Source organism: Streptomyces sp. NPDC104381 (assembly GCF_055583745.1).
Genome location: NZ_JBVJNK010000010.1, coordinates 193,509 through 249,651 on the forward strand (window position 1 = coordinate 193,509; position 56,143 = coordinate 249,651).

52 protein-coding genes (2 of these 52 only partly in view) are annotated in these 56,143 nt (G+C 71.7%); 27 read left to right on the forward strand and 25 right to left on the reverse strand.

Annotated elements, in window-relative coordinates; genetic code table 11:
• From ACZ607_RS31175 to ACZ607_RS31185, 3 genes are all read right to left on the reverse strand, one after another.
• On the reverse strand, positions 1–2 hold a 2-nt sliver of the coding sequence (locus tag ACZ607_RS31175) for a hypothetical protein (protein ID WP_469740298.1). 829 nt of this gene lie to the left of the window's left edge; only 2 of the gene's 831 nt are visible here; the start codon is cut by the window's left edge — 2 of its three bases fall inside, at positions 1–2; its stop codon lies off the left edge, out of view.
• 316 nt (positions 3–318) lie between these two features.
• Positions 319–1,539, reverse strand: a complete 1,221-nt coding sequence (locus tag ACZ607_RS31180; protein WP_469740300.1) for an acetyl-CoA C-acetyltransferase — start codon at positions 1,537–1,539, stop codon at positions 319–321.
• 195 nt (positions 1,540–1,734) lie between these two features.
• Complete coding sequence (locus tag ACZ607_RS31185; protein ID WP_469740457.1) at positions 1,735–2,778, reverse strand: SGNH/GDSL hydrolase family protein; 1,044 nt, start codon at positions 2,776–2,778, stop codon at positions 1,735–1,737.
• A 155-nt stretch (positions 2,779–2,933) separates the two neighbouring features.
• On the opposite strand from ACZ607_RS31185, the gene ACZ607_RS31190 reads away from it, so the two are divergent.
• On the forward strand, positions 2,934–4,337 hold the full coding sequence (locus ACZ607_RS31190) for a cystathionine beta-synthase (protein WP_469740302.1): 1,404 nt from the start codon (positions 2,934–2,936) through the stop codon (positions 4,335–4,337).
• Between the two features lie 319 nt (positions 4,338–4,656).
• Here the strand turns inward: ACZ607_RS31190 and ACZ607_RS31195 are convergent, their stop codons facing one another.
• The gene (locus tag ACZ607_RS31195) at positions 4,657–5,079 is read right to left on the reverse strand and encodes a hypothetical protein (RefSeq protein ID WP_469740304.1); all 423 of its coding nucleotides are present in this window, start codon (positions 5,077–5,079) and stop codon (positions 4,657–4,659) included.
• 135 nt (positions 5,080–5,214) lie between these two features.
• Between ACZ607_RS31195 and ACZ607_RS31200 the strand changes: the two genes are divergently transcribed.
• Positions 5,215–6,018, forward strand: coding sequence for a maleylpyruvate isomerase family mycothiol-dependent enzyme (locus ACZ607_RS31200; RefSeq protein ID WP_469740306.1), 804 nt, complete (start codon positions 5,215–5,217; stop codon positions 6,016–6,018).
• A 25-nt stretch (positions 6,019–6,043) separates the two neighbouring features.
• On the opposite strand, the gene ACZ607_RS31205 is transcribed toward ACZ607_RS31200, so the two are convergent.
• Complete coding sequence (locus tag ACZ607_RS31205; protein ID WP_469740308.1) at positions 6,044–7,177, reverse strand: epoxide hydrolase family protein; 1,134 nt, start codon at positions 7,175–7,177, stop codon at positions 6,044–6,046.
• Positions 7,178–7,305: 128 nt separating this feature from the next.
• Here ACZ607_RS31205 and ACZ607_RS31210 point away from each other — a divergent pair, with 128 nt between their 5' ends.
• A complete protein-coding gene (locus tag ACZ607_RS31210) occupies positions 7,306–7,788 on the forward strand; it encodes a MarR family winged helix-turn-helix transcriptional regulator (RefSeq protein ID WP_469740310.1) in 483 nt (160 codons plus the stop codon).
• Positions 7,789–7,820: 32 nt separating this feature from the next.
• Here the strand turns inward: ACZ607_RS31210 and ACZ607_RS31215 are convergent, their stop codons facing one another.
• Complete coding sequence (locus ACZ607_RS31215; RefSeq protein WP_469740312.1) at positions 7,821–8,402, reverse strand: thioredoxin domain-containing protein; 582 nt, start codon at positions 8,400–8,402, stop codon at positions 7,821–7,823.
• A 152-nt stretch (positions 8,403–8,554) separates the two neighbouring features.
• On the opposite strand from ACZ607_RS31215, the gene ACZ607_RS31220 reads away from it, so the two are divergent.
• Both ACZ607_RS31220 and ACZ607_RS31225 read left to right on the forward strand, forming a co-directional pair.
• Positions 8,555–9,403 (forward strand): MurR/RpiR family transcriptional regulator, encoded by an 849-nt coding sequence (locus ACZ607_RS31220; RefSeq protein ID WP_469740315.1) that lies wholly within the window; start codon positions 8,555–8,557, stop codon positions 9,401–9,403.
• A 150-nt stretch (positions 9,404–9,553) separates the two neighbouring features.
• Positions 9,554–10,093: a hypothetical protein gene (locus ACZ607_RS31225; RefSeq protein WP_469740317.1), complete on the forward strand. Its 540-nt coding sequence runs from the start codon at positions 9,554–9,556 to the stop codon at positions 10,091–10,093.
• A gap of 9 nt (positions 10,094–10,102) precedes the next feature.
• Here the strand turns inward: ACZ607_RS31225 and ACZ607_RS31230 are convergent, their stop codons facing one another.
• The 5 genes from ACZ607_RS31230 to ACZ607_RS31250 form a co-directional block, all read right to left on the reverse strand.
• On the reverse strand, positions 10,103–10,477 hold the full coding sequence (locus ACZ607_RS31230; RefSeq protein WP_469740319.1) for a hypothetical protein: 375 nt from the start codon (positions 10,475–10,477) through the stop codon (positions 10,103–10,105).
• A 77-nt stretch (positions 10,478–10,554) separates the two neighbouring features.
• Positions 10,555–11,022, reverse strand: coding sequence for a roadblock/LC7 domain-containing protein (locus tag ACZ607_RS31235; protein ID WP_469740322.1), 468 nt, complete (start codon positions 11,020–11,022; stop codon positions 10,555–10,557).
• Between the two features lie 38 nt (positions 11,023–11,060).
• On the reverse strand, positions 11,061–11,867 hold the full coding sequence (locus tag ACZ607_RS31240; RefSeq protein WP_469740326.1) for a helix-turn-helix domain-containing protein: 807 nt from the start codon (positions 11,865–11,867) through the stop codon (positions 11,061–11,063).
• Entirely contained in the window at positions 11,864–12,298 is a 435-nt protein-coding gene (locus ACZ607_RS31245) for a hypothetical protein (RefSeq protein ID WP_469740327.1), read from the reverse strand. Before ACZ607_RS31245 ends, ACZ607_RS31240 begins: the two co-directional genes overlap by 4 nt.
• Before the next feature lie 202 nt (positions 12,299–12,500).
• Positions 12,501–13,859 (reverse strand): APC family permease, encoded by a 1,359-nt coding sequence (locus ACZ607_RS31250; RefSeq protein WP_469740328.1) that lies wholly within the window; start codon positions 13,857–13,859, stop codon positions 12,501–12,503.
• Between the two features lie 127 nt (positions 13,860–13,986).
• On the opposite strand from ACZ607_RS31250, the gene hutU reads away from it, so the two are divergent.
• The 4 genes from hutU to hutI all read left to right on the forward strand — a co-directional run bounded on the left by hutU (position 13,987) and on the right by hutI (position 19,542).
• Positions 13,987–15,651: a urocanate hydratase gene (hutU, locus tag ACZ607_RS31255; RefSeq protein ID WP_469740333.1), complete on the forward strand. Its 1,665-nt coding sequence runs from the start codon at positions 13,987–13,989 to the stop codon at positions 15,649–15,651.
• A 17-nt stretch (positions 15,652–15,668) separates the two neighbouring features.
• Complete coding sequence (locus ACZ607_RS31260) at positions 15,669–16,892, forward strand: allantoate amidohydrolase (RefSeq protein WP_469740459.1); 1,224 nt, start codon at positions 15,669–15,671, stop codon at positions 16,890–16,892.
• Positions 16,883–18,253, forward strand: coding sequence for a formimidoylglutamate deiminase (locus ACZ607_RS31265; RefSeq protein ID WP_469740336.1), 1,371 nt, complete (start codon positions 16,883–16,885; stop codon positions 18,251–18,253). Before ACZ607_RS31260 ends, ACZ607_RS31265 begins: the two co-directional genes overlap by 10 nt.
• A gap of 107 nt (positions 18,254–18,360) precedes the next feature.
• Positions 18,361–19,542, forward strand: a complete 1,182-nt coding sequence (hutI, locus tag ACZ607_RS31270; protein ID WP_469740340.1) for an imidazolonepropionase — start codon at positions 18,361–18,363, stop codon at positions 19,540–19,542.
• 114 nt (positions 19,543–19,656) lie between these two features.
• Here hutI and ACZ607_RS31275 read toward each other — a convergent pair whose 3' ends face one another.
• Positions 19,657–20,640 carry an RNA polymerase sigma factor SigF gene (locus ACZ607_RS31275; protein WP_469740342.1) on the reverse strand — a complete coding sequence of 328 codons (984 nt, stop codon included), beginning with the start codon at positions 20,638–20,640 and terminating at the stop codon, positions 19,657–19,659.
• A gap of 294 nt (positions 20,641–20,934) precedes the next feature.
• Between ACZ607_RS31275 and ACZ607_RS31280 the strand changes: the two genes are divergently transcribed.
• Positions 20,935–21,303: an STAS domain-containing protein gene (locus ACZ607_RS31280; protein WP_469740345.1), complete on the forward strand. Its 369-nt coding sequence runs from the start codon at positions 20,935–20,937 to the stop codon at positions 21,301–21,303.
• Between the two features lie 199 nt (positions 21,304–21,502).
• Positions 21,503–21,994, forward strand: coding sequence for an ATP-binding protein (locus ACZ607_RS31285; protein WP_469740347.1), 492 nt, complete (start codon positions 21,503–21,505; stop codon positions 21,992–21,994).
• Positions 21,995–22,108: 114 nt separating this feature from the next.
• Here ACZ607_RS31285 and ACZ607_RS31290 read toward each other — a convergent pair whose 3' ends face one another.
• Positions 22,109–23,599 (reverse strand): oligopeptide:H+ symporter, encoded by a 1,491-nt coding sequence (locus ACZ607_RS31290; protein WP_469740349.1) that lies wholly within the window; start codon positions 23,597–23,599, stop codon positions 22,109–22,111.
• 487 nt (positions 23,600–24,086) lie between these two features.
• On the opposite strand from ACZ607_RS31290, the gene ACZ607_RS31295 reads away from it, so the two are divergent.
• Entirely contained in the window at positions 24,087–24,764 is a 678-nt protein-coding gene (locus ACZ607_RS31295) for a response regulator transcription factor (RefSeq protein ID WP_031098784.1), read from the forward strand.
• 14 nt (positions 24,765–24,778) lie between these two features.
• Positions 24,779–26,047 carry an ATP-binding protein gene (locus tag ACZ607_RS31300; protein ID WP_469740352.1) on the forward strand — a complete coding sequence of 423 codons (1,269 nt, stop codon included), beginning with the start codon at positions 24,779–24,781 and terminating at the stop codon, positions 26,045–26,047.
• A 28-nt stretch (positions 26,048–26,075) separates the two neighbouring features.
• On the opposite strand, the gene ACZ607_RS31305 is transcribed toward ACZ607_RS31300, so the two are convergent.
• Complete coding sequence (locus ACZ607_RS31305; RefSeq protein WP_469740354.1) at positions 26,076–26,594, reverse strand: GtrA family protein; 519 nt, start codon at positions 26,592–26,594, stop codon at positions 26,076–26,078.
• A 177-nt stretch (positions 26,595–26,771) separates the two neighbouring features.
• Here ACZ607_RS31305 and ACZ607_RS31310 point away from each other — a divergent pair, with 177 nt between their 5' ends.
• From ACZ607_RS31310 to ACZ607_RS31320, 3 genes are read left to right on the forward strand one after another with little or no spacing between them, the layout of a single operon-like run.
• Positions 26,772–27,911, forward strand: a complete 1,140-nt coding sequence (locus ACZ607_RS31310) for a 5-(carboxyamino)imidazole ribonucleotide synthase (protein WP_469740356.1) — start codon at positions 26,772–26,774, stop codon at positions 27,909–27,911.
• Positions 27,908–28,444 carry a 5-(carboxyamino)imidazole ribonucleotide mutase gene (gene purE, locus ACZ607_RS31315; RefSeq protein WP_469740358.1) on the forward strand — a complete coding sequence of 179 codons (537 nt, stop codon included), beginning with the start codon at positions 27,908–27,910 and terminating at the stop codon, positions 28,442–28,444. Before ACZ607_RS31310 ends, purE begins: the two co-directional genes overlap by 4 nt.
• A gap of 9 nt (positions 28,445–28,453) precedes the next feature.
• A complete protein-coding gene (locus ACZ607_RS31320) occupies positions 28,454–29,647 on the forward strand; it encodes a dipeptidase (RefSeq protein ID WP_469740462.1) in 1,194 nt (397 codons plus the stop codon).
• 52 nt (positions 29,648–29,699) lie between these two features.
• Here ACZ607_RS31320 and ACZ607_RS31325 read toward each other — a convergent pair whose 3' ends face one another.
• Positions 29,700–31,043: a UDP-glucose dehydrogenase family protein gene (locus ACZ607_RS31325; protein WP_469740360.1), complete on the reverse strand. Its 1,344-nt coding sequence runs from the start codon at positions 31,041–31,043 to the stop codon at positions 29,700–29,702.
• 256 nt (positions 31,044–31,299) lie between these two features.
• Between ACZ607_RS31325 and ACZ607_RS31330 the strand changes: the two genes are divergently transcribed.
• Positions 31,300–32,457: an acyl-CoA dehydrogenase gene (locus ACZ607_RS31330; RefSeq protein WP_469740464.1), complete on the forward strand. Its 1,158-nt coding sequence runs from the start codon at positions 31,300–31,302 to the stop codon at positions 32,455–32,457.
• A gap of 174 nt (positions 32,458–32,631) precedes the next feature.
• Positions 32,632–33,183: a ferritin-like fold-containing protein gene (locus tag ACZ607_RS31335; protein ID WP_469740362.1), complete on the forward strand. Its 552-nt coding sequence runs from the start codon at positions 32,632–32,634 to the stop codon at positions 33,181–33,183.
• Between the two features lie 82 nt (positions 33,184–33,265).
• On the opposite strand, the gene ACZ607_RS31340 is transcribed toward ACZ607_RS31335, so the two are convergent.
• Complete coding sequence (locus ACZ607_RS31340; RefSeq protein WP_469740364.1) at positions 33,266–34,534, reverse strand: LCP family protein; 1,269 nt, start codon at positions 34,532–34,534, stop codon at positions 33,266–33,268.
• Between the two features lie 119 nt (positions 34,535–34,653).
• Here ACZ607_RS31340 and ACZ607_RS31345 point away from each other — a divergent pair, with 119 nt between their 5' ends.
• Positions 34,654–35,202: an acyl-CoA thioesterase gene (locus ACZ607_RS31345; protein WP_469740367.1), complete on the forward strand. Its 549-nt coding sequence runs from the start codon at positions 34,654–34,656 to the stop codon at positions 35,200–35,202.
• Between the two features lie 42 nt (positions 35,203–35,244).
• Here ACZ607_RS31345 and ACZ607_RS31350 read toward each other — a convergent pair whose 3' ends face one another.
• On the reverse strand, positions 35,245–36,372 hold the full coding sequence (locus ACZ607_RS31350; RefSeq protein ID WP_469740369.1) for an Lrp/AsnC family transcriptional regulator: 1,128 nt from the start codon (positions 36,370–36,372) through the stop codon (positions 35,245–35,247).
• Between the two features lie 59 nt (positions 36,373–36,431).
• Here ACZ607_RS31350 and ACZ607_RS31355 point away from each other — a divergent pair, with 59 nt between their 5' ends.
• Entirely contained in the window at positions 36,432–37,736 is a 1,305-nt protein-coding gene (locus tag ACZ607_RS31355) for a M20 metallopeptidase family protein (RefSeq protein WP_469740372.1), read from the forward strand.
• Between the two features lie 4 nt (positions 37,737–37,740).
• Positions 37,741–39,168 (forward strand): MFS transporter, encoded by a 1,428-nt coding sequence (locus ACZ607_RS31360; RefSeq protein WP_469740373.1) that lies wholly within the window; start codon positions 37,741–37,743, stop codon positions 39,166–39,168.
• 79 nt (positions 39,169–39,247) lie between these two features.
• On the opposite strand, the gene ACZ607_RS31365 is transcribed toward ACZ607_RS31360, so the two are convergent.
• Positions 39,248–40,756 (reverse strand): LCP family protein, encoded by a 1,509-nt coding sequence (locus ACZ607_RS31365; protein ID WP_469740374.1) that lies wholly within the window; start codon positions 40,754–40,756, stop codon positions 39,248–39,250.
• Between the two features lie 189 nt (positions 40,757–40,945).
• On the opposite strand from ACZ607_RS31365, the gene ACZ607_RS31370 reads away from it, so the two are divergent.
• A complete protein-coding gene (locus ACZ607_RS31370; protein ID WP_099177228.1) occupies positions 40,946–41,968 on the forward strand; it encodes a glycosyltransferase family 2 protein in 1,023 nt (340 codons plus the stop codon).
• Positions 41,969–42,037: 69 nt separating this feature from the next.
• Here ACZ607_RS31370 and ACZ607_RS31375 read toward each other — a convergent pair whose 3' ends face one another.
• The 4 genes from ACZ607_RS31375 to ACZ607_RS31390 all read right to left on the reverse strand — a co-directional run bounded on the left by ACZ607_RS31375 (position 42,038) and on the right by ACZ607_RS31390 (position 47,961).
• Positions 42,038–43,714 carry an LCP family protein gene (locus tag ACZ607_RS31375; protein WP_469740377.1) on the reverse strand — a complete coding sequence of 559 codons (1,677 nt, stop codon included), beginning with the start codon at positions 43,712–43,714 and terminating at the stop codon, positions 42,038–42,040.
• A gap of 49 nt (positions 43,715–43,763) precedes the next feature.
• Complete coding sequence (locus tag ACZ607_RS31380) at positions 43,764–45,458, reverse strand: LCP family protein (RefSeq protein ID WP_469740380.1); 1,695 nt, start codon at positions 45,456–45,458, stop codon at positions 43,764–43,766.
• Positions 45,459–45,681: 223 nt separating this feature from the next.
• Positions 45,682–47,022: an LCP family protein gene (locus ACZ607_RS31385; RefSeq protein ID WP_469740382.1), complete on the reverse strand. Its 1,341-nt coding sequence runs from the start codon at positions 47,020–47,022 to the stop codon at positions 45,682–45,684.
• A 186-nt stretch (positions 47,023–47,208) separates the two neighbouring features.
• Positions 47,209–47,961, reverse strand: a complete 753-nt coding sequence (locus tag ACZ607_RS31390) for a TIGR03089 family protein (RefSeq protein WP_469740384.1) — start codon at positions 47,959–47,961, stop codon at positions 47,209–47,211.
• Between the two features lie 140 nt (positions 47,962–48,101).
• Between ACZ607_RS31390 and ACZ607_RS31395 the strand changes: the two genes are divergently transcribed.
• The 3 genes from ACZ607_RS31395 (at position 48,102) to ACZ607_RS31405 (ending at position 51,892) form a co-directional block, all read left to right on the forward strand.
• Positions 48,102–49,559, forward strand: coding sequence for an N-acetylmuramoyl-L-alanine amidase (locus tag ACZ607_RS31395; RefSeq protein ID WP_469740386.1), 1,458 nt, complete (start codon positions 48,102–48,104; stop codon positions 49,557–49,559).
• A gap of 78 nt (positions 49,560–49,637) precedes the next feature.
• Positions 49,638–50,729: a mannose-1-phosphate guanylyltransferase gene (manB, locus tag ACZ607_RS31400; protein WP_469740388.1), complete on the forward strand. Its 1,092-nt coding sequence runs from the start codon at positions 49,638–49,640 to the stop codon at positions 50,727–50,729.
• Positions 50,730–50,875: 146 nt separating this feature from the next.
• Complete coding sequence (locus ACZ607_RS31405; protein ID WP_469740390.1) at positions 50,876–51,892, forward strand: DNA-3-methyladenine glycosylase family protein; 1,017 nt, start codon at positions 50,876–50,878, stop codon at positions 51,890–51,892.
• An 8-nt stretch (positions 51,893–51,900) separates the two neighbouring features.
• Here ACZ607_RS31405 and ACZ607_RS31410 read toward each other — a convergent pair whose 3' ends face one another.
• From ACZ607_RS31410 to ACZ607_RS31420, 3 genes are all read right to left on the reverse strand, one after another.
• Complete coding sequence (locus ACZ607_RS31410) at positions 51,901–53,223, reverse strand: coenzyme F420-0:L-glutamate ligase (protein WP_469740392.1); 1,323 nt, start codon at positions 53,221–53,223, stop codon at positions 51,901–51,903.
• Entirely contained in the window at positions 53,220–54,176 is a 957-nt protein-coding gene (gene cofD, locus ACZ607_RS31415) for a 2-phospho-L-lactate transferase (RefSeq protein ID WP_469740394.1), read from the reverse strand. Before cofD ends, ACZ607_RS31410 begins: the two co-directional genes overlap by 4 nt.
• 117 nt (positions 54,177–54,293) lie before the next feature.
• On the reverse strand, positions 54,294–54,794 hold the full coding sequence (locus ACZ607_RS31420; protein ID WP_469740399.1) for a cysteine dioxygenase: 501 nt from the start codon (positions 54,792–54,794) through the stop codon (positions 54,294–54,296).
• Positions 54,795–55,453: 659 nt separating this feature from the next.
• On the opposite strand from ACZ607_RS31420, the gene ACZ607_RS31425 reads away from it, so the two are divergent.
• Both ACZ607_RS31425 and ACZ607_RS31430 read left to right on the forward strand, forming a co-directional pair.
• Positions 55,454–55,717 (forward strand): WhiB family transcriptional regulator, encoded by a 264-nt coding sequence (locus ACZ607_RS31425; RefSeq protein WP_031093859.1) that lies wholly within the window; start codon positions 55,454–55,456, stop codon positions 55,715–55,717.
• A 258-nt stretch (positions 55,718–55,975) separates the two neighbouring features.
• On the forward strand, positions 55,976–56,143 hold the beginning of the coding sequence (locus ACZ607_RS31430) for a glycosyltransferase family 2 protein (protein WP_469740402.1). The gene runs 3,687 nt beyond the window's last position; only the first 168 of its 3,855 coding nucleotides appear in the window; the start codon lies at positions 55,976–55,978; its stop codon lies beyond the right edge, outside the window.

The window sequence follows — 56,143 nt, forward strand, 5'->3', positions numbered from 1 at the left end:
ATGGCGCTCACTGACATACTCCCGGTTTCAATCGACACCCCCGACTTCCTACATCAGCTTGTCCTGTACTGATGCCTGCTGTCAGTGCATTACGTCACGAATTGGACAGGTCTTTGGGCCCGGTGTTTAGCTCTGTGGCCGGTGTGACCTGCGGGAACGACTCTCCCCCGGGACGCAGATCACATCCTGGGGGAGATTCGGTCACGATCGGGGCTCGCCCCGGTTCAACCGGGCCACCGCACGGGACGGGCCGGACTCAGCTCAGTTCAGCTCAGCCGCTCGTTTCCTTGGTCGCGTTCGCTTCGCCTCCGCTGCGGCTCAGCTCAGCCGCTCGATGACCATGGCCATGCCCTGGCCGCCGCCCACGCACATCGTCTCCAGGCCGAACTGCTTGTCGTGGAACTGCAGGCTGTTGATCAGCGTGCCGGTGATGCGGGCGCCGGTCATGCCGAAGGGGTGGCCGACGGCGATCGCGCCACCGTTGACGTTGACCTTGTCCAGCGGCAGGCCGAGGTCCCGGTAGGAGGGGATGACCTGGGCGGCGAACGCCTCGTTGATCTCGGCGAGGTCGATGTCGTCGATGGTCAGCCCGGCGCGCTTCAGCGCCTGCTTGCTGGCCTCGACCGGTCCGTAGCCCATGATCTCGGGCGACAGGCCGGAGACGCCCGTCGAGACGATGCGGGCCAGCGGGGTCAGGCCCAGCTCGCGCGCCTTGGTGTCGGACATGATCACCAGTGCGGCGGCGCCGTCGTTGAGCGGGCAGCAGTTGGCGGCGGTGACGAGCCCGTCGGGGCGGAACACCGGCTTCAGGCCCTGCACGCCCTCCAGGGTGACGCCCGCGCGCGGGCCGTCGTCCTTCGAGACGACCGTGCCGTCCGGCGTCGTCACGGGGGTGATCTCGCGCTCCCAGAAGCCGTTCTTGAGGGCTTCCTCGGCGAGGTTCTGCGACCGCACGCCGAACTCGTCCATGTCCTGGCGGGTGACGCCCTTGATCCGGGCCAGGTTCTCGGCGGTCTGCCCCATCGCGATGTACGCGTCCGGGACGAGCCCCTCCTCGCGCGGGTCGGTCCAGCTCGTCCCCTCCTGCTCGGCGCGGGCGGCGGTGCGGGCCTCGGCGTCGGCGAAGAGCGGGTTGTGCGTGTCCGGCAGGCTGTCGGAGTTGCCCTTCACGAAGCGGGACACCGTCTCGACGCCGGCGGAGATGAAGACGTCGCCCTCGCCGGCCTTGATGGCGTGCAGCGCCATGCGGCTGGTCTGGAGGGAGGACGAGCAGTAACGGGTGACCGTACAGCCGGGGAGGTGGTCCATCCCCATCTGTACGGCGATGATGCGGCCCAGGTTGTTGCCCTGCTCGCCACCGGGCAGACCGCAGCCCAGCATCAGGTCGTCGATGTCCTTCGGGTCCAGCTCGGGGACCTTGGCCAGCGCGGTCTGGATGATCGTGGCGGTCAGGTCGTCCGCGCGCAGGTCCTTCAGGGACCCCTTGAAGGCGCGGCCGATCGGCGAACGGGCGGCAGAGACGATCACGGCTTCGGGCATCACGCGGCTCCATGAGGGCTGGAAGGCAGGAAGGCTGGACTGCCTTGGAAGTTACCCGGACGTATAGCTGAGGTCACCCAACGAGTGATGTGATGCGGACCTCTTTTCTAAGCAACCGCTCAGTCGTCCGGATTGTTCCTGCGGCGCCGGGGTGCCGGGCGGCGGGACTCCGCGCTGCTCACGCCCGCCTCCCCGTCACGCCCTCCGCCAGGTCGCCCCCGACCCGTGGCCGGGCATCGGCCCGCCGTCCGTGTCCGTCCCCGGGTCGTCGTGCGGCACCGGTTCCGTGTGGGCGGGCAGGCGCCGCCGCCTGCGGTGCTTGAGCAGGGCCCACGGCGCACGTGCCGCCGTCACCTCGGTGCCCGCCTCGCGCGCGGCGCGGGAGGCCGCCTTGGCGACCGGCAGCATGCCCTCGCGGCGTGAACTGTCGAGGTGGTCGGATTCCGGCCACAGGCCGAGGGCCGCGCACAGGGTCGGCAGCATCGCCATCGAGGCGGTCGCGTACCCCTCGGCCGAGGGGTGGTAGTTGTCCGGGCCGAAGAGCTCCCGGGGGTTCGCCTCGAACTCCGGGCCGAGCAGGTCGCCCAGCGAGACCGTCCGTCCGCCCTGCTCCACCGCGCCGATCGTCTGCGCCGCCGCCAGCTGCCGGCTCACGCGCCGGGCCAGCCAGCGCAACGGCTGGTAGACCGGCTCGATCGTGCCCAGGTCGGGGCAGGTGCCCACGACGACCTCCGCACCGGCCGTACGCAGTCTCCGTACGGCCGTGCTCAGACAGCGCACCGACTTCGTCGCGGGCATCCGGTGGGTGACGTCGTTGGCGCCGATCATGATCGCGCAGACGTCCGGCACCCCCGACGGATCCGCCAGCACCAGGGACACCTGACGCTCCAGATCGTCCGAACGGGCCCCCGGCAGGGCCACGTTCCGGAGATCCACCGGCCGTTCGGCCACCGCCGCGAGGCCGGACGCCAGCAGCGCCCCCGGGGTCTGCCCGGCCCTGCGCACCCCCTGGCCGGCCGCCGTCGAGTCGCCCAGCAGGACGAAGCGCAGGGGATCGGAGGGGCCGGCGAACGCCACCCCGTACCGTCCGTCCGCGCTGGGTGGGACCGGTGCCTTGCCCCCGCCCACCTGCCGCTTCGCCAGCTGCACCTCGGCGAGCACCAGCCCCACCGTCGCCGCCCCGATCAGACCGACGCTGCCGCCCCCATAGGCCGCACCCGCTGCGATCCGCCGTGCCACCCTCGCTCTCGACACAGTCCGGTCCACCTCCTCCGCGCTGTACAGCCGTACACAGCACTACCTGCCCCGTGGAGGGTGCAGCTCAATCGCTTCGCCCGATCTCCTGCCCGTACGCATACTCTTGCCTGACCATTACGGAGATCCCGGAGTACACGGTGCAATTCCACGATTCGATGATCAGTCTTGTCGGCAACACCCCGCTCGTCAGGCTGCGCAATGTGTCGGCAGGCATTCAGGCGACGGTCCTGGCCAAGGTCGAGTACTTCAACCCCGGCGGGTCGGTGAAGGACCGCATCGCGCTGCGCATGATCGAGGCGGCCGAGCAGAGCGGCGAGCTGAAGCCCGGCGGCACGATCGTCGAGCCGACCAGTGGCAACACGGGTGTCGGCCTGGCCATCGTTGCCCAGCAGAAGGGCTACAAGTGCGTCTTCGTCTGCCCGGACAAGGTGTCCACGGACAAGATCAACGTGCTGCGTGCCTACGGCGCGGAGGTCGTCGTCTGCCCGACGGCCGTCGACCCCGAGCACCCGGACTCGTACTACAACGTCTCGGACCGCCTGGTCCGTGAGACGCCGGGGGCCTGGAAGCCCGACCAGTACTCCAACCCCAACAACCCGCGCTCGCACTACGAGACCACGGGCCCCGAGCTCTGGGAGCAGACGGAGGGGCGGATCACCCACTTCGTCGCGGGCGTCGGCACCGGCGGCACGATCACCGGTACGGGCCGCTATCTCAAGGAGATCAGCGAGAACCGCGTCCAGGTCGTCGGGGCCGACCCGGAGGGGTCCGTCTACTCCGGCGGCTCGGGGCGTCCCTACCTCGTGGAGGGTGTCGGCGAGGACTTCTGGCCGAGCGCCTACGACCGTACGGTCACGGACGAGATCGTCGCGGTCTCGGACAAGGACTCCTTCCAGATGACCCGTCGCCTCGCCAAGGAGGAGGGCCTCCTCGTCGGCGGTTCCTGCGGCATGGCGGTCGTCGCGGCCCTGGAGGTCGCCAAGCGGCTCGGCCCGGACGACGTGGTCGTCGTCCTGCTGCCGGACAGCGGCCGCGGCTACATGAGCAAGATCTTCAACGACGAGTGGATGGCCGACTACGGCTTCCTGGAGGACTCCGGCCCGTCCGCCCGGGTCGGCGCGGTGCTCGACTTCAAGGAGGGCCCGCTCCCCTCGCTCGTCCACATGCACCCGGAGGAGACGGTCGGCGAGGCCATCGACGTACTCCGGGAGTACGGCGTCTCCCAGATGCCGATCGTGAAGCCGGGCGCGGGGCACCCGGACGTGATGGCCGCCGAGGTCATCGGCTCCGTCGTGGAGCGTCAGCTCCTGGACGCGCTGTTCACGCAGCGGGCCACGCTGAGCGACCCGCTGGAGAAGCACATGTCGGCCCCGCTGCCGCAGGTCGGCTCCGGGGAGCCCGTCGAGGACCTGATGGCCGTGCTCAGCGGCGCCGACGGTGCCGACGCGGCGATCGTCCTCGTCGAGGGCAAGCCGAAGGGCGTCGTGAGCAGGCAGGACCTTCTGGCGTTCCTGGCGAAGGACGCCTCGCCCAAGCCGTAGCGGCCGGGTTTCCGGGGTTCGCGAAATCGGTACGAGCGCGACACGTCGACGCAGCACCGGCTTAACACGGCTCCGGCACAGTAAGGGGTGTCGGCAGGGAAACCCGCCGACACCACATGCGGCGACACGGACTACGGAGCGGCTCCCGGACCTCCACCGTCGCCCGGACGCGGCACCCGGCCCTGACCCGGCACCGCGTCCCTCGCGGGGACCGCCGTCGTCCCGCCCTCCGGGCAACCGGGGGTGCGGCGGTCCCCGCGATCACCCATGCGCGGACGGTGCCGGCGGCAGCCCGCCCTCGTCGGACGCCTCGGACGCCTCAGCCGTCCCAGTCGGACGCGGTCCGCCGCTTGGCCCGGGCCCACGGCCACACGCGTGCGGAGTGCACGGCGTTCACGCCGAAGATCCCCAGCCAGGCGACGACGAGCCCCTCGATCCCGGCGTTCGCGACGCCGATCGCGGACAGGGGGATCGCCAGGACCAGCGAGACGGCCCCGAAGCCGAACCGCTCCCCGAAGGTGCCGGCGGACGGCGTGGCGGGCTGCGCGGCGCCCCGGGCGGCCGCCATCCGCTGTTCGGCCAGGAGACGCCTCGCCTGCTGGTCGTTCGTGCCGGCCAGCCGCTGCTCGACCTTCTCCAGGAACGAGTCGACGAGCGCCGACTCGTACTCCGGGCCCAGCTCGGTGCGGGCCTGCAGAGTGGCGTCCAGCTCTCGCCTGAGCTCAGGGTCACGGGCTTCCATACGCCTACGGTACGAACCGCGGGCGCCCGGGTCAGTGGGGCTAGCCCCCCTGTTTCGGCGGTCCGCAGGACAGGGCACGGCGTGCCCCGGCGGCGTAGCGTGGATGCCGGAGCAGGGGAGACGGGAGGCGCGCCCATGGCCACCACGACATCCTCCGCCCGTGCCGTCCCCCGGACATCCGGGACGACGGCCCGGCTGGTCAACGAGGCCGAGCTGCGGGCGACCATCTCCACCTACCGCGAGCTCTCCGACGAGGACTGGAGGCGCCCGACCGCCTGTGCCGGCTGGACGGTCCGGGACGTGCTGGCGCACACCGTCGGCCAGTACGAGGAGGTGCCGCGTCCCTGGGTCGCCGTACGCCGGATCCGGCGGGCCTCGCGGACCCGGCCGGACCTCGGGCCGCTGGACGGCCACAACGAGAGCCAGATCGAGGACCGGAAGGCCGTCCCGGGCCGCGAACTGATCGGCGCCCTCGCCCACTTCGCCCCGCAGGCGCTCATCGCGCTGCGGCGTGTGCCCGCCCCGGTGCGGCGCAGGGTCCGGCTGAGCCTGCTCTACCCGGAGGCGAAGGCGCTGCCCGACGACTCGTTGGACTACCTCGGCAACGTCCTCGCCGCCCGCGACACCTGGATGCACCGCGTGGACCTCTGCGACGCCCTCGGGGTCGGTCCGGTCCTCGACGGGCACGACCGGGAGATCGTGGACCAGGTGGTGCTCGACCTGGCGCTCGCCTGGACGGGGCCCGCGGTGGAGATCGACCTCGAAGGGCCGGCGGGAGGGCGCCGTCTGCTCGGCATCGGCAGCCCGGCGGCCACCCTGCGTGCGGAGGCCGTCGACTTCGCCCGGCATGTGTCGGGGCGGCCGGTGCGCGGCCGGCTGGAGCTGGAGGGCGACCCCGGGGCGCGGGACGCGCTGATGGCGGCCCGCGTCGTGTTCTGAGCCGCGCGCGCCGGGGCGGCGGTGTTCATGCGCCGGCGGGGAGCTCCCGGGCGGGCGGGACGGAGAGGCCGGACGGTGTGGAGAGGGCGGTCAGGAAGAAGGTCCGGATGTCCTCGGCGAGGAGCTCCGGAACCTCCATCGCGGCGAAGTGACCGCCGCGTCCGAACTCCGACCAGTGCCTGATGTCGTACAGCCGCTCGGCCAGCGGTCGTACCGACTGCGTGATGTCGTGCGCGAACACCGCCACGCCGACCGGGACAGGGCACGGGGCGGCGCCCCGTGCCGTCTCGCGGTGCAGGCGTGCCGAGGAGGCGGCGGTGGCGGTCAGCCAGTACAGCGAGATGTTGGTGAGCATCTGCTCGTCGCTGATCGTCGAGCGGGGGTCGGTCCACTGGGCGAACCGTTCGGCGATCCAGGCCAGTTGGCCGACCGGCGAGTCGGTCAGCGCGTAGCCGACGGTCTGCGGGGTGGTGGCCTGGAGGGCCTGGTAGGGCGGGCGGTTCGCCATCAGCCGGCGGATCCTGTCGAGCCGGGCCTCGTCCGCCGGCGACAGCGTGATGCCGGCCTCCGGGTCCGGCCGGGTCGGTAGGTAGTTGACGTGCACGCCGACGACCTGTTCGGGTGCGACGGCGCCGAGCGCCGTCGAGATGCCCGCGCCGAAGTCGCCGCCCTGCGCGCCGTAGCGCTCGTGACCGAGGCGGCGCATCAGCTCCGCCCAGGCCCGGGCGACACGGACCGAGTCCCAGCCCCGCTCATGGGTCGGCCCGGAGAATCCGTACCCCGGGATCGAGGGGATCACCAGGTGGAAGTCGCGCGAGAGCGGCTCGATGACGTCGAGGAACTCCAGGAACGAACCGGGCCAGCCGTGGGTGAGGATCAGCGCGAGTGCGTCCGGTTTCGCGGAGCGGACGTGGACGAAGTGGATGTTCTGGCCGTCGATCTCGGTGGTGAAGTGCGGGAGTTCGTTGAGCGCGGCCTCGTGCTCACGCCAGTCGTAGTGGGTGCGCCAGTGTTCGGCCAGCTCCTTGAGCCGTGCCAGCGGGAAGCCGTAGTCCCACCCGGCGTCGGTCAGTTCGTCGGGCCAACGGGTGCGGGAGAGACGGTCGTCGAGGTCGTCGAGGTCGGCCTGGGGTACGGCGATGCGGAACGGCTTGATCATGGGATCACTCCAGACGGCTTCATCCGGCGCCCGAACGTGGGGGCGCCAAACGTTTGGGCTGCAAACGTTTACCGTCCGAACGATACGCGTAATCGTAGGTGCGTCCAATGATTAGTTAGGATCGCTCCATGGAGAGCCCGGCAGACGAGACGCCCGTCCGATGGAAGGGGCTGCCCAGCTGGCTGCTCACCCAGACCGCCCATCACGCGCACCGCCTGGTGGCCGAGGGGTTCTCGTCGGCCGGTGCCCGCGGCTACCACTACCGTCTGCTGGCGACGCTGGAGGAGGGCGGGCCGGCCAGCCAGGCCGCGCTGGGCCGCCGCAGCGGCATCCACGTCAGCGACATGGTGGCGACGGTGAACGGGCTCGCCGAGCGCGAGCTGGTGGAGCGCGCCCCGGACCCCTCCGATCGGCGGCGCAACGTCATCTCGCTGACCACCGCCGGCAGGCGGCACCTGCGGCGGCTGGAGAAGCGGCTGGCCGCCTCGCAGGACGAGCTGCTGGCCCCGCTGTCACCCGGGGAGCGGCAGCAGCTGACCGGGCTGCTGTCCAGGCTGCTGGACCACCACGAGGGCGGGGCGGCCGGCACCCCGGAGGAGCCCGCGCGCTGACGTGACGCCCCGGACGGCCCCCGGCGCGGCGGTCACGGGGGAGTCGCCTCGGCGAGGAAGGCCTCGGGTGTGACCGCGTACCCCAGGGTGTTGATGACCGGGACCGGGACGCGGTCGAACAGGACGGTCGGGGTGGACCGCACCCCGCTCGTCTCGAAGGCGGCCGAGACCTGCGCCGCCCACGGCAGATAGGTGCGCTCCATCACCTTCTGCCGGAAGCCGTCGGTGTGCAGCGCCTGGACCTCGTCGGCCACCCGCAGCAGGGTGTCCCGGTCGGCGAAGGCGTCCACGTCCTCGCTGGGCTGATCGGCGTACAGAGCCCGCAGGAAGAGCATGAACGGCTTCTGCCCCTCGTCCGCGGCGGCTCCCAGCGCGGCCAGCGCCTCCAGGGATCCGCTGCCGCCCGCGGAGTCGTCGATGAAGGTGCCGAAGTGGTGGTCCACCGCGAACCGGCCCTCGTCGGCGGCCTGCTCCATCACGGCCCCCAGGCCGAGCTCCATGCGCTTGCAGTACGGGCAGCGCAGATCGGCGTAGACGCTCAGCACATGTGTGGCGTCGGGGTCGCCGTAGCGGACGATGACGCCGCCCGGCCCTCTCGTATTGGCTGGGATCATGACCCCAGGGTCGGCAGCGGAGGACGGTCCCGCAATGCGAGCGGCGGGAGCCGGGGCGGGCGCGGACTGTATATGGACATGCAGAGCGCTTGCTGGCTGAATGGATTCCTCGGTGCCGGGACCGGCGCGGGCGGACAGGTGGAGGGGACAGCATGAGCGGGAGCAGCCCGGCGGCGCGGTTGCAGCGGCTCTTCGAGGGGCAGCGGCTCACGCCCACCCAGCGGCGGATCGCGCACTCCATGGTGCGGCGGGCCGCCGACGCGCCGTTCCTGTCCAGTGTGGAGCTGGCCGAGCTGGCGGGGGTCAGCCAGCCGTCCGTCACCCGCTTCGCGGTGGCGCTCGGCTTCGACGGGTACCCCGCCCTGCGCAAGCACCTCAGGGACGTCACCCCGGAGGGGGCGGCCGGCGCGGACGGCGTGGAGGAGAGCTTCAACGAGTACCAGCAGGCGGTGCGGGCCGAGATCGAGAATCTGCGGCAGCTGTCCGAGCTGCTCGCCGACCCGGCCCCCGTGGAGCGGGCGGGACGGCTGCTCGCCGGGTCGAGGCCGCTGCTCGTGCTCGGGCTGCGGGCCGCGTCCTCGCAGGCCCGGGGGTTCGGCTACTTCGCCGCCAAGGTGCACCCGGATGTGCGGGTCCTCGACGAGGGCGGCAGCATGCTCCACGACCGGATCGACGCCGCCGGGCGGGCCGGTGCGAGCGTGCTGCTGTGCTTCGCGCTGCCGCGGCATCCGCGCGAGGCCGTGGACGCGCTGGCGTACGCACGGGAGCAGGGGCTCACGGTCGTGACCGTGGCGGACTCGGCGTTCGCGCCCGTGGCGGCCCACAGCGATCTGCTGATCCCGGCCGCCGTGGGGACCGGGCTGGCCTTCGACACCGCCTGCGCGCCGATGCTGCTGGGGCGGGTGCTGCTGGAGGCCATGTGCGACGGGCTGCCCGAGGCGCAGGCCCGGCTGGAGGAGTTCGACGCGAAGGCCGCCGCGCGGGGGCTGTTCGTCGAGTAGAGGGCGAGGGCCCCGGGACACCGGACGGCCGCTCCGCCGTTTCTCAGACATCGCTCATCTGTGCCTATTAATCTCCGCGCCCAGAAGGACCACAGGGAACCGCGGGAGAGGGGTACGGACGTGGGGCGCGGAGCGCAGTCGTTGGCGAGGGTGGCCGTGATCGTACGGGCCGGGGCCGCGCCGTTGTGGTGGCCGGGGCTGCTGGCGGCGGCCGTCGGCGCGTGCGTCCCCGGGCTCGCCGGACGCCGGATCGGGCTGCTGGCGGGTGCCGCGCTGTTCCTGGTGACCCTGGCCGCCGTGGCGTTCGCCCGCACCGGGCGGTACGCGGAGCTGGCGAGGGCCGCCGCACGGGCCGGGCGCGGCGACTTCCTCCAGGACCGGGACGTGACCGTACGGAACTGGCGGCGCGGCCACCGCTGGTGGCTGGCGGGCGCCTTCCTCGTGGCGGTCGCCAGCGCGTACGTGCTGCCCGGCGCGGGCGGGCTGGCGCTGGCCGGAGCAGGCGCCGGGCTCTGGCTGAAGGCGGCCGGGATCGGCCGGCGGGAGCGGCGGGACGACGTCCTGTACTGGGTGCGCACCGACCGGGTGGAGCGCGGCCGGCCCGCGGGCAAGGGCGTGAAGGCGTACCGGACGACCGGGCCCATGGCGGGGGACGCCGCGCCCGGTGGGGCACGGCGTCGCCGCCGCTGACGGGCCGGGTCAGACCTCCAGCTCGGCCTCGATCTTCCGCAGCTGGTGGCGGGCCATCGCCAGGTTGGACCTGGCCTTGTCGATGACGAGGTAGAGGAACAGGCCGTTGCTGCCACGGGTCTTGAGCAGCCGGATCAGGTGGTACTGGCCGCCGAGGGTGATCAGGATGTCCTCGATCTCGTCCTTGATGCCCAGGTGCTCCATGGTCCGGAGCTTCGCGCGGACGACGTCCGTGTTCCCTGCCGCGGCGACCTCCAGGTTGAAGTCCTTGCCGCCGCCCAGGGTGCCCAGCGCCATGCCGCTGGTGTAGTCGACGAGTGCGACACCGAGGGTCCCCTCGATCGACGCCATCGCATCCTTCAGTGACGCTTCGGTGTTGGCCATAGTGCTCGTTTCCTTTCCCTGGCCGGCCCGGTGGCCGGTCCGCTGCTGAGTGGTGCGTTGCCGGGTGGTGCGGGGTGTCACGTGGCATCCGGTGTGGTGGTGCGGCGGGGCAGCGCGCGCGACTGCGGCGGCCGCGGAGGCGGCACGGGCCGGTCGGGGCGGTCCTGCGCGGCGTCGACCACCTCGCCGATCCGCGCACCCGCGCGGCGGCCTTCGAGGTGGAGGCGGCCGACGTTGATGCGGTCCTCGGCGAGCAGGGTGAGGACGGCGGAGGAGCCCGCCGCGTAGGTGGCGATGTAGCCGCTCTCACCGCGGATCAGGAGTTCGCGGAAGCCGCCGCGTCCGGTGGCGTCGGTCATCCGGATCGAGACGCCGAGCGCGGCCGCGGTCAGCGCGGCGACGCCCTCGGCCTCGATGCCCGGGGTGTCCTGGGCGACGATCAGGCCGTCCGTACTGGCGGCGAGCGCGCCGGTCAGGAGCGGCACCCGGGCGCGTAACCGCTGGAGCTCGTCGAGGACGTCCTTCGCCTCTGCCTCGGGCACCATCAGCTGTCTCCTCCCGGCACGCTGTCTGAGCGCGCGTATCACAGGGCCTCCAATGCGTCTCTGAGCCGGCGCAGCAGGGCGACATCGGGGTCGGTCGTGACCTCGGGCAGCGTGATGCGGCCGTCTCCGGACACCGGTGCGGATCCGGTCGCGGCGGGGCGGACCGCTTCGACCAGTCCGGCGGCCGCCAGCCGGCGCAGGTCGACCAGGACGTGGAAGGCGGACCTGCCCAGCGCCTGCGCGATGTCCGTGGCCGTGCGCTCGCCGTTCACCAGGGCCAGGACGCGGCGCTGGCGGGGCGGGACCGGGGTGTCGACGGGGTGGGCCGCCGGGGTGAGCGGCGCGGTGTCGGTGAGCGCGTCCGGCCAGATCCGGTCCAGGAGTTCACGGCGCCGGAGCGTCTCGCGCTGCACCGCGTGCACGGGCACGGGGCGGACCGGGCCGATCCAGTGGGAGACGCCGTAACGGAAGCGGGCCGGTGTGTGCGTGGGGGCCAGGGCGAAGAAGGCCGCGTCGTACAGGGCGCCCAGGTGGCAGAGCTCCAGGGCGCCGCCGGGGACCCGGCCGCTGTCCACGAGGTAGCGGCCGACCCGCTGTCCGGCACCTGCCTGGGCCACCGCGTCCCACCAGCCCTCGGAGCGCAGGGCCCCGCCCGTGGTGAGCAGGACGTCGATCCCGGGGGTCGCGGGGCTCTCCGCGTGGACGACCTGGCCGTCGGCGAGATACAGGGTGCCGCGGTCGCGCATCAGTGCGCCGGTGGCGCGCTCCGCCTCGAGCCGCTGGAGCATCGGGGAGGGCGCGGCCCGTTCGGGAGCGGGGGGCGGGACGGTCGCGAGGGGTCTCATGCCAGGACCAGCCGCTCCGCTATCTCGCCGAGCCGGATGCGCGCCAGGGCGAGGTTGCCCTCGGCGCGGTCCAGCCAGAGATGGAGGAAGACGCTGCTGTCGAAGGCCGTCTCGACGAAACGGAGGATGTGGTAGCCGGGGGCGGTGGTGACGATGACGTCCTCGACGGCGGAGGCGGGCGGCCCCGGTAACCCGGTGGGCGCCCCGGGGGGACCGGGCGACGCGGTGGGCGCGTCGGCCGGACCGAAGACCGGCTGTTCGGCGGCCATCCTCGCCACCTCGGCCGTCTCGGCGGCCGTTGCCTCGTGGTCGCCGTTGGGCGACTCGCCGATCGTGCCGAGCGCGAGACCGCTGGTCCAGTCGACCACCGCGGCACCCCGGGCACCGGGCAGTCTCATGACCTCGATCAGACATTCGTCGATTCCGGGCAACGCGAACTCCCTCCCGACGTGGCGTGCGGATGTAATGGAGAGGCTACGCAACGTGTGCGCGACTGGTGGGAGTTCTGGCATTTTCCACAGGTACATGCGGCGGCCGGTGTAAAGGAGCCGGGGCCGGGCGCGCGACAGCCGGCCGGAACGTCGTCCGGCCGGCTGTCGTCGTCTGGCGGATCCGGTCCGGCTCCGCCCGCTGTCAGGCCTTCTCCTGGGCCGACATCACCGCCTTGTTGACCGCCCAGAGACCGATTCCGATCAGCAGGAGGATCCCGGCGCGGATGTAGACGTCCGCGGCTCGGTCGGCCAGCGGGCTCGCCAGGATCAGGGAGGTGACGGCCCCGAGCACGGGAAGCGCCGTCGGCGTACGGAAGTGCCGGTGGTCCACCCGGTCCTTGCGGAGTACCAGTACGGCGATGTTGACGACGGCGAAGACGCAGAGGAGGAGGAAGGAGGTGGTGTCGCCGAGGCCCTCGATCTCGCCGGTGGAGACGAGACCCACGGCGAGCACGGTCACGAAGACGATGCCGGCCCAGGGGGTGCGGCGCTTGGCCAGGACGCTGCCCATCGCGCGGGGCAGGATGCGCTCGTTGGCCATGCCGTAGCAGAGCCGCGAGGCCATCATGATGTTGATCAGCGCCGAGTTGGTGACCGCGAACAGGGCGATGAGCGCGAAGAGTTTGGGCGGGAAGTCGACGCCGCCCGCCTTCACCACCTCCAGCAGCGGCCCGCTGGAGCCCTCCAGGGTGCGGGAGTCGACCAGCAGGGACGAGACCAGGGCGACCAGGACGTAGATGGTGCCCGTCACCGTGACGCCGATGAAGATGGCGCGCGGGAACGTCCGGGCCGGGTCATGGGTCTCCTCGGCCATGTTCACCGAGTCCTCGAAGCCGACGAAGGCGAAGAAGCCGAGCGCGGTGGCGCCCAGGACTCCGGTCATCAGGGCGTATCCGGTGCCGCCCGTCTCCAGGTCGGTCAGCCGGGAGGGCTCGCCCCCGCCGGAGATGACGGCGTAGGCGCCGATGGAGAGGATCACCACGAGGCCGCTGAGCTCGACGAGCGTCAGGACGACGTTGGCCTTCACCGACTCGGCGACCCCGCGCAGATTGATCGCGGCGAGCGCGAGGACGAAGAGGATCGCGACGAGGGTGGGCGGCACGGCGTCGGTGAACTCGCCTAGGTAGTCGCCGCTGAAGGCGAGAGCCGCGGCGCTGGCGGACGACAGGCCCGAGCACATGACCATGAAGGCGATGACGAAGGTCAGGAACGGGACCTTGAACGCCTTCTGGGTGTAGAGCGCGGCACCGGCCGCCCTGGGGTACTTGCCGACGAGCTCGACGTACGAGGCGGCCGTGAGCATGGCGACCACGAAGCCGATCAGGAACGGCAGCCAGAGCGCCCCGCCGACCTTTCCCGCGACCTTGCCGGTGGTGGCGTAGATGCCGGTGCCGAGGATGTCGCCGATGACGAACAGGATGAGGAGCTTGGGCCCGATGGCCCGTTTGAGCGGGGGTTCGCCGGACGTGGTGGATGCGTTCGTGGGCTGCGATGCGGACACGGAGCCTCCCCGGGGGTGTGGTGACTGGAAGGCCTGCCCCGAGGAGCGTGGGACTCACCTGTTGACTAGGAGTATTCAGAGCGACAGGATGTGAATAAGAGAGTCACATTCGCGAGGAGGCACCGCCATGTCAGGACCCCGCCCCGTACGGGCACCGCGCGGTACGGAACTGAGCGCCCTGGGATGGCAGCAGGAAGCCGCCCTCCGCATGCTGCAGAACAACCTCGACCCCGAGGTCGCCGAACACCCCGACAAGCTCGTCGTCTACGGCGGCACGGGCAAGGCGGCCCGCGACTGGCGGTCCTTCGACGCCATGGTCCGTACGCTGCGGACGCTCAAGCAGGACGAGACGATGCTCGTCCAGTCCGGGCGGCCGGTCGGCGTCATGCAGACCCACGAGTGGGCGCCGCGCGTCCTGATCGCCAACTCCAACCTGGTCGGCGACTGGGCGAACTGGGAGGAGTTCCGCCGGCTGGAGGCCCTCGGGCTCACCATGTACGGGCAGATGACGGCCGGGTCCTGGATCTACATCGGGACCCAGGGCATCCTCCAGGGCACCTACGAGACCTTCGCCGCGGTCGCCGCGAAGCGGTTCGGCGGGACGCTGGCGGGGACCATCACGCTCACCGCCGGACTCGGCGGCATGGGCGGCGCCCAGCCGCTGGCCGTCACCATGAACGACGGCGTCGCGATCTGCGTCGACGTCGACCCGCGCGCCATCGAGCGCCGCATCGAGCACAAGTACCTGGACGTGCGGGCCGACTCCCTGGAGCACGCGCTCCAGCTGGCCGTCGAGGCCCGCGACGCGCGGCGCCCGCTCTCCATCGGCCTGCTCGGCAACGCGGCGGAGCTGCTGCCCCGGATGCTCGCCGAGGGCGCACCTGTCGACATCGTCACGGACCAGACCAGCGCGCACGACCCGCTCGCCTATCTGCCCGTGGGCGTCGACTTCGACGACATGGCCGCGTACGCGGCCGAGAAGCCCGCCGACTTCACCCGGCGCGCGCGGGAATCGATGGCCGCGCACGTCGAGGCGATGGTCGGCTTCATGGACACCGGGGCCGAGGTCTTCGACTACGGCAACTCCATCCGGGGCGAGGCCCAGCTCGCCGGCTACACCCGGGCGTTCGACTTCCCCGGCTTCGTCCCCGCCTACATCCGGCCCCTCTTCTGCGAGGGGAAGGGGCCCTTCCGGTGGGCGGCGCTCTCGGGCGAGGCCTCGGACATCCACAAGACGGACAAGGCGCTCCTGGACCTCTTCCCGGAGAACGAGTCCCTGCACCGCTGGATCAAGATGGCCGGCGAGCGGGTCCACTTCCAGGGCCTGCCGGCCCGGATCTGCTGGCTCGGCCAGGGCGAGCGCGACAAGGCGGGCGACATGTTCAACGACATGGTCGGCAACGGCACCCTCGCCGCCCCGCTCGCGATCGGCCGCGACCACCTGGACTGCGGTTCGGTCGCCTCCCCCTACCGTGAGACGGAGGCCATGCTCGACGGCTCCGACGCGATCGCCGACTGGCCCCTCCTGAACGCCATGGTGAACGTCGCCTCGGGCGCCTCCTGGGTCTCCCTCCACCACGGCGGCGGCGTCGGCATGGGGCGCTCCATCCACGCGGGCCAGGTCTCGGTCGCCGACGGCACGAAGCTGGCCGGCGAGAAGATCCGCCGCGTCCTCACCAACGACCCCGGCATGGGCGTCATCCGGCACGTGGACGCGGGCTACGACATCGCCGAGTCCGTGGCGGACGAGCGCGGCGTGCGCATCCCGATGCGGGAGGGAGGAGCCGCGTGAGCGACACCTTCCACGCCATGTGGCGCTCGCTGCGGCCCATCGGCCGCAGCGGCGCCTCCGGCGGCTACCGCCGCTACGCCTGGACCGGCGCCGACGCCGACTGCCGCCTGTGGTTCCAGGCGCAGGCCGAGGCGCGCGGCCTCGACCACGAGGTCGACCGCAACGGCAACCAGTGGGCCTGGCTGGGCGATCCGCTCGCCGGGGACGCCGTGGTCACCGGCTCCCACCTCGACTCCGTGCCCGACGGCGGCGCCTTCGACGGCCCCCTCGGCGTGGTGTCCTCCTTCGCGGCCCTGGACGAACTCCGCCGCAGGGGAGCGGTGTTCACCAAGCCCTTCGCCATCACCAACTTCGGCGACGAGGAGGGGGCCCGCTTCGGGCTCGCCTGCGTCGGCTCCCGGCTCGCCGCCGGGCAGCTGACCACCGAGCACGCGCACGGGCTCCGCGACGGGGACGGGGTCTCGCTCCCGCAGGCCATGGAGGCCGCCGGGTACGACCCCGACGCCATCGGCCCCGACCCCGAACGCCTCGCCCGGATCGGTGCGTTCGTCGAGCTCCATGTGGAGCAGGGGCGCGCCCTCGACCTGAGCGGCGACCCGGTCGGGGTCGCCTCCGCCATCTGGCCGCACGGCCGCTGGCGGTTCGACTTCCGGGGCGAGGCCAACCACGCCGGTACGACCCGCCTCGCCGACCGCCGCGACCCGATGCTGACGTACGCCGAGACCGTGCTCGCGGCCCGGCGCGAGGCGGAGCTCGCCGGGGGCCTCGCGACCTTCGGGAAGATCGCCGTGGAGCCGAACGGGGTCAACGCCATCCCCTCCCTGGTGCGGGGCTGGCTCGACTCACGGGCCGCCGACCAGGAGACGCTCGACGCGGTCGTCGACGGCGTCGAGCGGGCCGCGCGGGAGTACGCCGAGCGGGCCGGCATCGCTCTCGACGTCGTACGCGAGTCGTTCACACCCGTGGTCGACTTCCAGCACGCGCTGCGGGACGAGATCCGCCGGGTGCTGGAGAAGCGGCGCGCCGAGGGCCCGGACGCCGGTGGGGGCGCGGTGCCCCTGCTCGGCACGGGGGCCGGACACGACGCGGGTATTTTGTCCGCTTCCGTGCCGACCGCCATGCTGTTCGTACGGAACCCCACCGGGATCTCGCACTCACCCGCCGAGCACGCCACGGAGGACGACTGCGTGGCCGGGGTGGGGGCACTCGCCGACGTACTGGAAGGTCTCGCGTGCAGCTGACAACGCAACCGACGGGCACACCGGTCACCGCGACGTACTGGATGTCGCACGCCTGGCTCGGCACCCACGTCGAGCCGGGAGTCCTCCTGGACGTGGCCGACGGGCGCATCGCCGGTGTCCGGACCGGCATCGACGCACCGCCGCCCGGCGCCACCGTGCTGGAGGGGCTGACCGTCCCCGGGCTCGCGAACACCCACTCGCACGCCTTCCACCGCGCGCTGCGCTCCACCGTCCAGGTGGGCACCGGCACCTTCTGGACCTGGCGCGACCTGATGTACCGCACGGCCTCCCGCCTCACCCCCGACACCTATTACGACCTGGCCCGTGCCGCGTACGCCGAGATGGCGCTCGCCGGGATCACCGCGGTCGGCGAATTCCACTACCTGCACCACGCGCCGGGCGGCACGCCCTACGACGAGCCGAACGCCATGGGCGAGGCGCTCATCGCCGCGGCGGCCGAGGCGGGCATCCGCATCACCCTGCTCGACACCGCCTATCTCGCCGCCGGGTTCGGCGAGAAGCCGAGCCGGCACCAGCTGCGCTTCTCCGACACCACCGCCGACGCCTGGGCCGAACGGGCCTCCCTCCTCAAGGGCGACGGCGACATGGTGGTGATCGGCGCCGCGATCCACTCCGTACGCGCCGTGCCGGCGGGGCAGCTGTCCACCGTCGCCGGCTGGGCCCAGGAGCGGGGCGTCCCGCTGCACGTCCATCTCTCCGAGCAGACCGCGGAGAACGACGCCTGCCTCGCCGCCCATCGCCGCACCCCCACCCGGCTCCTCGCCGACCACGGGGTCCTCGGCCCGCACACGACCGCCGTCCACAGCACGCACCTCACGGCCGAGGACATCGAGCTGCTGGGCTCCTCCCGGACGGGCACCTGCATGTGCCCCACGACCGAACGCGACCTGGCCGACGGCATCGGCCCCGCCGCCGCGCTCCAGAGCGCGGGCTCCCCCCTCTCGCTGGGCAGCGACAGCCACGCCGTGATCGACCTCTTCGAGGAGGCCCGGGCGATGGAGCTGAACGAACGGCTGCGCACCCATGTACGCGGCCACTGGACGGCGGCGGCCCTGCTCAGGGCGGCCTCCGCCGACGGCCACGCCGCGCTCGGCCGCCCGGACGCCGGCGTGCTCGAACCGGGCGCGCGGGCCGACCTCGCCACCGTCGCGCTGGACTCCGTCAGAACAGCGGGGCCGGTGCCGCGGATGGCAGCCGAAGCAGCCGTATTCGCCGCCACGGCCGCAGACGTGCGGCACACCGTGGTGGCGGGCCGGCACATCGTCCGGGACGGCCGGCACACACGGATCGAGGACGTGCCCGGAGCGCTCGCCTCGGCCGTGGCCGCGCTGTACGCGTGAGAGCCCGGCCCAACCCCGCACCGTGAACCCGCGTCCGGCCCGGGCCCGCGCCCGGGCCGGAAGACCCACCCGGGCCCGCGCCCGGGCCAGAAGAAAGCTGTGTCCGGATGACGACGACCACGACGACCGCCATCACCCACATCGCGAACCTGGTCACCAACGACCCCTCCCTCGGAGACGGGACCCCCCTGGGCCTGATCCAGGACGCGGCCGTCGTCATCGACGGCGACCGCATCGTGTGGACCGGTGAATCCAGCAAAGCACCCGCCACCGACAACGCCGTCGACGCGGGCGGCCGGGCGGTGATCCCCGGCTTCGTGGACTCCCACTCCCACCTGGTGTTCGCCGGGGACCGCACCGCCGAGTTCAACGCCCGTATGTCGGGCCGCCCCTACTCCGCGGGCGGCATCCGCACCACCGTGGCCGCCACCCGTGCCGCCTCCGACGAGGAGCTCTCCGCCAACGTCGCGCGCTATCTCGCGGAGGCGCTCCGGCAGGGCACCACCACCTTCGAGACCAAGTCCGGCTACGGCCTCACCGTCGAGGACGAGGCGCGCTCCCTGCGCGTCGCGGCCGCCCACACCGACGAGGTCACCTTCCTCGGCGCCCACATCGTGTCCCCCGACTTCGCCGACGACCCCGCGGGCTACGTGGACCTCGTCACCGGGCCGATGCTGGACGCCTGCGCCCCGTACGCCCGTTGGATCGACGTCTTCTGCGAGCGCGGCGCCTTCGACGAGGACCAGGCGCGCGCGATCCTCACCGCCGGAGCGGCCAGGGGCCTGCACCCCCGCGTCCACGCCAACCAGCTGGGCCACGGCCCCGGGGTGCGGCTCGCCGTCGAACTGGACGCGGCCTCCGCCGACCACTGCACCCACCTCGACGACGCCGACCTCGACGCGCTCGGCCAGGGGAACACCGTCGCCACCCTGCTCCCCGGCGCCGAGTTCTCCACCCGCGCGCAGTGGCCCGACGCCCGCCGCATCCTCGGCGCGGGTGCCACGGTCGCCCTCTCCACGGACTGCAACCCGGGCTCCTCGTTCACCTCCTCCATGCCGTTCTGCGTCGCCCTCGCCGTACGGGACATGGGCATGACCCCCGACGAGGCGCTCTGGTCGGCGACCGCCGGCGGGGCCGCGGCGCTGCGCCGCACCGACATCGGCCGCGTCACGCCGGGCGCCCGTGCCGACCTCGTGATGCTGGACGCGCCGAGCCATGTCCACCTCGCCTACCGGCCGGGCGTCCCGCTGGTCCACGCCGTGTGGCGGGCCGGGAAGCGCGCCGTCTGACGGTCGGGCGCGTGGTCGGGCCCGGGGATCCGGGCGGACCATGCGGAAGGACCCGCCCGTCGTGCCGGGCAGGTCCTTCCGCAATGCCGTACCTGTGGTGCGAATGACGCGGGGTCACTCCTCCACGGTCAGGCCCTTCCTGAGCTTGACGAGCGTCCTGGAGAGCAGCCGGGACACGTGCATCTGCGAGATGCCGAGCTCCTCGCCGATCTCCGACTGCGTCATGTTGGAGACGAACCGCATGGAGAGGATCGTCCGGTCGCGCAGCGGGAGCGACGCGATGAGCGGCTTGAGGGACTCGACGTACTCGATGCCTTCGAGGCCGTTGTCCTCGTAGCCGATGCGGTCGGCGAGCGCGCCGTCGTTGCCGTCGCCGTGGTCCTCGGGCTTGGCGTCCAGCGAGCTCGCGGTGTACGCGTTGCTCGCGGCCATGCCCTCGACGACCTCGTCCCTGCCGATGCCGAGGCGCTCGGCGAGTTCGGCGACCGTGGGGGCGCGGTCCAGCTTCTGGGCCAGTTCGTCGCCCGCCTTGGCCAGGTCGAGCCGCAGCTCCTGGAGCCGGCGCGGGACGCGCACGGACCAGCTGGTGTCACGGAAGAAGCGCTTGATCTCGCCGACGATGGTCGGCATCGCGAACGTCGGGAACTCGACGCCCCTGCTGAGCTCGAAGCGGTCGATCGCCTTGATCAGGCCGATGGTGCCGACCTGGACGATGTCCTCCATGGGCTCGCTGCGGGAGCGGAACCGGGCGGCGGCGAACTTGACCAGGGCCAGATTCAGTTCGACGAGGGTGTTGCGTACGTACGCGTACTCGTGGGTGCCCTCCTCGAGGGCTTCGAGCCGCGCGAAGAGCGTCTTCGACAGGGCCCTGGCGTCCAGCGCGCCGACTTCGGCGTAGTGCGGGATCTCGGGAAGCCCCTCGAGACCCTCGAACTCCTCGCCCGGGATGTGGTCGTCGGCGGTCAGGCCGGTGGTGGTGCCGGTGCTGGTACGCGGGCCGGGTACGGCGCTCGCGGCAGCGGAGTCGGAATCGGTCGGTCCCTGAGGACATGCCGACGTCGCGATGTGGGTACGCGATACGTCGAGCCGGGGTGACATGGTTCTCCTCCATCGTTCTCGGCATATGGCTGCCGATGCCCATACGTCTTCCTGCGGTGAAGCGGCGCCTCCGAAGCCGATCGAAATGATGCGTGCGGTTGTCTCTTCTACCCATACCGGTTTCCAGCCGCGAGTTACAAGCGCCAAATGCTCCTATATGTCCGGTTTGTTGAGTTCTTCGACTACCGTGTGGCGAGGGAAACGCGTAATGTTTTACGCACGTCGGGGGCCAGCCACGATGAAGCCGCGTACACAGGGACGTGGGTAGTGACGGACGGCGAAGAGGGACAGTCAATGGACCGCGGGACGGTCGGCAGTGCGAACCGGGGTCGACTGAGTGTCGAGGTCCGGACCGAGGGGCTGAGCGAGGTCGTGACGCCGGTGGGTGAGCTCGATCACCACACCGCCGATCTGCTTCGGGAGCCGCTGGAGAGCGCGGTCGCGCAAGGGCGTACACGCCTGGTCGTCGACTGTTCGAGGCTCGACTTCTGTGACTCCACCGGGCTCAACGTGCTGCTCGGTGCGCGTCTGAAGGCCGAGGCCGCCGGAGGAGGGGTCCACCTGGCCGGAATGCAGCCCGTGGTGGCCCGTGTCTTCGAGATCACGGGTGCGGAGGCGGTCTTCACCGTCCACGCCTCGCTCGCAGACGCTCTGAGCGGCTGACAGCGGCGTCCACCATGCGCATCCCCGGCTCCGGGAACCCCCGCTGTCGCACGAGTCACGCTCATGGCGTAGGCGAAAAGGGTGTTGTCACCATTCGGCCGGGCAGGAGACATCCCGTCGGGGTCATGGAACCCGCACACTCTGTATCTGATCAGTTCTGTTCGTTGGCAACACGGTGAATCGGTGAGGTGAAGCGCTGATGAGCACCACCCGGCAGCATCCGCCGGGCGGCCTCGGCCGCGAGCCGGACGGCACGGGCACCGCCTCTGCCGTACCCGCTGACCGGCAGTGGCGCACGCTCTCGCTGAGACAGGCCACCGGCATCGTGCCGATGGCCCGCGACTTCGCCCGGCAGGCGCTCCACGACTGGGGCTGGCTGCCCGCGTCGAGCGCGGACCGGCGGGCGGCGGCCGAGGACGTCCTCCTGGTCGTCTCCGAGCTCGTCACGAACGCCTGCCTGCACGCGGACGGTCCCGAGGAGCTCCGTATCGCCCACTCGCCCAAGGTGCTCCGGGTCGAGGTCGTCGACGCCGGGGCGGGGCAGCCGGCGCCGCGCACCCCGCACCGCGCGGGGCGGCCCGGCGGGCACGGCATGTTCATCGTGCAGCGGCTCTGCCTGGACTGGGGCGTGACGCGTACGCCGGAACAGCCGGGCAAGACCGTCTGGGCGGAGCTCGCCGCCCCCGCGTAGCCCGCGCGTCCCGTACGAGCGGCCGCGCGAGCCATGCGTCCCGTACGAACGGCTGAGGGCCCGCACCGATCACGATCGGTGCGGGCCCTCAGCCGTGTGCGGGCGGGGTCCGGGTCAGTGGACGTCGCCCATGAGGCCCTTGACCTTGCTGCGGTAGGCGAAGATCGCGAGACCCGCGACGACCGCGAGCGCGGCCTGGAGCGCGACCACGCCGTTGCCGTTGAGGCCGACGCCCGCGATGGACAGCAGACCCGTGACGCAGTCACCGGCGGTCACGGCCAGGAACCAGACACCCATCATCTGGCTGGCGTACTTCGCCGGGGCCATCTTGGTGGTGACCGAGAGGCCCACCGGGGAGAGCGTCAGTTCGGCGACGGTCTGCACGAAGTAGATCGCGACCAGCCACATCGCGGCGGCCTTGTGGCCGTCGCCCGCGATGGCCAGGGGCGCCAGGAAGAGGAAGAACGACGCACCGATCAGCACCAGGCCGGAGCTGAACTTCACGATCGTGCTGGGCTCCTTGCCCCGCCGGTTCAGCGCCAGCCAGAAGGCGGCGAAGACCGGGGCCAGCGCCATGATCAGGACCGGGTTGACCGACTGGTACCAGGAGACCGGGAAGGCCCAGCCGAGGACCGAGTTCTCCGCCGAGGAGTCGGCGAAGATGGCCAGGGTGGAGCCACCCTGGTCGTAGATCATCCAGAAGATGGCGGCGGCCACGAAGAACCAGATGTAGCCGGACACCTTCTTCTGCTCGGACTCGCTGAGCTCCTTGTCGCGCTTGATGCGCGCCAGGACCATCACGGGGATGACCAGACCGGCGATCGTGATCGGGACCAGCAGCCAGTTCAGCGTGTAGACGCCGGTGACGACCGTGCCGATGTAGAAGACGGCGGCGACGCCGAGCCAGATCATCGACTTGCGCAGCGTGGAGGCGCGCTCGTCGGCGGAGAGCGGCTTCGGCACGAGGTGGCTGCGCTGGTCCAGGTGGCGGGTGCCGAGCAGGAACTGGGCGACGCCGAGGCCCATGCCGACCGCGGCCAGGGCGAAGCCCAGGTGCCAGTTGACGCTCTCGCCGACCGTGCCGATCACCAGCGGGGCGGCGAAGGAGCCCAGGTTGATGCCGATGTAGAAGATCGTGAAGCCACCGTCACGGCGCGGGTCGTCCGGGCCGTCGTAGAGGTGGCCGACCATCGTGGAGATGTTCGACTTCAGCAGCCCGGAGCCGATGGCGACCAGGCCGAGACCGGCGAAGAAGGTGCCCTCCGACGGCAGTGCCAGCGTCAGGTGGCCGAGCATGATCACGCCGCCCGCGATGGCGACGGTCTTGCGGGGGCCCCAGACGCGGTCGCCGAACCAGCCGCCCGGCATGGCGAGCAGGTACACCAGCGACAGGTAGACCGAGTAGATCGCCGTGGCCGTGGCGGGGTTCATGTGAAGCCCGTTGGGAGCGATCAGGTAGAGCGGGAGAAGGGCGCGCATGCCGTAGTAGCTGAAACGCTCCCACATCTCCGTCATGAAGAGAGTGGCCAGGCCGCGGGGGTGGCCGAAGAAGGTCTTCTCCGAACCAGGAGTACTGGCCGAGTCCTTCGTCAGGCTGGACGCCATGGTCGATCCTTGCTGGTCGGGACGCGTCGCCTCGTGAGCGGTACGCGCCCGGTGGGGGGTAGCCGGCACCGGGCGGACAGGCCCCACCCCTGACGCCTCGAGGGGATCCGATCCGGCCACCGCTCCATGAGGAGCGCGGGGGCGGGATCGTGGGACAGACCGCTCCGGGATCCACGCCCGGCACGCGTCCTCGCGCTCCGGGCCCGGCTCACAGGTCATTCACTGATCGGGGCCGGCGGGAACCGGCCCGTACACAAAAGTGACCCTTGGCGCTAAAAGCTGCCCAAAGGTCCTTCGGCGGTGCAACAGGCGTCGAGCAACCATACGACATGACACGCGGGGATATGAAAGGACTTGAGACATGGATCACAGGTCTCCGTGGAACCACGGTCCCATATTCGAAGGAGGATGCCCGATTCGTGGCCCTGACCCGCAGGGCCTCCCCAGTGCCTCACCCCGGCGGGCCTGCGCGGACTACCATCACTGCATGACCCGTGTACTGCTCGCCGAGGACGACGCATCCATCTCGGAGCCACTGGCTCGCGCCCTGCGTCGTGAGGGTTACGAGGTCGAGGTCCGCGAGGACGGTCCGACCGCCCTGGACGCCGGCCTCCAGGGAGGCGTCGACCTGGTCGTCCTCGACCTGGGGCTGCCCGGCATGGACGGCCTGGAGGTCGCCAGGCGGCTGCGGGCCGACGGCCACGCCGTACCGATCCTCGTGCTCACCGCCCGGGCCGACGAGGTCGACACGGTGGTCGGGCTGGACGCCGGGGCCGACGACTACGTCACCAAGCCGTTCCGCCTCGCCGAGCTCCTCGCCCGGGTCCGCGCCCTGCTGCGCCGCGGCGCCACCGAGCCCGCCCCGCAGCCCGCCACCCACGGCGTCAGGATCGACGTCGAGTCCCACCGTGCGTGGATGGGCGACGAGGAACTCCAGCTCACCGCCAAGGAGTTCGACCTGCTGCGGGTCCTCGTCAGGGACGCCGGCCGGGTCGTCACCCGCGACCAGCTGATGCGCGAGGTCTGGGACACCACCTGGTGGTCCTCGACCAAGACCCTCGACATGCACATCTCCTGGCTCCGCAAGAAGCTCGGCGACGACGCGGCCAATCCGCGCTACATCGCCACCGTCCGGGGCGTCGGCTTCCGGTTCGAGAAGAGCTGACGTACAGAACAGTCATGCGCCGCCGACTGATCAACTCCACGCTCGCCGTGGTGCTCGTGGTGATCGCCGTCTTCGGCGTCTCCCTCGTCATCGTCGAGACCCGCACCATCAGCAACAGCGCCCAGGAGAGCGTCGACTCCGAGGCGTTCCGGCTGATCAGCGTCGTCGAGAGCCGGCTGCTCGGCGCCGAGCGGATCACGCCCCAGGTGCTCGCCGAACAGGTGGACCCCAGCCGCTACGCCCGTGTCGAGATCCCCGGCCGCTCCCCGATCGAGGTCGGCGAGCGCCCCACGGACGGCAACGCCATCCGCAGCACCGAGACGGGGGAGCAGGGCGAGAAGGTCACCGTCGAGGAGGACCGCTCGACCGTGACCCGCGAGGTCGGCCGGACCCTGCTGATCATCGGAGCGGTGGCGCTGCTCGCCATCATCTCCGCCGTCCTCCTCGCCGTACGCCAGGCCGACCGGCTCACCTCCCCGCTCACCGACCTCGCCGAGACCGCCGAGCGCCTCGGATCGGGCGACCCGCGCCCCCGGCACAAGCGGTACGGGGTGACGGAGCTGGACCGGGTCGCCGACGTCCTGGACTCCTCCGCCGAGCGGATCGCCCGGATGCTGACCGCGGAGCGGCGCCTCGCGGCGGACGCCTCGCACCAGCTCCGTACGCCGCTGACCGCTCTCTCCATGCGGATCGAGGAGATCTCCGTCACCGACGACCCGGACACGGTGAAGGAGGAGGCGAACATCGCGCTCACCCAGGTCGAGCGGCTCACCGACGTGGTGCAGCGGCTGCTGACCAACGCCCGTGACCCGCGTACCGGCTCCGCCGTCGTCTTCGACCTCGACGAGGTCGTCAAGCAGCAGATCGAGGAGTGGCGCCCCGCCTACCGCAGCGCCGGCCGGGCCGTCGTCTGCTCGGGCAAGCAGGGTCTGGAGGCCGTGGGCACCCCCGGCGCCGTCGCCCAGGTGCTCGCCGCCCTGATCGAGAACTCGCTGATGCACGGCGGCGGCACGGTCGCGCTGCGCACGCGCGTCACCGGCAACCAGGTCGTCGTCGAGGTCACGGACGAGGGCCCCGGCGTCCCGCCCGACCTCGGGGCGCGGATCTTCGAGCGGACCATCAGCGGCCGCAACTCCACCGGGATCGGCCTCGCCGTGGCCCGGGACCTCGCCGAGGCCGACGGCGGCCGGCTGGAGCTGCTCCAGCAGCAGCCGCCGGTCTTCGCCCTCTTCCTGAGCCGGGTCGCGCCGAGCCGCAAGGAATCCGTACGCCCGGTGCGCTGAGCGCTCCCGGCCGCCCGTACCGCCGCCGTCAGCGGGGGACGGGGCCGGGGGTCACCTCGTCGGAGGGTCGTCGCTGCTCCAGAAATCGTTCCGCGTCGAGCACGGCCTCCTTGGCCGGCAGCGCCCTGAACACCCAGGTGCGGTAGGACCAGAAGCGGAACAGCGTGGCGATCCCGATGCCGAGGATCTTGAAGACGTTGCTCTGGACCGGGCTGTTCCACCCGAAGCCGTACGTCGCCAGGTACAGCACGCCCGTCTCGATCACCGCGCCGACGGCGCTGAACAGCAGGAACAGCATCAGTTCCCTGGTCCGGCCCGTCTTGTCGCGGTCCCGGTAGGTCCAGTAGCGGAAGCCGACGTAGTTGAAGAGGATGGCGACGACGGTCCCCATCAGACCGGCCCGCACCACCGGAATGTCCGTGGTGCGCCAGATCAGATTGGAGACGACGATGTTCACGACCAGCCCGAGTGCGCCCACAGCGCCGAACTTGGCGACCTCCCGGGCCAGCAGATCAAGCCGGGTCCGCAGCGCGCCCCGTTCGCTCATGGTGATCGCTCAGCCCCGTCCGGTCGGTTTCGTCAACCCGGCCATGCTAACCAGCCCTCCCGTGTGATGCCCGCGAGCCGCCTTACGCCCGCATGACGAGGCGTCCTTCCCGGAGGCGGCAGGGGCCCGCCCGGAGAGGGTGGGGGAGGCCCGCGTACGGCCCGATACCCTGGAGGCGTGACGTTCCCTGTAGTCGGCATGGTCGGCGGCGGCCAGCTCGCCCGTATGACCCACGAGGCGGGCATCCCCCTCGGCCTGAAATTCAAGCTCCTCAGTGACACACCCCAGGACTCGGCCGCCCAGGTGGTCGGCGAGGTCGTCGTCGGCGACTACCGCGACCTGGAGACGCTGCGCGCCTTCGCCCGCGGCTGCGATGTGATCACCTTCGACCACGAGCACGTGCCGACCGAGCACCTGCGGGCCCTGGAGGCGGACGGCATCCCCGTACGCCCCGGTCCCGACGCCCTCGTGCACGCCCAGGACAAGGGGGTGATGCGCGCCAAGCTCACGGAGATCGGCGCGCCCTGCCCCCGCCACCGCATCGTCGCGGACCCGGCGGACGCCGCGGCCTTCGCCGACGAGGTGGGCGGCTTCCCCGTCATCCTCAAGACGGTCCGCGGCGGGTACGACGGCAAGGGCGTCTGGGTGGTCCGCTCCGAGGCGGACGCCGCGGAGCCCTTCCGGGCCGGTGTCCCGGTGCTCGCCGAGGAGAAGGTCGACTTCGTACGGGAGCTGGCGGCCAACATCGTCCGCTCGCCGCACGGCCAGGCCGTCGCGTACCCGGTCGTGGAGTCCATCCAGGTCGACGGGGTCTGCGACACCGTCATCGCCCCGGCTCCCGGCCTGGACGAGCGCCTGGCGGGCGAGGCCCAGCAGCTCGCGCTGCGGATCGCCGCCGAGCTGGGCGTGGTCGGCCACCTCGCGGTCGAGCTCTTCGAGACCCGCGACGGTCACATCCTCGTCAACGAACTGGCCATGCGCCCGCACAACTCCGGGCACTGGACCCAGGACGGCGCGGTCACCTCGCAGTTCGCCAACCATGTGCGCGCGGTCCTGGACCTCCCGCTCGGCGACCCGCGCCCGCGCGCCACCTGGACGGTCATGTCCAACGTCCTCGGCGGCGACTACCCGGACATGTACCAGGCGTACCTGCACTGCATGGCCCGCGACCCGCAGCTCAAGATCCACATGTACGGCAAGGACGTGAAGCCCGGCCGCAAGGTGGGCCACGTCAACACCTACGGCGACGATCTGGCGGACGTGCGGGAGCGCGCCCGGCACGCGGCCGACTACCTGCGAGGAACGATCACCGAATGACCGCACCAGGCTCCGCCCCCGTCGTCGGCATCGTCATGGGCTCCGACTCCGACTGGCCCGTGATGGAAGCGGCCGCCAAGGCCCTCGACGAGTTCGAGATCCCCTACGAGGTCGACGTCGTCTCCGCCCACCGCATGCCGCACGAGATGATCGCGTACGGCGAGAGGGCCGCCGACCGCGGTCTCAAGGCGATCATCGCGGGGGCGGGCGGGGCGGCCCACCTGCCGGGGATGCTCGCCTCCGTCACGCCGCTGCCGGTGATCGGCGTCCCGGTCCCGCTGAAGTACCTCGACGGCATGGACAGCCTGCTCTCCATCGTCCAGATGCCGGCGGGGGTCCCCGTCGCCACGGTCTCCGTCGGCGGCGCCCGTAACGCCGGTCTGCTGGCCGCCCGGATCCTCGCCGCCCACGACGGCGCGCTGCTGGAGCGGATGAAGGACTTCCAGCAGGAGCTCAAGGAGCAGGCCACGGAGAAGGGCAAGCGGCTGCGGGCCAAGACCCAGGGCGCGGACTCCTTCGGCTTCGGGAAGTAGGCGGTGACGATGGACAACCTGGACCGCGCCCGGCTGCTCCTCGCCGACCACCCCGTCGTCGACGGACACAACGACCTCCCCTGGGCCCTGCGCGAGCAGGTCGGCTACGACCTGAACGCCCGTGACATCTCCCAGGATCAGACCGGCACCCTGCACACCGACATCCCGCGGCTGCGGGCCGGCGGTGTCGGCGCGCAGTTCTGGTCCGTCTACGTCGAACCCCGCCTGGCGGGCGACGACGCGGTCAGCGCCACGCTGGAGCAGATCGACGTGGTGGGCGAGATGCTCGCCCGCTACCCGCAGGACCTGCGGCGCGCCCTGACCGCCGACGACATGGAGAAGGCCCGCGCCGAGGGCCGTATCGCCTCCCTGATGGGGGCCGAGGGCGGCCACTCCATCAACAACTCGCTGGCGACCCTGCGCGCGCTGCACACCCTCGGCGTCCGCTACATGACGCTCACGCACAACGACAACACCGACTGGGCGGACTCGGCGACCGACTCCCCGCGGGTCGGCGGCCTGTCGGAGTTCGGCCGTGAGGTCGTACGCGAGATGAACCGCGTCGGGATGCTGGTCGACCTCTCCCACGTCGCGGCCACCACCATGCGCGACGCGCTCGCCACATCCGTCGCGCCGGTGATCTTCTCGCACTCCTCGGCCCGGGCGGTCTGCGACCACCCGCGCAACATCCCCGACGACGTGCTGCGGATGCTCGCCGCCAACGGCGGTGTGGCGATGGCGACCTTCGTGCCGAAGTTCGTCCTGCCGGCGGCCGTGGAGTGGACGCTCGCCGCCGACCGCAACATGCGGGAGCACGGCCTGCACCACCTGGACACCACCCCGGCCGCGATGCGGATCCACGCGGACTTCGAGGCGCTCAACCCGCGCCCGATGGCCACCGTGGGCACGATCGCCGACCATCTCGACCACATGCGCGAGATCGCCGGGATCGACCACATCGGTGTCGGCGGCGATTACGACGGCACGGCGTTCCTCCCGCTGGAGCTGGAGGACGTGTCGGGTTACCCGTATCTGATCGCGGAGCTGCTCACGCGCGGCTGGTCGGACGCCGACGTGGCCAAGCTGACCTGGCAGAACGCCGTGCGGGTCCTGCGCGACGCGGAGGCGGTGTCCCGCGAGCTGAGCACCCGCGTCGCCCCGTCCCACGCGACGATCGACGAGCTCGACGGCGCGGCGGGCTGATCTCCGTACGACCTGGCGAGGCGGCGGCCCCGGGGGCCGCCGCCTTCCCGCGTCAGGCCTTCGGGCGGCCCATCGCCCGGTACGTCCAGCCGGCCTCGCGCCACACCGCGGGGTCGAGCGCGTTGCGGCCGTCCAGGATGATCCGGCGCCCCGCGACCTCGCCGAGCGCCGCCACGTCCAGCTCCCGGAACTCGCGCCACTCCGTCAGGTGCAGCACGACGTCCGCGCCGCGCACCGCGTCCAGCGCCGTGTCCGCGTAACCGAGGGTCGGGAAGAGGCGGCGGGCGTTGTCCATGCCCTTGGGGTCGAAGACCGTGACCTGGCCGCCCTGGAGGTGGATCTGCCCGGCGACGTTCAGCGCCGGGGAGTCGCGTACGTCGTCCGAGTCGGGCTTGAAGGTGGCGCCCAGCACCGCGACGCGCGTGCCCAGGAACGAGCCCCCGCCCACGGCCTCGCGGGCCAGCTCGACCATGTGGCCGCGCCGGCGCATGTTGATGGAGTCGACCTCCCGCAGGAAGGTCAGCGCCTGGTCGGCGCCCAGCTCACCGGCGCGCGCCATGAAGGCCCGGATGTCCTTGGGCAGACAGCCACCGCCGAAGCCGATCCCGGCCCGCAGGAACTTCTTGCCGATGCGCTCGTCGTGGCCGATGGCCTCGGCGAGCTTCACCACGTCGCCGTCGGCGGCCTCGCAGACCTCGGCCATCGCGTTGATGAAGGAGATCTTGGTCGCGAGGAAGGAGTTGGCGGAGGTCTTCACCAGCTCGGCGGTCGGGAAGTCCGTCACCACGAAGGGCGAGCCCTCGGCGATCGGGCCCGCGTACACCTCGCGCAGCAGCTTCTCGGCCCGCTCGCTCTCCACACCGACGACGATCCGGTCCGGGTGCAGGGTGTCCTTCACCGCGAAGCCCTCGCGCAGGAACTCCGGGTTCCAGGCCAGCTCCGCGTCCGTACCCACCGGGGCCAGCTCGGCCAGCCGCGCGGAGAGCCGCGCGGCGGAGCCCACCGGGACCGTGGACTTGCCCACGACCAGCGCGGGCCGGGTCAGCTGCGGGGCCAGCGACTCGAAGGCGCTGTCCACGTAGCTCATGTCGCAGGCGTACTCGCCGTGCTTCTGGGGCGTGTTCACGCAGACGAAGTGCACATCGCCGAACGCGCCGATCTCCTCCCAGGAGGTGGTGAACCGCAGCCGCCCGGTGGATCCCTCGATGCCCGCGACGTGCTTCTGGAGGATCTCCTCCAGTCCCGGCTCGTACATCGGGACCCTGCCCGCCGAGAGCATCTCGATCTTCTCGGGCACGACGTCGAGCCCGAGGACTTCGAAGCCCAGCTCCGCCATGGCCGCGGCATGGGTGGCGCCGAGGTAGCCGGTGCCGATCACGGTGATCCTGAGGGCCATGGGTGCTCCTGAACGATGCGGACAGACGTGCGGAGCCGAGCATAACCGTGCGTGCGGAACGCTGTTTTCCGGTGGTCTCCGGGCCGCTCCGCCGACTGAGTCCGGGACCGCGCCCGGGGCCGCGCCCGGGGCCGCGCCCGGGGCCGTCGTCGCCGTTGTCGGCAAGCTCACGTACCCCGCCCGTATGCCCCCGCTCGGCCGGGCCACTAAAATTGGGTTACTTAACGGTAGTTAGCATCCTTGGGGAGTGAACGTCTTGGCGGGTTCGACCGATTTCGACCTCTACCGTCCGGCCGAGGAGCACGACATGCTCCGCGAGACGATCCGTTCGCTCGCCGAGGCGAAGATCGCCCCGCATGCCGCCGCGGTCGACGAGGAGGCGCGCTTCCCGAGGGAGGCGCTGGACGCCCTGGTCGCCTCGGACCTGCACGCGGTGCACGTCCCGGAGGAGTACGGCGGCGCGGGCGCCGACGCGCTCGCCACGGTCATCGTGATCGAGGAGGTGGCCCGTGTCTGCGCGTCCTCCTCCCTCATCCCGGCCGTGAACAAGCTGGGCTCGCTGCCGGTGATCCTCTCCGGCTCCGAGGACCTGAAGAAGAAGTACCTGGGCCCGCTGGCCAAGGGCGACGCGATGTTCTCGTACGCCCTGTCCGAGCCGGACGCCGGCTCCGACGCGGCCGGCATGAAGACCAAGGCCGTCCGCGACGGGGACTTCTGGGTCCTCAACGGTGTGAAGCGCTGGATCACCAACGCGGGCGAGTCCGAGTACTACACGGTCATGGCCGTCACCGACCCGGAGAAGCGCTCCAAGGGCATCTCGGCGTTCGTCGTCGAGAAGTCCGACGAGGGTGTCTCCTTCGGCGCCCCGGAGAAGAAGCTCGGCATCAAGGGCTCCCCGACGCGCGAGGTCTACCTCGACAACGTCCGCATCCCCGCCGACCGCATGATCGGCGAGGAGGGCACCGGCTTCGCCACGGCGATGAAGACCCTGGACCACACCCGCATCACCATCGCGGCCCAGGCCCTCGGCATCGCCCAGGGCGCCCTCGACTACGCCAAGGGCTACGTCCAGGAGCGCAAGCAGTTCGGCAAGCCGATCGGTGACTTCCAGGGCATCCAGTTCATGCTCGCCGACATGGCGATGAAGCTGGAGGCGGCCCGTCAGCTCACCTACTCGGCGGCGGCCAAGTCCGAGCGTCTCGACGGCGACCTCACCTTCTTCGGAGCCGCGGCCAAGTGCTTCGCCTCCGACGTCGCGATGGAGATCACCACGGACGCCGTCCAGCTCCTCGGCGGCTACGGCTACACCCGTGACTACCCGGTCGAGCGCATGATGCGCGACGCCAAGATCACGCAGATCTACGAGGGCACGAACCAGGTCCAGCGGATCGTCATGGCCCGCAACCTCCCGTAACGGCGCTCGTCCTCGCGGCCCCCGGCACCTCGGTGCCGGGGGCCGCGCGCGTTCCCGGGGCGGTCTGCGCGGGTGCGGTGAGCGAGCGAGTCGGAGGCGGGCCCCGGCGGGTTCCTCCCCTTACGATTCCGATGCCTGCCGATAAGGGCTCGAAACCGGACAGATGGGAATCCCGTGCCGAACCAGTTCGCCCTCGACGTCACCAAGATCCGCGAAGAGGCCCGGCGGAACATCACCGAAGGCCCCGTCACCCCCGCGAACACCGCCGACCTGGAGCGCCTCATCGACGTGCTCAACCAGGTGGTCGCCACCGAGATGGTCTGCTACCTCCGCTACACGCAGAACGCGATCGTCGCCCAGGGGATCAACCGGCAGCAGGTCGCCGACATGTTCCGCGAGCACGCCGGCGAGGAGCTCGACCACTTCCAGCGGGTGTCGGACCGGATCAACCAGCTGGGCGGCAGCCCCGACATGGACCCGGGCACCCTCGTGGCCCGCTCGCACACCGAGTACGAGACGCCCGCGGAGACCGACCTCCAGGCGATGATCCGGGAGAACTTCGTCGCCGAGCGGATCGTCATCGAGACGTACACCGAGATCGTGCGCTGGATCGGCGAGAGCGACCCCACGACGCGGCGGCTCATCGAGGACATCCTCAAGGAGGAGGAGGACCACGCCGACGAGCTGAACGACCTGTACCAGCCCGCGGCGGCCAAGGGCGCGTGACGCGGGCGCGGGGACGGAACGGGAGGAGGCCCCTCACCCGGCGGCGGGTGGGGGGCCTCCTGCGGCCTCGGAGCGGCGGTGGTCAGCTGCCCTTGACCGTGACCTTCTCGTCGTTCTTCAGCTGCTCCACGAGCTGCTTGACCTTGGCCTTGTCCCAGACCAGGTTGCCGTTCACGCTCTCGCCCGTGAGCGGGATGTTCATCGACGTGCCCTCCCCGCCCGTGACGCCCTTCATCGCGAAGAACATGTTGCCGAGCGACCAGAGCGACATGTCCTTGTCCACGATCAGGGTGTCCAGGCCCGCGCCCATCGTCGGGTAGAGCTTGAACGGGTTGAGGATCGTCGACGGGGTCGCCGTCTGGGAGGCCAGGGCCGCGAGGAACTTCTGCTGGTTCTTCGTACGGTCCAGGTCGCTGCCCGCGAAGGCGTACCGGGTGCGGACGAAGGCGAGGGACTGCTCGCCGTTCAGGGTCTGCTTGCCGGCCTGGAAGTCGGCGCCGGAGTTCTTGTCCTTGAAGGCCTTCGGGATGTCCATCTCGACGCCGCCGATGGCGTCCACGATCTTGGCGAAGCCGCCGAAGCCGATCTCGACGTAGTGGTCGATGTGCAGCCCGGTGTTGAACTCGACCGTGCGGACCAGCAGCTCGGGGCCGTCCTCGGCGTACGCCGCGTTCAGCTTCACCTGGCGGCCGGTGCCCGCGAACTTCTTGCCGGACTCGGAGCCCACGAAGGACGGGATCTCGACGTTGGAGTCACGGGGCAGGGAGATCAGCGTCGGGCCGTTGGAGCCGTCGTGCAGGATCATCATCGAGTCGGTCCGCTTGCCCTCGGCGGAGCCGGTGTGCAGCTTCTTCTTGTCCTCGGCGGTCATGCCCTCGCGGCTGTCGGAGCCGACGACCAGGTAGTTCGTGCCGTCGCCCTCGCTCGGCCGCTCGATGACCTTGGAGAGGTCGACCTCGCGCTTGAGCTTGCCGTCGGCCCAGAAGTACGTGCCGACCGAGACGGCGAGCACCACGACGACCAGGGACAGCACGCCGACCTTGAGGCGCCGGCCCCAGTTGGGCGCCGGGCGTGGCTGGACGTATCCGCTGTCGCCGCCGCGGCCGCCACCGTGGCCACCGCCGCGCTGGCCCCCGCCGTAGACCTGGCCCGTGTTGTAGCCGCTGTCGTAACCGGCGCCGTCGTCGTAGCCCGGTCCCGGCTGCGGGGGGATGTGGGGCGGGGACTGCGGCGGCGCGGGGCGCCGCCGGACGTGCGGCATGGCGCGGGCGCTCTCCGGCCGGGGGCTCGCGCTGCCCCGCCCGTAGCGTTCGCCGGGTCCGCCGTTCCGTCCTTCGGGCCAATCGCTCATGCGGACCAGTGTGCCGTCTCGGCCTGTGGCTCTTACAGGGTGTACCGGGGATCGGGGCACGGCTGTTGCGAAGCTGATGCAATGCAACCGGGTGCAAGCCCCCGCATAAGGTGGAGGGCATGACAGATCAGTCCCAGCCGCCGGAGGCCGATGTTCCGGTCAAGCCGACCTCGGCCTCCCGGACCACCCTCAGCCACATCATGACCGGCAACGACACCAACCTCCTGGGTACGGTGCACGGCGGTGTGATCATGAAGTTGGTCGACGACGCGGCGGGGGCGGTCGCCGGCCGGCACTCCGGCGGACCGGCCGTGACGGCCTCGATGGACGAGATGGTGTTCCTGGAGCCCGTCCGCGTCGGTGACCTTGTTCACGTCCGCGCCCAGGTGAACTGGACCGGCCGTTCCTCGATGGAGGTCGGCGTCCGCGTCATGGCCGAGCGGTGGAACGAGTCGACCCCGGCCCAGCAGGTGGGCAGCGCCTATCTGGTGTTCGCGGCGGTCGACGAGGAGGGCAAGCCGCGCCGCGTACCGCAGGTGGTCCCGGAGACCGAGCGCGACAAGCGGCGCTACCAGGAGGCCCAGATCCGGCGCACGCACCGCCTCGCCCGGCGCCGCGCGATCAAGGAGCTGCGGGAGCAGCGGGCCGCCGAGGGCATCGACGACTGACACCGGGCGCACGGCCCCGCGGATCCTCCCGTACGCCGGGGATCAGCGCGGGACGCGCAGCCGTCGCAGCAGCGCGTCCTCGGCCCGCTCGGCGCCGGGCTCCTCCCAGAACGTCACGGGGACCCCTCTGATGTGGCGGCCCAGGGGGTCCAGCACATGGCCGGCGATCTTCAGCTGCCAGAGGGCCACCGCCCGGTCCGCGACGGTGAGCTCGGGGAAGCGGTCCGCCAGCCTGGCCTCGAACGCCCCGATGTCCTCGGCGGAGCGCAGCCACACCGTGAGCATCAGATTGTGCGGGCCGGTCAGCGACGCGCAGAGCCGTGTCTCCCGCATGCGGATGAGCTGGGAGGCGATGCGCGAGGCCTCGCCGGCCGGGGCGACGCCCCAGAGCGTGACCGAGATCGGCCAGCCGGAGAGATGGCGGGCCACCTCGCAGCGGTAGATCAGGGCGTCCTGCCGGTGCATGCGGTCCAGCCTCCGGCGCACGGTGGTGGGGCTGACCCCGAGGCGCTCGGCGAGCCGGGCGGCCGGCTGGCGGAAGTCCTCGCTCAGCAGCAGGTAGAGCCGGGTGTCCAGGGCGTCGGGGGCGGGCAGCCCACGCCGTGGCATGGCGGGCGCCCGGTCCTTCGCCAGCAGGTCCTGGCTGTCGGGGTCCAGCCGGTCCAGCCGCCAGCGGCTGCCCTCGGTGTGGACGGCGGTCGCCGTCTGGGACCGGGTGGCCGAGACCCCGGGCAGCCGGCCGAGGCGGAAGCCGACGTAACGGGCCAGCATCGCCAGGTCGGGGAAGGCGGCGGTGAGGATCAGGTCCCTGGCGCCGGTGACGTGCTCGATGGTGATCAGATGCGGATCGTCCGCGATCTCCGCCGCCACCTCGTGCAGCGCCCCGGCCGCGCAGTCCACCTCGATGAACGCGATGATCGGCACCGCCGGCCCGACCGCCACCGTGTAGCAGCTGAGCCAGGCGTGGCCCGCCTCCGTGAGCCGGTTCCAGCGGCGGGCCGCCGTCGAGGCGTCCACCCCGAGGACCTTCCCGATCTGTGCCCACTCCGCCCGGGGCGAGGTCTGGAGCGCGGTGATCAGGAGGTAGTCCAGCTCGTCCAGCGGCTCGGGCTGCTCGGCGCGCAGCAGACGTTCGGGGAGCCCGGTGGATTCATGCGTCGATCGGCTCATGAGGAGCGCTTTCGTGCGGACGATCATGGTTGAGGTGGTTCGCTCCGCACGATACGCCCATGTCCTTGCTCCACGAGGCCCGTGACCTCGCCCCCGCCCTGACCGAACTGCGCCACGCCCTGCACCGCGAGCCCGAGCTCGGTCTCGACCTCCCGCTGACCCAGGCGAAGATCCTCGCCGCGCTGGACGGCCTGGGTCTGGAGATCCGCATCGGTACGGCGCTGAGCTCCGTGACCGCCGTGCTGCGCGGCGGCCGCCCCGGCCCGGCCGTCCTGCTGCGCGGCGACATGGACGCGCTCCCGGTCCAGGAGGACACCGGGCTGCCGTACGCCTCCGTCCTCGACGGCCGGATGCACGCCTGCGGCCACGACCTGCACGTCACCGGGCTCGTCGGCGCCGCCCGGCTGCTGGCGGCCCGGCGGGAGGAGCTGGCCGGGGACGTGGTCCTCATGTTCCAGCCCGGAGAGGAGGGCCAGGGCGGCGCGCAGATCATGATCGACGAGGGGGTGCTCGACGCCGCCGGCGACCGCGTCGTCGCCGCGTACGCCCTGCACGTGATCTCCACCGGCGCGCCCACCGGGTTCGCCGCGACCCGGCCCGGGCCCATGCTCGCCGCCTCGGACGCGGTGGAGGTCACGGTGCGCGGCCGGGGCGGGCACGGCTCCTCGCCGCACTCCGCCGCCGATCCCGTGCCCGCGATGTGCGCCATGGTCACCGCGCTCCAGACGGCCGTCACCCGGGAGATCGACGTCTTCGACCCGGCCGTCGTCACGGTCGGCAGGATCGAGGCGGGCACCGCCGCCAACGTGATCCCGGAGACCGCCCGGTTCGCCGCCACCGTACGGACCTTCTCGGACGCCTCCCGCGCACGGGTGCGCGCCGCCTTCGAGCGGACCGTGCACGGGGTGGCCGCCGCCCACGGGGTGAGCGCCGGGATCGACTACGTCGAGCAGTACCCGCCGACCGTCAACGACGTGGGTGAGGCGGCGTTCGCCCTGGAGACCGCGCGCCAGGTGCTGGGCGAAGGGCACGTCTTCGAGGCGCCCAAGCCGATGGCGGGGGCCGAGGACTTCTCCTTCGTGCTCCGGAAGGTGCCGGGTGCCTTCGTCGGCCTCGGCGCCTGCCCGCCCGGCACCGACCCGGCCACCGCCCCGATGAACCACTCCGCGCAGGCGGTCTACGACGACGACGCCCTGCCGCACGCCGCCGCCCTCCTCGCCGGACTGGCCCTGCGCCGGCTCGGCACCCCACTCGTCCCGTCGGAGCCCGGCGTCCCCGCCGAGGCGGCGCCCACGTCGCCGGAGGCCGGTTCCCCGCTCGCCCCGGAGGCCGGTTCCCCGCTCGCCTCCTCCCCGCAGGAGTAGGCCCATGACCGCCACCGCCACCCCGCCGCCGGGCGCCCCCGCCGGCCAGGAGCCCCTGCCCGCGTCCGTCACCGCCGTCGTCGGACTCCTCGTCCTCTTCGAGGTGACCAGCGGCTTCCTCCAGGTCGGGCTGGCCCCGCTGCTGCCCGACCTGGCCGATCACCTGGGCATCGGCTCGGCCGCCCTGAACTGGGTCGTCTCCGTACAGCTGCTGGCCGCCGCCGTCTGCGTCCCGCTCTTCGGCCGCCTCGGTGACCTCTACGGCCACCGGCGGATGCTCCGTATCGCCCTGGCGGTGATCGCGGCGGGCACCCTCGTGGTCGCGCTCGCCCCGGACTACGGCACGCTCCTCGCCGGGCGGGTGCTCCAGGGGCCCGTCGCCGCCCTGCTGCCCCTGGAGATCGCCCTCGTACGGGACCGGCTGCCGGTCGCCGACGCTCGGCGGGCCATCGCCCGGCTGGTGGGAGCGCTGACGCTCGGCGCGATGGCCGGCGGGGTCGTGATGGGGCTCGTCGACTCCGCGTCCGGCAATCTGCGGCTGACCCTGCTGGTGCCCGCCGCGCTCGCCGTGCTCTGTGTGCCCGTCTCCTTCGTCGCGGTGCCGGAGTCGCGGAACAGGGCCGGCGGCCGGGTGGACTGGTCCGGAGTGGCGCTGCTCGGCGCCGCCATGGTCGCCCTGCTCGGCGGGGTCTCCGGGGCGGAGGACGGTTCCTGGGGCTCCGCGCGGGTCCTGGGGCCCGTGGTGCTCGGGCTGGTGCTGCTGGCGGTGTGGGTGCTGGTGGAGCTGCGCAGCGCGGACCCCCTGGTCGACGTCCGGGCGCTGGCCGCGCGGACCACGGCCCCGTTCTACTGCGCGGCGTTCCTCTTCGGCGTCTTCTACTTCGGGAGCCAGGCGCCCAACTCCACCTTCTACGCGGCGGATCCGGACGCCACCGGCTACGGGTTCGGGCTGAGCGCGCTGTCCATCTCCCTGGTCCTGCTGCCGGGGGCGGTCGGCAGTGTCGTCGGTTCGCTGGGGACGGCCGCCGTCGCCCGGCGGATCGGCTACCGGCCCACGCTGATGACGGCGTTCGGGCTGGTCGCCCTGACCTTCCTGCAGTTCGCGTTCCTGCACGAGGAGATCTGGCAGATGGCCGCCGGGTCCGCGTTCACCGGTCTGGGGATCGGGCTGGCGCTCGGAGCCATGCCGACGGTGATCGTCGAGGCGTCCGACCCGTCCAGGACGGGCATCGCCGCCGCGCTCTACAACAACGTGAAGACGCTGGGCGGGGCCGTGGCGGGCGGTGTCTTCGCCACGCTGCTGGGCGCTTTCCTGTCGCCGGCGACCGGCGAACCGGGGGAGGGCGGCTACACGGCCCTCTGGCTGGCCGCCTCCGCCGCGGCGGTCGTCGCCCTGGTGGCCACGGCTTTCTCACGGCGCCGCGAGGGGTGACCCCGCTCCCGCGGCGCCGTGAGGGCATGAGCTCCGGCGCCGCGAGGGCGCGGCGTCCGGAGGGCCGGTCCGGGCCGGGTCAGGGGCAGACCACCTGGTCGCCCGTCACCGTGCCGAACTCGCCACTCTGCGGGTTCTCGGCCTTCACCCGCTGCACCTTGGTGAAGTCCGACCCCGCCGTGACCTTCATCGTCCCGCCCTGCCCCTGCACCGCCCTGAGCTCGCAGCCGGGCAGCGCGGTGGCCAGGGACTTGGCCGAACGGTCCCAGCGCGGGTCGTAGGTGACCAGCGTCCGCCGCAGATCGTGCGGTCCGCCGTTGAGCGGGGCGCGGGTGGTGTTGAACCCGGTGGAGCGCAGCGCCTCGTCGACGTCCTGGCCGAGCCCGTCCTTCGGCGTCCCGTTGTAGACCTGCACCCGGATCTGCTCCGGGGCCACGTCGACGAGCGTCGCCTTGGGCTGCTTCGGCAGGTGCGGGGCGAGCGGCCGGTCCTCGCGCAGGGCCTGGAACATCTGCTTCGACTTCTCGGCGTCCCACTTCACGGTGGAGCCGATCCCCTTGACCGGGTAGCCCTTCTCCTCCAGGGGCACGGAGGCGAATTCCGACGAGGCCGGGGTGAAGCCCCGCATGGCCTTGCCGAGCTCCAGCATCTCGTCGGTGCCGAAGCCCTTGTCGGCGCGTACCGATTCGAGCATCGACGACGCGACCTGCTGGAACTTCATCGGGTTCATCAGCACACCGCTGCTGGTCGTCTGCTTGATCAGCGCCGCCATGAACTTCTGCTGGCGCTGCATCCGGCCCAGGTCGGCCGCCCCGTCCAGATGCCGGGAGCGTACGTACTGGAGCGCCTGGCCGCCGTCCAGCTTGTGGGTGCCGGCGGTCAGATCCAGACCGGTGTACGAGTCCTTGAGCGGCTTGGCGGTGCAGATCTCCACCCCGCCCAGGGTGTCCACGGTCTTCATGAAGCTGGTGAAGTCGACCTCCAGATAGTGGTCGATCTTGACCCCCGTCATCTGCTCGACGGTGCGCACCGTGAGATGGGGGCCGCCCTCGGCGTAGGCGGCGTTCAGCTTCACCGGGTGGGGGGAGTGCTCCTTGCCCGTGGTGGCGTCGGTGTGGGCGGGGAGCTCGGCGTAGCTGTCGCGCGGCAGGCTGACGACGCTGGCCCGCTGCTTGTCCGCGGAGACATGGACGAGCATCAGGGTGTCGGTGCAGTGGCAGGGCGCGCCGCCCAGCTTGTACTTCTTCTTCTCCGCCGCCGTGATCTTGTCGCGGCCGTCGGTGCCGACGAGCAGGAAGTTCATGCCGTGGCCGCCCCGGGGGCGGTTCTTCATGTCCTTGAACGGGTCGACCCGGTCGATCCCCGTCTCCAGGCCGCTCACCACGGCATGGCCGATGCCGCCGGCGCCGAGCACCAGGACGGACAGCCCGGTGACGATCCGCATGCCCCACCGGGGTGGCGGCTTCCGCTTCCCGGCCCCGTTCCGCCGTGCGGTGCCGCCACCGGCTCCGGGCCGGCGTGCGGGCCTGCGCTGCGGGGCGGCTGTGCGGGGGTGCGGTGGACGGGGCGATCGGTGCGGCGTGGGCACGAGGGACACCTCCGCGGTGCGAGTGGGACTTTCGCACGGTAGGCCCATACGATCTGCGGACCGGGAGGAGACCCGGCGGCGCGCGCCCCTGTCCCCCGTTCGCGGTAACGTGGCGGCCGAATCACGCCGCCTCCTGGGGTGCGAGAACCCCCGGAACCCTGGCACCCCCGAGGACCCCCCGAGGACCACATGTCTGCCGCGCAGTACCCCGCCGTCTCCGTGATCATGCCGGTGCTCAACGAGGAACGCCATCTCAGGAACTCGGTCCGGCACATCCTGGAGCAGGAGTACGCCGGCGAGATGGAGGTGGTGATCGCCCTCGGCCCGTCGAACGACCGTACGGACGAGATCGCCGCCGAGCTGGTCCGGGAGGATTCCCGGGTCCACACCGTCCCGAACCCGACCGGCCGCACCCCCGCCGCGCTCAACGCCGCGATCAAGGCGTCACATCACCCGATCGTGGTACGGGTGGACGGCCACGGCATGCTCTCGCCGAACTACATCGCGACCGCCGTCCGCCTCCTGGAGGAGACCGGGGCGCAGAACGTCGGCGGCATCATGCACGCCGAGGGCGAGAACGCCTGGGAGGACGCCGTCGCCGCGGCCATGACGTCGAAGATCGGCGTCGGCAACGCGGCCTTCCACACCGGAGGGAAGGCGGGCCCGGCCGAGACCGTGTATCTGGGGGTCTTCCGCCGTGAGGCGCTGGAGCGCGCCGACGGCTACAACGTGGAGTTCATCCGCGCCCAGGACTGGGAGCTGAACTTCCGGATCCGCGAGTCCGGCGGCCTGATCTGGTTCTCGCCGGAGCTGAAGGTGCAGTACCGCCCGCGGCCCAGCATCCGCGCGCTCGCCAAGCAGTACAAGGAGTACGGCCGCTGGCGCCACGTCGTCGCCCGCTACCACTCCGGCTCGATCAACCTGCGCTACCTGGCCCCGCCCACCGCGGTCTGCGCGATAGCCGCGGGGATCGTCGTGGGCGCGGCCGTCACCCCCTGGGCGTTCGTCGTGCCCGCCGGGTACGTCGCGGCCATCGTGGCCGGGTCGCTGCCCGCGGGCAAGGGCCTGCCGCTCAAGGCCCGGGCGCAGATCCCCGTCGCGCTCGCCACCATGCACATGTCCTGGGGGTACGGCTTCCTGACCAGCCCCCGCTCGCTGGCGAAGCGCGTCATCGCGAGCCGCCGCCCGGCCGTGCGGGAGCAGACGGTCTGACCGCCGTACCCGCGGAGAGCGAGGAAGGGCCCCGCCGGAGACGGCGGGGCCCTTCCGGTACGTACGACGTCACCAGGTGAAGCCCGGGTTGACGTGCATGCACGCCTCCTCGTCCGCGCCGTTGAGCGGGTTCGCGGATTCCGGTGTCTTCTCCTCGTCCTGGGCGGGGTACGCCTCGTCCTCGCGCCAGTCGGCGCCCACGGACAGCACGATGCCCGAGACGTCGGTCGACTTCTTCACCTGCGACACGGGGATCCCGAGCGCCTTGGCGACGGCCTGTGCGTCGCCCTCCAGGTCCGCGCTGGGGTACAGGACGCCGGTCCTGGCGGCTCCCTCGACGTTCTGCGAGTCGATGGTCGCCTTGGCGAAGCCCGCCTCCGTGAGCAGGTCCTTGACCGTGGTCGCACGGCCCTGGGCGGGGCCGAGGGTGTCCGTGGAGGTCGCGTTGCGCACACTGACCGCGATCTCGGCGGTGGGCGCGGCCTGGTCCTTGACGACGGGCGTCTTCCGCTTGGACGCCTTGCCGTCGAGCGGGATGTCCTCACGGATCATCCGGAAAACCTGCTCGGCCTCCTCGGCCTTCGGGTAGACCCGGCCGCTGAACTGCCCCGTGCCGTAGACGTTCGGCATGGTCGTCATGGTGATGCGGTCGGTCGGGGCCTTCTTGAGCTCCTCCGCCAGGTCGTACAGCTTCTTGACCGTGTCGAGGCCCTTGTCGACGGTCAGCGCGCTGGTGGCCGCCTCGGCGAGGTCCATCAGCTTTCCGGGGTCGGTGAGCTTGGTGCCCTTGCGCAGCTCGCGGACCATCGAGTTCAGGTACTGGTGCTGGGCCTTGGTCCGGCCGAGGTCGGTGTTGTCCTCGAATCCGTACCGGGTGCGCAGCCACTGGAGGGCCTGCTTGCCCTTGACGGAGGTGGTGCCCTCCTCCAGCTTCAGCCCGGACCCCTTGCCGTCCCTGGTGTGGGAGTAGACGTTGGCGTCGACGCAGACCGGGACGCCGCCGACCGCGTCGGCCATGGAGACCACGCCCGCGAAGTCGATCATCATGAAGTGGTCGATGGTGATGCCGGTGAGCTCGTACCAGGTGGCCACGGTGCATCCGGGACCGCCGCGGCCCAGGCTCTCGTTGGTCTGTACGTCGACCGTGCTGGCCGGGTAGACCTTGTCGGACTCGGGGTCGGTGCACTTGGGCATCTTCAGCATGGTGTCGCGCGGCATGCTGAGGACCGAGATGTTGCTGCGGTCCGCGGAGAGGTGGAGCAGCATCTGCACGTCGGCGAGCGGGGTGCCGCCGAAGGTCTCCTTCGCGCCGCCCAGCTTCTGGTTGGCCTCGGAGTCACGGGCGTCGGAGCCGATGAGCAGGATGTTGAGCGGGGTCTGACCGGCGGCGTTGGCCTTGTGGTCGGCCATCGCCTTGTCGCCGAGCGTCAGGTCCTCTTTCCTGATGTTGCCGTTGAGGTGCTTGTAGTACAGGTAACCGGCGCCGCCGGTGCCGAGTATCAGCAGCGCGACGACGGACGCCACCCAGCGCAGGACGCGTCGTTTGCCCCCTTTGCCCGCGGCGCGCCGTGACCGGCGGTCGGCGCGTGCCGGCCCCCGGCCGCCCTCCGCGGGGGTGGAGCGCTCCCGTCGGCCGTGGCTCCTCGGCCCGGTGCCGTCGGAGGCCGCGCCGCCGCTCCGTCCCGGCGGCCCGTCGTGCCGGCCACGTGGCCGTGTCCCCTCCCCGCGCGTACTGCTCCGTCCCACCAGGACCCCCCTGCTCCTATGAATTCCGCTGTGGCGCGAGGACCCGTCGTCACTTCGCGCATTCCGCCTTGTCGGCGCTTGCCCTCTGCATGTCTTCCGGCGCCTTCGCCGGACCTGTGACGGGTACCCCCGCGCCGTCGAAGTCCGCTCCCAGGGTCAGCACCATCGGCTGAAGCCCCTCGCTGCCGGCCGCCCCCTGCTTGAGCGCGGTGGCGGGCAGGCCCATGAGGTCCGCGAGCGCGCGGGCCTGGTCGGCCTGGTCCGGGGCGTAGGCCAGCGTCGTACGGTCGATCTTCGCCGGGGCGTTGGCCTTGTTCGTGGCGCCCGTCACGCCCTGTTGGCCCTGCAGCCAGGTGACGGTCTCCGCCGCCGCGCCGGTGATGTCGCCGCCGTTGAGGACGTCGACACGGATGTCGGAGGCCTCGGCCCTGCTGCCCTTGAGGACCGCTTCCTGCTTGTCCTTGGCCGCCTTCTCCTTCTTCTTCACCTCGGTGAGGGAGGTGTCGGAGCGCATCATCGAGAACAGCTGCTGCGACTTCTGCGGGTCCACGACCACGGTGACCGGCGTCGGCTCGGCCGGGTTGTCCTTCACCGGCATCGTGACGAAGGTGATGTTCTTGGTGTCGATCTTGCCGAGCTCCTGGGCGAGCGAGGTCAGCTTCTTGATCGACCCGATGCCGGAGTCGACGGTGAGCGCCTTGGTCGCCGCGTCGGCGAGCTTGAAGAGCTTGGCCGGGTCGGTCAGTGTGTCGTCGGACTTCATCCGGCGGATCATCGAGCCGATGAACTGCTGCTGGACCTTGATCCGGTCCAGGTCGCTCTGGTTCCCGAAGCTGTGCCGGGTGCGGACGAAGGCCAGCGCGTCCTCGCCCTGGATCTTGGACTCGCCGGCCGGCAGGTCGAGGTGCGAGTCCGGGTCCTTGACCGCCTTGTCCAGGCAGACGGTGACGCCGCCGACGGCCGTGGAGAGCGTCTTGACCGCGTTGAAGTCGACCATCATGAAGTGGTCGACCGACAGGCCGGTGATCTTCTTGACCGTGCGCATCGTGCAGCCGGGGTCGCGCCCCTCCTGGCCGAGGCTGACGTTGAAGCGCACGTTCTGCGAGCCGGGTATGGACTTCTCCGAACCGTCCGCCTGCTTGGTGGTGCAGTCGGGGACGTCGGTGATCAGGTCCCGGGGGATGCTCATCGCCGTCGCGTTGGTGCGGTCGGCGGAGACGTGGAAGAGGATGTTGGTGTCGGCGTGGCCCGTGCTGCCCTTGTCGCCGTAGCCCTCGTTGCCCTCGCCGGTCCGTTTGTCCGTGCCGATGACCAGGATGTCGAGCGGCCCGTCGGCGGCGACGCTCCTGCTGCCCGCGTCACCGACGTCGACGGTGGCGAGGTTCCCGTTGAACTTCTGGTAGAGCGCGTAGGCTCCCGCCGATCCGGCGACGACCACGAAGGCCATGACCCCGCCGGTCCACAGCAGGGCCTTCCTCCGCCGCGACTTCCCTGGTGTGCCTCCCCGGCGGCCGGCGGGCGGTGTCCGGTCCCCGCCGCCCCCGGACGTACGGCGGCTCCGCTGCGTGGGCACCGCGGCGCGGGATCCGTCCCGGCCGGACGGGGGATTCGAGGGGCCGGAAGGACTGGACGACTCTGTTCCGGAGTGGTTCAGTCGCAATTCGTAATTGCCGGTCCGCGGGTTGAGCACCCACTGGTCGGCGGGATCGATTTCGTCCGCCCGCCCACGGCTATGCGCGTCCACGGTTTCCTGAATCCTCCGTCGGTGCCACGCGAGGCGCCTCCCCCGGCAGGGCACTCGGTTGTCCGTTCCGGCCATGCGCGGTCTGGGCGCCGCGAGCACCGGATCGCGTCACACTATCCGGCGGAATCGGCCACAGGGGGCGTGCGTGACACATTCCACGCTCTTTACAACCGGGCATTCTGCCTATTCCGCTCCGATTGCCGTCCATCTCTTGGGAATTGCTTTACGAGCCGCACAGGTCATCCGCAGCATTCGACCCCGAATAGGTGGGTGCGGGCGTCGGGCTCGCGGCCGTATCGCCTGACGTGGCGTTCCCGGAGCTGTGATCCGTCTGTGAATCCCCGGATTCGATTTCCTCCGGGGGGACCACGGCGACCGGTTCGTCCTTGCGCAGCTGGGTGAACAGCCGGTCCGCGTCGGGCTGTACGAGCTCGTCGCGGTTCGGGTCGGACGGGTAGGAGCGGCGGGGCACGGTCAGGAACTGCACCTTCTCCGTGGGGACGTTCCGCATGCCGCGCACCAGGTCGTACAGATCCCTCAGGGAGTCGAGTCCCGGGTCGGTGGTGAGCGACTTGGTCGCCGCGTCCAGCACCGGGTAGAGCCGCGTCGGGTTCAGCAGCACCCCGTTGCTCTGCATCTTGTTGACGAGGGCGCCCAGGAACTTCTGCTGACGGTCCATGCGCTCGGTGTCGCTGCCGTTCCCGATCGACTTACGGGCCCGCACGTAGCCCAGGGCCTCCTCGCCGTCGAGCTTCTGGCGGCCGGCCGGGAGCTTGAGGTGGGCGTCGGCGTCGTCGACCGGCTCCTTGAGGCAGACCTCCACGCCGTCCACGGCGTCGACCATGTCCTTGAAGCCGTTGAAGTCGATGACCATGTGGTGGTCGACGCGGACGCCCGTCATCTTCTCGACCGTACGGATCGTGCAGGCCGTGCCGCCGAGCTCGAAGGCCGAGTTGAACTGGGCGAACCGCTTCGTCGTGGCCTTGCCGTCCTCCGTGTGGCAGCTGGGGATCTCCGCCATCAGGTCGCGTGGGATCGACACCGCCGTCGCGCTCCGGCGGTCGGCCGCGAGGTGCAGCAGGATCGTGGTGTCCGAGCGCTGGCTGCCGCCGTCGTCACGTCCGTACGCGCTGTTGTCGCCGGAGCGGGTGTCGGAGCCGATGAGCAGGATGTTCTGCGCGTCCCGGGCGATCGGCCGGGGGCGCTCCTTCTCGTACGCCCTGAGTTCGGCGGCCGCGCTTGTGTCCGTCGTGATGTTGCCGTCGAGCTTCTTGTACAGCCACCAGCCGACGCCGGCGGCGGCCAGCACGACCAGGGAGGCGGCGAGGGCGGTCCAGCGGAGCCAGGGGCGTCCGTGCTCCCGGGGGCCGCGCGCGGGGCGCGCGCTCCAGGTGCCGTCCGTCCGCCCGCCGTCGCCGCCGTCCTCGGGGGTCCCGGCGGTGTCGTCCCGGGGGGCCGCCCCGGACGCGTCCTGCGGCTCGTCCGCAGGCCCGCCCCCGGCCGAGTGGTCCGGGCGGTCCGGGTCGGCCGGGGTGCCGGGGCTGTCGCTCACGTCTGCGTCCATCCTTCACGTTCGGCGGCGCGATGGGCCGCCGGTCGCAGGAGTAGACGGCTGAACCTCACGCTTGGTTGTGCATTCAGGCGGCGTTCTCGGCGGTGCTTCGTACCGCCCGATCATGTACCGCCGCCGGTGCACAGTCCCGGGGGCTCGGCCCGCCGTGGGCCGGACGGGTGGCGTTCGGAGCGCTTGTCATACCGCGGTGGCGGTGATCCGCTCGCTCTCGACGCGCTTGGCCAGCCCGTCCGCGTCCAGCCGGTCCAGGTGGCGGCAGAGGACCACGGAGCCCCCGGCGGCCAGCGGCGCGAGGAGTCCGGCGGACAGCCCCTCCCAGGTGTCGTACGTACGGCCCGTCAGGAGCCTGGACCCCGGGCCGAGTCCCAGCTCCACCGCGTCCTCCCGGGCCCGGGCGACGACCTGGTCCGCCGTCAGGGAGGCGCCGCCCACGGACAGCGCCGGGGCCGCCGGGTCCACCGGGGCGTACGGGGCGAAGCGGTCGCCCTGGCCGGGCACCTCCACCGCGTAGTCCGCGAACCCCTCGGGGGCCTGCGGGAAACGCCCGCCCAGCGGACGCAGGGCCAGCGCGACCCGCTCGCCGCGGCAGGCGCGGGCCGTGTCGAGCGTGTCCGGTCCGCTGACGACGAGGTCGGCGGAGGCCGGGTCGCCCTGTACCTCGGCGACGACGCCCACCGACGAGCACGCGAGCAGCCAGACGGCCGACTGCCAGTGCGCGGGGAGCAGCAGCGCGAGCCGGTCGCCGGGCTCGGCGGCCAGGTCGCCCTGGAGCAGATTGGCGGTCTTGGCCACCCAATTGGCGAAGGTGGCCACCGACAGTTCGACGCGCTCTCCGGTTGCGTCGTCGTAGAAGGTGACGAGGGGACGGGCGGGGTCCGCGGCGAGCGCGGATCGCAGCAGGTCGGCGGGGGTGCGATCACTGGCGTTCATCCGCGCAAGGGTACGCGGCGCGCGCGGGCCCGAACGGGTGCGACGAGTGGCCCGTACACCGGTTCGGCAGACGGTGCGTCAACTGCTGGCGACTTTACTCCAGTAGCCGGGAATGCCGGACTCTGTCAAGGATTTCCTGTATGCGTGCACTTCTTGCAACCTCGATCGGCGTCACCTGCGCGACGGCACTCACCCTCCCGCTCGCCGCGCCCGCCCCCGCCGCCCCCGCCCAGGCCCCGGTCGCGCAGGCGCCCGCGGCAGCTCCCGCCGAACCCGTGGGCTCGACCCAGTCGCTGCCCCTGCGGCCGCTCGCCGACGCGGTCCCGCGGTCCACCGGCAAGCCCACCGAATCCCTGAACCCCGCGGCCGCCCAAGGGCTGCTGCGGCGTGACTCGCACCGCTTCTCGCTGGTCGGCGTGGTCTGGGACGACGCCGACACCGAACTGCACGGCACCGTCCAGGTCCGCACCCGGGCGACCGGCACCACCAAGTGGTCGGGCTGGCAGTCCCTGGAGACCCACAACACCGACCACGCCGCCGACGCCGGCAGCCCCGAACGCGAGTCGGGCACGGTGCGCGGCTCCACCGCACCCCTCTGGGTCGGCGACTCGGACGGCGTCGAGGTGCGCGTACGGTCCGAGACCGCGGGCCCGCGGAGCGGCGCCCCCGACACCGCGCCCCTCCCGGCGGGCCTCCAGGTGGAGCTCGTCGACCCGGGTGACGACCCGGAGCCGCCGGCCGCCGGGGCCACCCCGGCCACCGGCGCCCCGTCCGCCGTCACCCCCTCGGCGGGCACCGCGACCCCCGTCACGGCGACGCCGGCCTCGGCCGCCCAGCCGGGCGCGCTCCCGGAGTCCCCGGCCCTCAGCGTGGCCGCGGCCGAGAGCTCCGCGGTCAACGCCGACCTCGCGCCGCTCGGTGCCTCCGAGATCCCCGCCCTGAGCAAGGCCGAGTCGGAGGAGCAGGCGGTCGTCGCGGCGGGCGCCAAGCCGTTCGTGGGACCGCGCCCGCGTATCGTCACCCGCAAGGGCTGGGGCGCCGACGAGAGCCTGCGGGAGCGCGCCTTCGCGTACACCTCGACCGTCAAGGCCGCCTTCATCCACCACAGTGCCACCGGCAACAACTACACCTGCGCCCAGGCGCCCTCGGTCCTGCGCAGCATCTACCGCTACCACGTCAAGAGCAGCGGCTGGCGCGACTTCGGCTACAACTTCGCCGTCGACAAGTGCGGGAATATCTACGAGGGGCGCGCCGGAGGCGTGACGAAGGCGGTCCTCGGCGCCCACACCCTCGGCTTCAACACGAACAGCATGGGCATCGCGGTACTCGGGACGTACAGCTCGAAGACCCCGCCCGCCGCGGCGGTCACCGCCATCGCCAAGCTCACCGCCTGGAAGCTCGGCCTGTTCGGCCGCAACCCCAAGGGCAAGGTCACGCTCGTCTCCGGCGGCAGCGGGAAGTACAAGAAGGGCGCCAAGGCCAAACTCAACGTCATCTCCGGTCACCGCGACGGCTTCGCAACCGAATGCCCCGGAATCCGTCTTTACAACAAGCTCGGCACGGCCCGGACCAGTTCGGCGAAGCTGCAGGGCCGCTGACCGGGAGGCTCCGAACGGTCTGCATACACTGGCCAGCCGAAACGAGGCCCGGCCCCAGCAGGAAGCAGAGACGGTGCTGTGACAGAGGCAAAAGAAGCGATCCTCCTGGTCGGTGGCAAGGGCACCCGGCTGCGTCCGCTCACGGTGCACACCCCGAAGCCGATGGTCCCGGCGGCGGGGGTGCCCTTCCTCACGCACCAGCTGGCGCGTGCCAGGGCGGCCGGGGTGGAGCACATCGTGCTCGCGACGTCCTACCTCGCGGAGGTGTTCGAGCCGTACTTCGGTGACGGTTCGTCGCTCGGCCTCTCCATCGAGTACGTCACCGAGGACGAGCCCCTCGGGACCGGCGGAGCCATCCGGAACGTGGCGTCGCGCCTGGCCTCGGGCCCGGACGAACCCGTCATCGTGTTCAACGGGGACATCCTCACCGGGCTCGACATCCGGGCCCTGGTGGGGGCGCACGCCACCTCGGGGGCGGACGTCTCCCTGCACCTCACCAGGGTGGAGGACCCGCGCGCCTTCGGTCTCGTACCGACGGACGACACGGGCAGGGTGACGGCCTTCCTGGAGAAGCCGCAGACCCCCGAGGAGATAGTCACCGACCAGATCAACGCGGGGGCGTACGTCTTCCGCCGGTCGGTCATCGACACGATCCCGGCCGGCCGGCCGGTCTCCGTGGAGCGCGAGACCTTCCCCGGTCTGCTGGCCGACGGAGCGCATCTCCAGGGCATGGTGGACTCCACGTACTGGCTGGACCTCGGCACCCCGCAGGCGTTCGTCCGCGGCTCCGCCGACCTCGTCCTCGGCCGCGCCCCGTCCCCGGCGGTCCCCGGCCGCTGCGGCGACCGGCTCGTCCTGCCCACCGCCTCGGTGGCCGCCGACGCCAAGCTCACCGGAGGCACGGTCGTCGGCGAGGGCGCCGTGATCGGTGAGGGCGCCAGGATCGCCGGCTCCACGGTGCTGGAAGGCGCCGTCGTGGAGCCGGGCGCGGTGGTCACCGACTCGCTGGTCGGAGCCGGCGCCAGGATCGGCGCCCGGTCGGTGCTCACGGGCGCGGTGATCGGCGACGGAGCCCGGGTGGGCGCCGACAACGAACTGCGGGACGGGATCCGCGTCTGGTGCGGCGCGGTCCTGCCGGACGCCTCGGTCCGCTTCTCCTCCGACCAGTGAGCCACGGCCGGTGAGCCACGACGGGTGAGCGGGGACCGGTCAGCCACGACCGGTGGCCGTGGCCCGTGGCCCGGCTTCTTCGGCGCCGGGGAGGTCCCCGTCGGCCTTACCCTCGATAGGCACCCCGACGACCGAGGACCTCACCCGTGGCTGGACGCTTCGTACCCCGCACCACCGATGTGCCCCGGCAGGAGCCGGGGCCCGGTGCCGGTGCGGGGACCGGGCCGGCGGACCGTACGCCCCTGACCCGGAGCTGGACCCCGCCGGGCCCGCTCGACCTCCGGCTGGTCCTGAGCCCGCTGCGGCGCGGCCCCGCGGACCCCACGTACCGCGCGCTGCCCGACGGATCCTTCTGGCGGGCGACCCGCACCCCGGCGGGCCCCGGCACCCTGCGCGTCTCGGCGTCCTCCGGCGGCAGCGTCTCGGCGGCGGCCTGGGGGCCGGGCGCGCAGTGGCTCCTGGACGGGCTCCCGGCGCTGCTCGGCGCGGGCGACACCCCCGAGGCATTCCGCCCGCGCCACCGGCTGCTCGCCCTGACCCAGCGCAGCCGGCCCGGACTGCGGCTGCTTCGCACCGGGCTGGTCATGGAGTCCCTGATCCCGTCGATCCTGGAACAGAAGGTCACCACCGACGAGGCCTACCGCGCCTGGCGGCTGCTGGTCCGCACCTACGGCACCCCCGCGCCCGGCCCCGCCGACGTGACGTTCGGCACGTACGGCCTGTACGTCATGCCCGACGCCAGGACCTGGTCACTGATCCCGTCCTGGGAGTGGCACCGCGCGGGCGTGGACGCCAAACGCTCCGCCACCATCCTGCGCGCGGTCCGGGTCGCCCGGCGCATGGAGGAGGCGGCGGCCATGGAGCTCCCGGAGGCGTCGGCCCGGCTCCAGCTGATCCCGGGCATCGGCCCCTGGACGGCGGCGGAGACCCTCCAGCGCTCGAACGGCGCGGCGGACGCGGTGACGGTCGGCGACCTCCATCTGCCGGGCATCGTCGGCCACGCCCTGGCGGACAACAGGAACGCCGACGACGAGGAGATGCTCGCGCTCCTCGCCCCGTACGAGGGCCAGCGCCACCGCGCGACCCGCCTGATCATGCTCTCGGGCCGCACCCCGACCCGCCGGGCGCCCAGGATGACGCCCCGGAACATCGCCCGGCTGTAGCCCCCGCCTCAGCGCACGGTGATGAACGCCCCCGCGTCCCGGGCGGCCCGCGCCGGGGGAGTGGCCTTCGGGTGCCCCACGGCCACCGCGCCCAGCGGGTCCCAGGACTCCGGCAGGTCCAGCACCTCGCGCACCACGGACCGGCAGAACATCGTCGAGGACACCCACGCCGAACCGAGCCGCTCACCCGCGAGCGCCACCAGGAAGTTCTGCACGCCGGCGCCGGCCGCGACCACGAACATCTCGCGCTCCGCGGTGTCCCGGCGCTCGTCCCCGTAGGTGTGCGAGCCGTCCATCACCAGGCACGGCACCGCCAGATACGGCGCGTTGCGCAGGACGTCGCCCCGCCGCACCCGCTTGGCGACCGACTCCTCGCTGCGCCCGTCGCGCCGCAGATCGGCGATCCACGCGTCCCGCATGGCGTCCAGCAGCCGGTGGCGCGATTCCTCCGACTCCAGCAGGACGAAGCGCCACGGTGTGGTGTGGTGGGGCGCCGGAGCCGTCACGGCTGCCGCGACCGCGCGTCGTACGGCGCCGGGGTCGACCGGTTCGTCGGTGAACTCCCGCACCGTGCGCCGCAGGTTCAGCGCTTCCCGTACCGCCTCGGACGTGCCCAGCCGGAACATGTCGTCGGCCGCGACCCGCACCATCGCCCGGGCGCCCTCGTCCCCGGACGCGTCCGCCACCACGTGGGGGAGCCCGCGCACCACCGCGACCGGCAGCCCGGCCGCCTTGCCCTTCACCAGGTCACCGGCCGAGGCCAGTTCGTCGGCCGTGGCCACGACGGTGGCGCTCAGCGGATTGCCGTACCCGTCGGTGCCGCCCCGCAGGTCGTCCAGGACCCTGACCCCCGCCGCCCCGATCGCCACGTCGGTGAGGCCGTTGCGCCAGGGCCGGCCGAAGGTGTCGGTGACGACGACCCCGACCTCGACCCCGAGCGCGTCCCGCAGGCCGTCCCGGATGAGCCGGGCGGAGGCGTCCGGGTCCTCGGGCAGCAGGAGCACCGTGCCGGCCGGGGTGTTCGAGGCGTCGACCCCGGCGGCGGCCATGACGAGCCCCTGCCGGTTCTCCACGATCCTGAGCGTCCCGCGCCGGGCGACCACCCGGACGGTCTCGGCGTCGATCGCCGCCTCCCGGTCCGTGGCCTCGACGATCCGGCCCTCGGCCTTGGAGACGATCTTCGACGTGACCAGCAGGACGTCGCCGTCCACCAGCCCCGGCTCCGTGGCGGCGATCAGCTTCGCCAGGTCGTCGCCCTCCCGCACCTCGGGCATCCCGGGCAGCGCCCACACCCGGTACGACGGCGCGGCCCCGTCCGCCACGGCGCTCATGCGCGTACCTCCTCGGCCAGCGCCAGGGCCTGCCGGGCCATCTCGGCGGTGGCGTCCACGTCCGTCATCATCAGCGGGACGGCGCGGCAGCGGATCCCCGCCGCCTCGACCTCGCCGACCACTCCCTCGTCCACGCTGTCGACGAGCCAGCCGTCGAGCAGACCCGAACCGTAGTGCTGGGCGACGGCGGCCGCGGTGGACTCGACGCCCACGGCGGCCAGCACCTTGTCGGCCATGCCGCGCACGGGCGCGTCCCCGACGATCGGGGAGAGCCCGACGACCGGGACCCCGGCGTCGGCGATCGCCTCCCGGATGCCGGGGACGGCGAGGATGGTGCCCACCGACACCACGGGGTTCGACGGCGGGAAGACGATCACGTCGGACTCGGCGATGGCCTCCAGCACGCCCGGCGCGGGCTTGGCCTGCTCCGCGCCCACCGGCACGACGGCCTGCGCGGGCACGGAGGCGCGCAGCTTCACCCAGTACTCCTGGAAGTGGACGGCCTTACTCTCGCCGTCGACGTCCACCGCGACATGCGTCTCGACGCGGTCGTCGGACATCGGGATCAGCCGGACCCCCGGCTTCCACCTGGCGCAGAGGGCCTCGGTGACCGCGCTCAGCGGGTAGCCCGCGGAGAGCATCTGCGTACGGACGATGTGGGTCGCGAAGTCACGGTCGCCGAGACCGAACCACTCGGGCCCCACCCCGTACGCCGCGAGCTCGTCCTTGACCTGGAAGCTCTCGTCGGTACGCCCCCAGCCCTGCTCCTCGTTGATGCCACCGCCGAGGGTGTACATCACGGTGTCGAGGTCGGGGCAGACCTTCAGTCCGAACAGATGGATGTCGTCGCCGGTGTTGCCGATCACCGTGATGTCCGCGTCGGGCGCGGCCTGTTTGAGGCCACGCAGGAAACGAGCACCACCGATACCGCCGGCCAGAACCACAATGCGCATGCCCAACAGTCTGTCAGGCGAAGCCTGATCGTTGTGGGGGTGGTGGCGGGCGACGGGTGGGGCTGTCAGGCGAAGCCTGATCGTTGTGGGGGTGGTGGTGGGCGACGGGTGGGGGTGTCAGGCCGGTACGGCGTCCTCGGCGGGTGCTGCGCACTGCGCCGCGTGCATGGGCATGTCGGTCAGGCCCGGGAAGTAGACGTGCAGGCTGACGGCCGGCTCCAGGGAGTCGTTGACGACCTCGTGGACGTAGCCAGGGGCGAAGACGCGCTGCGCGCCGGCGTCCAGGGGCTGCGCCCCGCGTGCCGTGTGCTCGGTCAACTCGCCTTCCAGGACCGTGAGTACGCCGGAGGAGAGGCCGTGGTCGTGACGGCCGCTGCCCTGGCCGGGGACCCAGCTCAGCAGCCAGACCTCGTAACCGGGCCCTGTATGCAGCCGGTGGTACCAGCGGGTCGTGGTGTCGTACCGGACGAGCGGTGCCCACCGGTCGCGGTCGGCGGCGATGGAGCGGGCGAGGCCGACGAACCCGGCCACGGTGGAGGGGTGGGGGCTGGCCGGCTGGAGGAGGTGCTGGACCTCGAGGATGTCGCCGGCGATCGAAAGGTCGCTGTCGCTGTTCATGGGTGCGGTGGTTCCTCGGCATGTGGGTGCGCGTGCGGGAGGTCCCCGAGCCTGGGGTGACCGGAATGCGATGAAACGAAGAGCTGGATCAGAGCTGGAGCGCGACGGCTCAACAGCTGTGACAGCTGGAACAGCAACAGCGAGCCTGGACAGCCGTACGGAACCCACGGATGTGGGTCGTGTACGTCACTGCGGTCGCGTGCATGGTGTCAAGGAGACCGGGTGGGTTCATCCCGTGTCAACTCAATGCCCGATTTGGCGGCAATGTTTCACCCCATCCGGTTGAAGTGGATGGAGAAAGGTTTTGGCACCCACAACAGGGGCAAGGTGGCGCATCAACCGTGTCCGTAAACGCGGTTGAAAGTCCGTGACCCTACTGTGATCTTGGTCGCTCCGGTGATCAAATCGAAACATCGGGACCGCCTCGCTCGTCTCACACCCTGAGAAGTCGAGCCGGATGGCGACGGTGGCATATGTCAGGTTTTTGGCGATTTGGACACTTAGCGCATACGCTTGGTTCCGCAGAGTGAATACCAAGGCCAATAGCAGATCTTCGCTTGACTGGCCCGAAGCTACACACTTGTAATTTCACTCGTGTCGTTCGGCCGCATCGATAACGGCCGCATCACGGGGACGCAAGAGACAGACGAGGGGCGCACATGACCGAGCTGTTCCAGCAACTGCTGGTCGAGGACGCGGACGAAGAGCTCGGCTGGCAGGAGCGCGCGCTGTGCGCCCAGACCGACCCCGAGTCCTTCTTTCCCGAGAAGGGCGGCTCCACCCGCGAGGCCAAGAAGGTCTGTCTCGCCTGCGAAGTCCGCTCCGAATGCCTTGAGTACGCCCTCAACAACGACGAGCGGTTCGGGATCTGGGGCGGCCTCTCCGAGCGCGAGCGGCGACGGCTGAAGAAGGCGGCCATCTGACGCCGCGCAGCCGGACGCCGGGACGGCGATGGCCTGGGGGCCGCACCCTGTGACACAGGGCGCGGCCCCCAGGCCATCGGCATGCCGGGCCGCTTCGGGTTCCCGCCGGTCAACCGCTCGGCGCGGGGCGGACATCCGTACCGTTAGTGTGGGGCCCCGTCCGAGAGACGCGCCAACGCCCCGCCGGGGCGCGCGTGTACACCGATGCAGCCCCCGGGGGGACCCCCCTCCGGACCCGGCCGGAGGGCCCGTACCCCGATGTCCGTGCACAGCCACTCGGCGGCGCCGAACGCGGCCGCCGCCGCCCCTGAGTTCCCCCGCCACGTCGTCACCGCCGTCCTCGTCTCGCACGACGGCGCACGCTGGCTGCCCCACGTGCTGGCCGGACTGCTGGGGCAGGAGCGCCCCGTACAGAACGTCGTCGCC

Coding starts and splice junctions, on each gene's coding strand:
- ACZ607_RS31280 (WP_469740345.1), top strand. CDS start 20,935: ATGGACCGCGGGACGGTCGGCAGTGCGAACCGGGGTCGACTGAGTGTC.
- ACZ607_RS31300 (WP_469740352.1), top strand. CDS start 24,779: ATGCGCCGCCGACTGATCAACTCCACGCTCGCCGTGGTGCTCGTGGTG.
- ACZ607_RS31420 (WP_469740399.1), bottom strand. CDS start 54,794: ATGAACAGCGACAGCGACCTTTCGATCGCCGGCGACATCCTCGAGGTC.
- ACZ607_RS31345 (WP_469740367.1), top strand. CDS start 34,654: ATGACAGATCAGTCCCAGCCGCCGGAGGCCGATGTTCCGGTCAAGCCG.
- ACZ607_RS31195 (WP_469740304.1), bottom strand. CDS start 5,079: ATGGAAGCCCGTGACCCTGAGCTCAGGCGAGAGCTGGACGCCACTCTG.
- ACZ607_RS31370 (WP_099177228.1), top strand. CDS start 40,946: ATGTCTGCCGCGCAGTACCCCGCCGTCTCCGTGATCATGCCGGTGCTC.
- ACZ607_RS31325 (WP_469740360.1), bottom strand. CDS start 31,043: ATGGCCCTCAGGATCACCGTGATCGGCACCGGCTACCTCGGCGCCACC.
- ACZ607_RS31350 (WP_469740369.1), bottom strand. CDS start 36,372: ATGAGCCGATCGACGCATGAATCCACCGGGCTCCCCGAACGTCTGCTG.
- hutI (WP_469740340.1), top strand. CDS start 18,361: ATGACGACGACCACGACGACCGCCATCACCCACATCGCGAACCTGGTC.
- ACZ607_RS31355 (WP_469740372.1), top strand. CDS start 36,432: ATGTCCTTGCTCCACGAGGCCCGTGACCTCGCCCCCGCCCTGACCGAA.
- ACZ607_RS31290 (WP_469740349.1), bottom strand. CDS start 23,599: ATGGCGTCCAGCCTGACGAAGGACTCGGCCAGTACTCCTGGTTCGGAG.
- ACZ607_RS31360 (WP_469740373.1), top strand. CDS start 37,741: ATGACCGCCACCGCCACCCCGCCGCCGGGCGCCCCCGCCGGCCAGGAG.
- ACZ607_RS31395 (WP_469740386.1), top strand. CDS start 48,102: ATGCGTGCACTTCTTGCAACCTCGATCGGCGTCACCTGCGCGACGGCA.
- ACZ607_RS31210 (WP_469740310.1), top strand. CDS start 7,306: ATGGAGAGCCCGGCAGACGAGACGCCCGTCCGATGGAAGGGGCTGCCC.
- ACZ607_RS31385 (WP_469740382.1), bottom strand. CDS start 47,022: ATGGACGCAGACGTGAGCGACAGCCCCGGCACCCCGGCCGACCCGGAC.
- ACZ607_RS31390 (WP_469740384.1), bottom strand. CDS start 47,961: ATGAACGCCAGTGATCGCACCCCCGCCGACCTGCTGCGATCCGCGCTC.
- ACZ607_RS31235 (WP_469740322.1), bottom strand. CDS start 11,022: ATGGTGCCCGAGGCAGAGGCGAAGGACGTCCTCGACGAGCTCCAGCGG.
- ACZ607_RS31260 (WP_469740459.1), top strand. CDS start 15,669: ATGTGGCGCTCGCTGCGGCCCATCGGCCGCAGCGGCGCCTCCGGCGGC.
- ACZ607_RS31230 (WP_469740319.1), bottom strand. CDS start 10,477: ATGGCCAACACCGAAGCGTCACTGAAGGATGCGATGGCGTCGATCGAG.
- ACZ607_RS31240 (WP_469740326.1), bottom strand. CDS start 11,867: ATGAGACCCCTCGCGACCGTCCCGCCCCCCGCTCCCGAACGGGCCGCG.
- ACZ607_RS31275 (WP_469740342.1), bottom strand. CDS start 20,640: ATGTCACCCCGGCTCGACGTATCGCGTACCCACATCGCGACGTCGGCA.
- ACZ607_RS31340 (WP_469740364.1), bottom strand. CDS start 34,534: ATGAGCGATTGGCCCGAAGGACGGAACGGCGGACCCGGCGAACGCTAC.
- ACZ607_RS31425 (WP_031093859.1), top strand. CDS start 55,454: ATGACCGAGCTGTTCCAGCAACTGCTGGTCGAGGACGCGGACGAAGAG.
- ACZ607_RS31285 (WP_469740347.1), top strand. CDS start 21,503: ATGAGCACCACCCGGCAGCATCCGCCGGGCGGCCTCGGCCGCGAGCCG.
- ACZ607_RS31215 (WP_469740312.1), bottom strand. CDS start 8,402: ATGATCCCAGCCAATACGAGAGGGCCGGGCGGCGTCATCGTCCGCTAC.
- cofD (WP_469740394.1), bottom strand. CDS start 54,176: ATGCGCATTGTGGTTCTGGCCGGCGGTATCGGTGGTGCTCGTTTCCTG.
- hutU (WP_469740333.1), top strand. CDS start 13,987: ATGTCAGGACCCCGCCCCGTACGGGCACCGCGCGGTACGGAACTGAGC.
- purE (WP_469740358.1), top strand. CDS start 27,908: ATGACCGCACCAGGCTCCGCCCCCGTCGTCGGCATCGTCATGGGCTCC.
- ACZ607_RS31295 (WP_031098784.1), top strand. CDS start 24,087: ATGACCCGTGTACTGCTCGCCGAGGACGACGCATCCATCTCGGAGCCA.
- ACZ607_RS31205 (WP_469740308.1), bottom strand. CDS start 7,177: ATGATCAAGCCGTTCCGCATCGCCGTACCCCAGGCCGACCTCGACGAC.
- ACZ607_RS31305 (WP_469740354.1), bottom strand. CDS start 26,594: ATGAGCGAACGGGGCGCGCTGCGGACCCGGCTTGATCTGCTGGCCCGG.
- ACZ607_RS31220 (WP_469740315.1), top strand. CDS start 8,555: ATGAGCGGGAGCAGCCCGGCGGCGCGGTTGCAGCGGCTCTTCGAGGGG.
- ACZ607_RS31200 (WP_469740306.1), top strand. CDS start 5,215: ATGGCCACCACGACATCCTCCGCCCGTGCCGTCCCCCGGACATCCGGG.
- ACZ607_RS31410 (WP_469740392.1), bottom strand. CDS start 53,223: ATGAGCGCCGTGGCGGACGGGGCCGCGCCGTCGTACCGGGTGTGGGCG.
- ACZ607_RS31180 (WP_469740300.1), bottom strand. CDS start 1,539: ATGCCCGAAGCCGTGATCGTCTCTGCCGCCCGTTCGCCGATCGGCCGC.
- ACZ607_RS31320 (WP_469740462.1), top strand. CDS start 28,454: ATGGACAACCTGGACCGCGCCCGGCTGCTCCTCGCCGACCACCCCGTC.